The organism is Paenibacillus alginolyticus DSM 5050 = NBRC 15375, assembly GCF_000422905.1.
Classification (GTDB): Bacteria; Bacillota; Bacilli; order Paenibacillales; family NBRC-103111; genus Paenibacillus_E; species Paenibacillus_E alginolyticus.
This window is the reverse complement of record NZ_AUGY01000022.1, coordinates 1-57,671: the sequence shown is the minus strand read 5'-3', so window position 1 is coordinate 57,671 and position 57,671 is coordinate 1. Positions and strand designations below refer to the sequence as shown.

The following is a 57,671-nucleotide window of genomic DNA, read 5'->3' as shown; positions in this document are numbered from 1 at the left end:
GGCAGAGGCGTACACGTGGTTACGGTCAATGACTATTTGGCTCAACGTGACAGCGCAGAAATGGGTCAGATCTACCAGTTCCTCGGCTTGACGGTTGGGGTTAATCTGCATGACTTATCTCATGAGGAAAAGCAAGCGGCTTACGCTTGTGATATTACGTATGGTACGAATAACGAATATGGTTTTGACTACTTGCGTGATAACATGGTGCTTTACAAAGAGCAGATGGTTCAGCGTCCGCTTTATTTTGCGGTAATCGATGAAGTTGACTCCATTCTGGTCGATGAGGCGAGAACGCCGTTGATTATTTCGGGACAAGCTGCTAAGTCGACAGACTTGTACTACGCTGCTGACCGTTTTGTGGCTAAGTTGAAAGAAGAAGAGGATTACACGATTGATATCAAAGTGCGTTCCGTAGCTCTTACTGAAGAAGGGGTAGCTAAAGCGGAGCGAGCATTTGGCATAGAGAACTTATTCGATCATCAGAATGTGAATATCAATCATCACGTGACTCAAGGGCTTAAGGCTCGGTTCATTATGAAGCGCGATGTGGATTATGTGGTACAAGAAGACGAAGTCATGATTGTTGATGAATTCACAGGCCGTATTATGACAGGCCGTCGTTATAGTGATGGGCTGCACCAAGCCATTGAGGCCAAAGAGCAGCTGCAAGTTCAGAATGAGAGCATGACGCTGGCGACAATTACATTCCAGAACTATTTCCGGATGTACCGCAAACTGGCGGGTATGACAGGAACAGCGAAGACGGAAGAGGAAGAGCTCAAGAAAATTTATGGTCTTGAAGTTATCATTGTTCCGACAAACCGTCCGATGATCCGTAAGGATATGCCGGATGTTGTTTACAAGTCAGAGATGGGTAAATTCAGAGCGGTTGTTGAGCAAATCGTAGAGCGGCATAAGGTGAATCAACCGGTACTAGTAGGTACGGTATCTATTGAGAACTCCGAGAAACTTTCGGAAATGCTTAAGAAAAAAGGCGTCCAGCACAAAGTACTCAATGCGAAGTATCATGCAGAAGAAGCTGAAATCGTAGCACGTGCAGGTCAACCAGGCTCTGTAACGATTGCAACGAACATGGCAGGCCGCGGTACGGACATTGTGCTCGGTGAAGGCGTACATGATGCAGGCGGGCTGCATATCATAGGTACAGAACGTCATGAAAGCAGACGGATCGATAATCAGCTGCGTGGACGCGCAGGCCGTCAAGGTGACCCTGGTTCTTCACAGTTTTACCTCTCCCTTGAGGACGAATTGATGAAACGTTTCGGCGCTGACAATATTATGGCGATGATGGACCGCCTGGGTATGGAAGAAGATCAACCGATCGAAAGTAAATTAATTTCTCGTGCAGTCGAATCGGCCCAAAAGCGCGTAGAGGGTAACAACTTCGACGTTCGTAAAGTCGTTCTTCAGTACGACGATGTCATGAATCAACAACGGGAAATTATATATAAACAGCGCCGTGAGCTGCTGGAGTCCGAAAACATTCGTGAAGTCATCGAAGGTATGATCAACGCGGTTATCGAACGCATCGTGAAAGCACACTGTCCGGAGGAACAAATTCCGGAGGAGTGGGAGCTTCAGGAAGTGGCTAACTTCGTGAACAACAACTTCTTAACTGAAGAAGGCCAGATTACGGATCAAAATCTTTGGGGCAAAGAACAAGAAGAGATTATTGACTACATCAAAGATCTTGTTAGCAAACGTTATGATGAGCGTGAAGCTGAGATCGGTGAAGAATTCATGCGTGAATTCGAAAAGGTCGTTGCTCTTCGTGCAGTAGACAGCAAATGGATGGATCACATCGATGCGATGGATCAGCTGCGCCAAGGTATTCATCTTCGTGCTTACGGCGGAACGGATCCGCTGCGTGAGTATCAATTCGAAGGCTTCGAGATGTTCCAAGAAATGATCGATAATATCCGCGAAGAAGTCGCGATGTACATCATGAAGGCTCACGTACAGAGCAACCTAGAGCGTCAAGCGGTAGCCGAAGGTCAAGCGGTGGACACGAAGAACGAAGCTGGCGGGAAGAAACCGCTCGTGCGCGGCGATGAGCAGCGTATTGGACGCAACGACCCATGTCCATGCGGCAGCGGGAAGAAATTCAAGCAGTGCCACGGACAAGGCAGCTAAAGCCAAGCTAGCTACTAGCTTGCTACCATGATCTGTATAACCTAGGCACGAGAGAATAAATGAGGTGTAAGACATGCTGGAACCAGAAGTCAAACAGGATTTAAGAGAGACAGCAAAGCGACTAACCGAATTACGGGGGTCTCTTTGACTTAGATCATAAGCTTGAAGCGATCGGGGATTTTGAGGAAAAAATGGGGGCGCCGGACTTCTGGGACGATAATGATCGTGCCCAGAAGACCATCGCGGATCTCAACGCCATCAAAAGTGTCGTCGATCAGTTCCAAGGCTTCTCGAACGAGTTCGACGACCTGCAGGTCATGGTCGAGCTCGAGGAAGAGGAGAGCGATGCCGGCCTAGCGAAAGACATTGAAGCAGGCATCGATGCTTTGAAGAAGAAGCTCGAATCCTTCGAGCTTGGCTTGCTTCTCAATCAGCCGTATGACCGGCTGAATGCGATCCTTGAGCTGCATCCCGGTGCGGGCGGCACCGAGTCGCAGGACTGGGCGGAGATGCTGCTGCGCATGTACCGCCGCTGGGCGGAGAAGCGGGGCTACAAAGTCGAGGTCCTCGACTATTTGCCCGGCGACGAAGCCGGCGTGAAGAGTGTCACGCTGCAGATCACAGGCTTCAACGCCTACGGCTATTTGAAGGCGGAGAAGGGCGTGCATCGGCTCGTCCGGATCTCGCCGTTCGACGCCTCCGGTCGTCGTCACACCTCGTTTGCGTCGTGTGACGTCATGCCGGAGATCGAAGACGACACAGACGTGGGTGAGATCCGCTCCGAGGATCTCAAGATCGACACGTACCGCGCAAGCGGCGCCGGCGGTCAACACATCAACACCACGGATTCGGCTGTGCGGATTACGCATATACCAACGGGTGTCGTGGTGAGCTGTCAGCAAGAGCGCTCGCAGATTAAGAACCGCGAGAAAGCGATGAAGATGCTTAGGTCTAAACTCTACGAGCGGAAGATCGAAGAGCAGCTGAAGCATCTCGCAGAGATTCGCGGCGAGCAGTCTGACATTGCTTGGGGCAGTCAGATTCGTTCTTATGTGTTTCATCCTTATAGCATGGTCAAAGATCACAGAACTTCAGCGGAAACTGGGAATATTGGCGCAGTCATGGATGGAGATCTCAATATGTTCATCGATGCTTACCTGCGTCATCAGATCCGGAAGCCGGAGTAGAACGTATGCACAAGAGCTTTGTACTGGAAGAGCTTGGTGTACGGAACACTCAACGCAAAACGCATACATGGAGCTTTAGACGTTTATCCTACATCTGAAAGGTGTAGGATTTTTTCAAGTTTAATGTCATTCAGGGTTTGGGTAAGGAAAGAGTAGGGATGGAACAACAAGGAGGAAGAAGAAACATGACACTTACTACGGAGCAGCGCATTACGCTGCACGGCTTTAACAACCTTACGAAATCTTTGAGCTTCAATATGTATGATATCTGCTACACCAGAACCAAAGAAGAGCGCGAAGCCTACATAGAATATATTGACGAACAGTACAATGCTGCCCGGTTAACCAAAATTCTCAAAGCGGTAGCCGATATTATCGGTGCTCATGTGCTCAATGTGGCCAAACAAGATTATGATCCGCAAGGGGCAAGTGTAACGATGTTGGTTTCTGAAGGCCCTGTTGAGGGCGCTCCTGAAGCTTCGTTCAGGGAATCCCCTGGGCCCCTGCCAGAGACGGTGCTTATGCACCTGAACACCAGCCATATCACGGTTCATACCTATCCGGAATATCACCCTGATGAAGGGATTAGCACGTTTAGGGCGGACATTGATGTATCCACATGCGGGGAAATTTCGCCGCTAAAAGCACTGAATTACTTAATCCATTCCTTCGATACGGATATTATGACGATGGACTATCGGGTTCGAGGCTTCACACGGGATATAAACGGGCATAAGTTGTTTATTGATCATGAAATTAGCTCGATTCAGAACTACATTCCTGAGGAAATCAAAAGCATGTACGACATGATCGATGTGAACGTGTATCAGGAAAATATTTTTCATACGAAATGTAAGCTGAAGAAATTTGATTTAAACAATTATTTGTTCGGTTACACAAAAGACAAGCTGAGTGAAGCAGAGCAGAAGGACATTACAGAAAGTGTGAAGTGGGAAATGGACGAGATATTTTACGGTAAAAATATGAGTGCACCCCTGTTGTAGGAGTTGGCTTGATACCGGGAGGAGGGCCGTTCGTGTCCAGAAAAGAACCGCGAATACGGATAGGAAGTCCAGCACACACCGTATTTGAATATGCATTGATGCTGATCGGCTCGCTGATTATGGCGGCTAGTTTTAACTGTTTTTTGAACCCGAATCAAATTGCGACGGGCGGGGTTTCAGGTATTTCAACGATTGTTCAGCATTTGACAGGTCTGAACCCAGCGATTACGCAGTGGGCCCTGAACATCCCGATTTTCTTGTTAGCCCTATGGCTGCTAGGCGGGCAATTCGGGGTTAAGGCGGCAGTCGGGTCGGTCATATTTCCACTGTGCGTACTCGTAACAAGCCATTTGGGGGTGCCAACGCACAATCCATTGCTTGCATCTGTCTATGGAGGCATTGGTGTTGGACTTGGACTCGGCATCGTTTTCCGAGGGCGAGGATCTACAGGCGGACTTGGACTGGCCGCGCAAATACTGCATAAATACACAGGCTTAAGTTTAGGATTTTCGGTAGCGGTTTTTGATGGATTGGTCATTCTAAGCTCCGCACTTGTTTTCACACCAGAGAATGCCCTTTACGGTTTAATTGGGTTATTTGTCACCACGAAAACGATCGATATCGTTCAACTCGGCTTCAATTATGCCAAAGTGGCCTTCATTATTTCCGATCATACAGAAGCCATACGCAAAGCAATTTTATATGATTTGGACCGTGGACTTACAGAGCTTAATGGGTCCGGAGGATTTACAGGTGAATCGCGAACGGTCTTGATGGTCGTTGTGAAACAAAATGAAGTAAGTCGTTTGAAAACGCTAGTCCAGTCGGTGGATCGGCAGGCTTTTGTCATTTTAAGTGAAACGAATGAAGTATTAGGGGAAGGTTTCAAACGACATGCATAGCGAGAGCTTTGTGATAGAATGGCGCACTTAGGTGCGTCTTTTTTGTGTATAACTTTGTAAAGAAACAAACGGCCTGTGGATAAAGTGTGTATAATCTGTGGATAACAGCACCATTTACCCACACTTCTTAAATAGTTCACAATAATCACATACAAGATTTGCCTGTATGGCTTATAATTTGGGATAATTGATTTGTCATACAAAAGGTATCGAAGAGAAAGAATTGTTTTTATGCACATGTTACGTTTAATTGATGCATATTGTGTATACTTCTTGTCGAAAGACAGGAATCCAAAGAAAGAAAGACATGTCGTTTTTAATGTAAAAAAACCTTGAAATTCCCTGCTTAGGCACAATAATATTGTCAAAATTAGCACAAAAAAATTCATTGAATTATTATGTATACGACTGTATAATAATACATATATTTTCGGAACATCGGGAGGGAAATTCGAATGAGTCATGGATTTAGGGCGGCTATTATTGGAGCCACGGGTTATGGTGGTGCGGAGTTGATTCGTCTGTTGCAGGCGCATCCGTTGGTGAAGATTACTTCGGTCATCTCGACCTCTAATGCAGGAGCGCCGCTTGCGGAGCATTTTCCACACTTGCAGGAAGTGGTTGTGGATATTCTAGATGTGCTTGATGTTGACTTGATTGCGGGCAAAGCGGATGTTGTGTTCTTGGCGACACCAGCTGGTGTGAGTGCAGAACTTTCACCAAAGCTTCTGGCAGCTGGCCTGAAAGTCATTGATATATCTGGGGATTTAAGATTGAAATCTAGTGCTGACTATGAAAAATGGTATAAAAAGCCGGCAGCTTCTGAGGAAGCATTGGCGCAATCGATTTATGGCTTGTCTGAGGTGTTCGGGGACGAAGTGAAGGGCAGTGATTTAATCGCTAACCCAGGCTGCTATCCGACGGCGACGCTGCTTGGTCTCATTCCTGCAGTTAAAGCAGGTTGGATCGATCCCTCAACGATTATTATTGATGCTAAATCTGGCGTGTCCGGAGCAGGTCGCGGCGTTAATCTAGGCGTGCACTACGCGGAAGTGAATGAGAATTTAACAGCCTATAAAGTGAATAAGCATCAGCATATTCCGGAAATCGAGCAAGCGCTCAGCCGTGTTGCGGGTAAGCCAGTTGTTACAACGTTCACGACACATCTTGTGCCTATGACTCGTGGAATTATGTCTACTATGTACGCAACGATACAAGGTGAACACACCGCTGAGGAATTCATCGAATTGTACCGTCAGTATTATGAAGGCCGGAGATTTGTGCGGATTCGTCAAAATGGTAAGCTCCCTTCAACGAAGGAAGTGTTCGGCTCGAACTACTGCGACATCGGCTTTGCGGTGGATGAGCGTACGGGGCGTGTGACCATCGTTTCCGTCATCGACAATGTGGTTAAAGGCGCTGCAGGTCAGGCCATTCAGAATTTAAATATTATGCAAGGCTGGGACGAAACGACAGGGCTGTTGTTCGCACCGGTGTATCCATAACGAGAAGATGAGGACAGGTGAAGGACGAACATGCTTGATCAAGTGAGCTTTACTGTCGTGCCTGAGGGCACAGTAACGACGCCGAAAGGCTTTCGTGCAGGTGGTCTGCACTGTGGATTGAAGAAGACGGAGCGCTACGATCTGGGCGCAATCGTCTGTGATGTACCAGCGGCAGCGGCGGGCGTGTACACGCTGAACGCGTTCCAGGCGGCACCGCTGCGCGTGACGCAAGAGAGCATCGCCCAAGGCGGCAAGCTGCAGGCGATGATCGTCAACAGCGGTAACGCGAATGCGTGTACCGGCCAGCAAGGCGAGGACGACGCATACGCGATGCGCGCTGCTAGTGCGAAGGCGCTAGGCGTGGCGGAGCACCACGTCGGCGTGACGAGCACAGGCGTCATCGGCGAGCTTCTGCCGATGGGGAAAGTGCTGAGCGGCATCGAGCAGCTGCCGGTTAAAGTGAAGGCAGACGGCGGCGAAGACTTCTGCCAAGCGATCCTGACAACGGATCTCACGCAGAAGATGACGTGCGTCCGTGTTGTTGTTGGCGGCAAGGAGGTTCACATTGCCGGGGCAGCGAAGGGTTCGGGGATGATTCACCCGAACATGGCGACGATGCTCGGTTTCATGACAACCGACGCGCCGATTGAGAGTGAATACCTGCAGCAGCTGCTGAGCAGGATTACAGATTCTACGTTCAACATGATCACCGTTGACGGGGATACGAGCACCAACGACATGGTCGTGGTGATGGCAAGCGGGCTGGCCGGCGGCGAAGCATTGAATCCGGAGCATCCGGATTGGGAAGCGTTCGCGGCAGGGTTCCAGTACGTTGGCGAGTACCTCGCCAAGGCGATTGCGCGCGACGGCGAGGGCGCGACGAAGCTGATCGAGACGACGGTGGTCGGCGCGGAGAGCGACGATGCGGCACGCAAGATCGTGAAGTCGATCATTGGCTCTAGCTTGGTCAAATCCGCTGTTTATGGCGCGGACGCGAACTGGGGTCGGATCATTGCGGCTGTCGGTTACTCGGGACAGCCGGTGAACGTGAACACCGTCGATATTCGCCTAGGCGATATCGCAGTGCTAGAGCAGTCGCGTCCGGTGAAGTTCGACGAGGAAGCGGCGCTTGCCTATTTGAAAACAGACACGATTCAAATTCATGTGAATTTACATATGGGCGCTGGCAAGGCTACGGGCTGGGGCTGCGACTTAACATATGATTATGTGCGGATTAATGCGGCTTATCGGACTTAGGTTTGTTACAGCTAGCACATAAGGAAGCAAAGGGGAACGAAAGCTTGTGAAGAACAATTGCTTTGTGATGAAATGCGGCGGCAGCACGCTAGCGGCGTTGCCGATGAGTTTCTTTGAAGATATGCGTCAGCTTCAGGATGAGGGTATAGTAACTGTTATCGTTCATGGTGGAGGTCCTGCCATTTCAGAAACGCTTGGAAAGCTCGGAATAGAGTCTGGTTTCGTGAACGGCCTGCGGGTGACGAATGAAGCGGTGCTCGACGTAGTGGAGATGGTGCTTTCCGGCCAGATCAACAAAGAGATCGTACGCCGAATTCAGTTAACAGGCGCAATGGCGCTTGGATTGTCCGGTGTGGATGGACATTTGATTGAAGCGAAGCCGGTGGCTAATAGCCATGAGGTTGGTCTTGTTGGTGATGTCACGAAAGTGAACGCTGAGCTGATTCAAGGTATCGTAAGTATGGGCTACATTCCGGTTATCGCACCAGTTGGACTTGGCGCCGACGGCGGCCAGCGTTACAACATTAATGCAGATACGGCGGCAGGAGCTGTCGCTTCTCACCTTGGTGTGGAGCAGATGGTTGTGGTGACGGATGTTCCCGGCATTATGAAAACAGTGGATGGCGAGAAGCGGGTGCTTCCCGTTGTCAGCGTAGCAGAGATTGAAGAGATGATCGCGAGTGGCGATATTTACGGGGGCATGATTCCGAAGGTTCGAGCAGCGATTGCTTGTATCCAAGGCAGAGTCCAGGAAGTTGTCATCGTGAATGGCTCTGAGCCGAATGTGCTGAGCAAAGTGCTGAAGGGCACGGGGATTGGCACGAGGATTGTGCGCTAACAAGCACGCTGACTAACCGAATGGAATGATCTAAATTGACTCACTTAACGATGATTTTCATAGTTATAATCGAGGTTTAACGTCAGGCTGTCTCCATAGCGATGAAAAACATCGTTACCATTCAAAAATCAAAGGTTTCTTGAACGGAGGTATCTGTCATGCAGCGGATTACTTTTATGTTTAAGCAATTCCTAAGAGAGCCTGTATGGTTTAAAATATTGATTTCGACAACCTTGCTTGTTGCGATTATTTTTAGCAATTCTTACTTTTCGAATGATCCAGCTTATCAAGGCTTTTCCAAATTAGCGGCAGCTATCTTTTTCATTGCATACGGGATGAAAATGCGAAGAAATCGAACAACAGCTATTATTTTATATGCAGCTGCAGTGATTTGTCTTTATTTAGCTTGGCACAAGTTAGAACTAATGGGTTAAACCACAAACTTTAAGGAGGGAATGTACATGACTGAAACGGGAAAAAGCTCGTTATTTCCAACCTATGCAAGATATCCAATCACACTAGTAAAGGGTGAGGGCAGCCGACTGTGGGATGATACAGGCAAGGAATACATCGACTTGATGAGCGGGATCGCGGTGACGAACCTCGGGCACGCGCCTCAAGCGGTGAAGGAGAAGTTGATTGAACAGCTCGATCAAGTATGGCATGTGAGCAATCTTTTCCATATTCCGAATCAGGAGAAGCTGGCCACTCTACTCACAGATAATAGCTGTGCAGACGCGGTATTCTTCTGTTCCACTGGTGCGGAAGCGAATGAGGCTGCAATTAAGCTGGCACGCCGCTATAACCAGAAGGTTTTGAACAATGGTCGGTACGAGATTATCACGTTCAACATGTCGTTCCACGGACGTACGCTGGCGACTTTGACCGCTACAGGGCAGGATAAAGTGAAGGAAGGCTTCCATCCGCTTCCTGGCGGCTTCGTCTATGCGCCTTATAACGATATCGAGGCTGTCCGCAGTTTAGTTAATGAGCATACTTGTGCCATCATGCTGGAGATGGTGCAAGGGGAAGGCGGCGTGCTGCCGGCTGATCCGGAGTTCGTGAAACAAATTGCAGAGCTTTGCAAGCAAGAGAATTTGCTTTTGATCGTGGATGAAATCCAGACGGGCGTAGGACGTACGGGTAAGCTTTTTGCCTATGAGCATTATGGGGTGGAGCCGGATATTTTCACATTGGCCAAAGGCCTTGGTGGAGGGTTTCCGATCGGTGCGATGTTAGGCAAAGCGTTCTTGGCTGAAGCCTTCAGCGCTGGAAGCCATGGTTCAACCTTTGGTGGAACGCCGATTGCTACGGCTGCAGGATATGCGGCTGTGGACACGATTATCTCGAATAAACTGCCAGAGCGCGCTGCGGAATTAGGTGCATACACGGTGAATAAGCTGGAGAGCAAGCTTGCAGGCAATCCGCTTATCAGCAATATTCGCGGCATTGGTCTCCTCATCGGGATCGAATGCACTCAGCCAGCAGGTGAAATCATTAGCGAAATTCATAAGCAAGGTGTACTCGTCATTCCGGCAGGGCCGAACGTTATTCGTCTGGTGCCCGCTTTGACTATACCGCAAGAAGATTTAGATCAAGCCCTAGATGTGGTGTGCAGTGTCCTCTCCCAGAAGGCATCAACCATCAGCAGCGTCTAGTAAAAGTTCCGTTTAGAGAGGTTGGATAACATGAATATGGCTGTACAGGAAGAACTGGCTGCTCAGTTGAAGGGCAAGGATTTTCTTGCTTTAGTTGATTATACATCAGAAGAAATTGAATATTTGATTCACTATGCGATTGAGCTTAAACGTAAACAGAAAGCTAGAGAGCCGCATGCTGTGCTCGCTGGTAAGACGCTGGGAATGATTTTTGAGAAATCCTCGACGCGTACGCGAGTTTCCTTTGAAGTGGGGATGTACCAGCTAGGGGGTCAGGCTCTTTTCCTTAGCAAAAATGATCTGCAGCTTGGTCGCGGTGAAACTGTTTGGGATACTGCGCAAACACTGTCCCGTTACCTGGATGGCATCATGATTCGCACGTACGAACACCGCAAAGTGATTGACCTTGCACGTGGATCAACGGTACCGGTTATTAATGGATTGACGGATTATGCCCACCCTTGCCAGGTGATGGCGGATTATCAGACGGTTCTGGAGAAAAAAGGCCGTTTGAAAGGTCTCAAAGTCGCCTACATCGGAGATGGCAACAATATGGTGCATTCCCTCATGATGGGTGCAAGCAAATTGGGAATGAATTTCGCGATTGCCTCGCCGGAAGGCTACGATCCTGATAAGGAAGTCATTCAGATTTCTAAGGAAAACGCAGCGCAAACCGGAGGCAGTGTCCTCCTTACTCGCGATCCACGCGAAGCGATTGAAAATGCGGACATCGTCTACACGGACGTTTGGGCAAGCATGGGCTTTGAGGCTGAGCAGCAGGAGCGGGAGATTGCTTTCAAGAACTTCCAAATCAACGAGGCGCTTGTGAAGCATGCCAAATCGGATTACCTGTTCATGCACTGCTTGCCTGCACATCGCGGGGAAGAAGTGAGCGAGGGCGTCATCGATGGCCCGAATTCCATTATTTTTGACCAAGCAGAGAATCGTCTTCATGCGCAAAAGGCCATTATGGCCGCGACAATGATATAATTATTAATAATTCGCAGCAGACATAGAAACGGAGAGATTAGTAGACATGGCTAAGGAAAAAATCGTTCTCGCCTATTCCGGCGGATTGGATACATCGGTTATCCTCAAATGGTTAAAAGAGACTTACGATGCGGAAATTATTGCTTTCACAGCGGATATTGGGCAAAAGGATGAGCTGGACGGTCTGGAAGAAAAAGCGCTCCAAACCGGAGCATCCAAGATCTACATCGACGACCTGCGCGAAGAGTTCGCGAAGGATTTCATCAACCCGATGTTCCAAGCGGGTGCTCTATATGAAGGGCAATACCTGCTCGGCACGTCGATTGCTCGTCCGTTGATCGCGAAGCGCATGGTCGAGATCGCTCGCGCTGAAGGCGCAACAGCGATTGCTCACGGCGCAACCGGCAAAGGAAACGACCAAGTGCGCTTCGAGCTGACAGCAGCGGCGTTGGCGCCTGAGCTGTCCGTTATCGCGCCTTGGCGTCTAGAGCAGTTCCGCGAGGAGTTCCCAGGTCGCGCAGAGATGATCGCTTATGCCGAGAAACACGGCATTCCGGTTACGGCATCTGCGGCGAAGCCGTATTCGACGGATCGCAACTTGCTGCACATCTCATTCGAGAGCGGCATGTTGGAAGATCCTTGGTTCGATGCTGCATCTGACGAGAACAAAGGCATGTACGTCTTGAGCGTAGCTCCAGAAGATGCGCCGGATCAAGCGGAGTACATCGAGCTTGAGTTCGACAAAGGTGACTGCGTAGCCATCAATGGCAATAAGTTGTCCCCACTTCAAGTTATGGAAACTTTGAATGAAATCGGCGGCAAGCATGGTATTGGCCGTGTAGACATGGTCGAGAACCGTTTCGTCGGCATGAAGAGCCGCGGCGTGTACGAGACTCCGGGCGGTACGATCCTTTTCACCGCTCACCGCAAAATGGAATCCCTCACGATGGACCGCGATGTCATGCACCTTCGTGATTCCCTCATTACGAAATATGCGACTTTAGTCTACAACGGCTTCTGGTTCGCACCTGAGCGTTTGGCGATTCAAGCACTTGTGGGAGAAAGCCAAAAGAACGTAACAGGTACTGTTCGTCTAAAGCTATATAAAGGCAACGTCATGGGCGCTGGTGTGAAAAGTCCAGTATCCCTTTACAATCCGGATATCGCTACGATGGAAGCAGATCCTACTAAAGCTTATGATCAAGGCGACGCAACTGGCTTCATTCGCTTGAACGCGCTTCGTCTGAAAGTATCTTCCGGCGTAGAACAAAACGCTAAGAAGTAATTGCTGTTTGAGAACGCAGATTGGTTTACTCGCTGTAGGTAAACATCTGCCGAAAGACCAATGGTGAAGGGAAATAGCAGCCTCTAGGGGCTGCTATTTCAACGGATAGCGGTTGTTTAAGTGAAATAAGAGTCTTTATGAGTCCAAAACGAGTTCAGTTATGCTAAATAGGAGTTTCTACAGGCCACGTTTGTCGAGCAGAGAGACTTTGAGCGCCGCTCAAAGATCCCTATATTATGTTAATACGAGAGGAGCCATGCACGGTGTCTAAGCTTTGGGGTGGACGATTTACGAAGAAAACCGACCAATTGGTCGAAGAATATACCGCATCGATTACGTTTGACAAAGAGCTTGCCGAGGAAGATATCGAAGGCAGCCTAGCGCATGTGACGATGCTTGGCAAGTGCGGCATTCTGCCTGCGGATGATGTCGAGAAAATCAAAGATGGCTTGCTGGCTGTGCAAGGCATGATTCGCCGTGGCGAGCTGGAATACACGATTCAGAATGAAGATATTCATATGAATATCGAGAAAACCTTAATCGATTTGATCGGCCCTGTCGGCGGCAAGCTGCACACCGGCCGCAGCCGTAACGATCAAGTGGCAACGGACATGCATCTCTACCTGCGCAAGCGGGTGGTCGAGTTCGTTGGCCTGCTGATCAAACTGCAGGAGGCTTTGCTTGAGAAAGCGAAGGATAATTTGGATACAATTATCCCGGGGTATACGCATCTGCAGCGTGCGCAGCCGATTCTGTTCGCGCATCACATGATGGCTTACGTCAGCATGTTCCAACGTGACCTTGAGCGCTTGCAGGACAGCTACAAGCGCGTAGACATGCTGCCGCTCGGCGCTGGCGCGCTCGCCGGCACGACCTTCCCGATCGACCGCCATTTCGTGGCGGAGCAGCTCGGGTTCGGACGCGTGTACGAGAACTCCCTGGATGCGGTCAGCGACCGCGATTTCATCCTGGAGTTCCTCTCTAACGCGTCCATGATCATGATGCACCTTTCTCGCTTCAGCGAGGAAATGGTGCTCTGGTCCTCGACCGAGTTCGCGTTCATCGAACTCGATGATGCTTTCTGCACCGGCAGCTCGATCATGCCGCAGAAGAAGAACCCGGACGTGGCGGAGCTCGTCCGAGGCAAAACCGGCCGCGTCTATGGCAACTTGTTCGGTCTGATGACCGTGCTCAAGTCGCTGCCGCTGGCTTACAACAAGGACATGCAGGAAGACAAAGAAGGCATGTTCGATACGGTTCGCACCCTGCAGGGCGCGCTTCAATTATTCGCTCCTATGGTTGCTACGATGAAAGTAAACTCGGATCGCATGAGACAAGCAGTGAACCAAGATTTCTCAAACGCAACGGATATCGCCGATTACCTTGTGAACAAGGGATTGCCTTTCCGTCAGGCGCACGAAGTGATTGGCAAAACCGTGCTGTACTGCATCCAAAACAAAAAATACCTGCTCGATATGAGCATCGAGGAGTTCAAAACCTTCTCAAGCCTATTCGAGTCCGATATTTATCAGGTGTTACAACCTGAGCAAGTGGTTAACGCGCGTAATGTCTACGGCGGAACGGCCAGCAACCAAGTGACAGAGGCGATTGCTCGCGCTGAGCAAGTACTGGCACAGTCGAACGAGTGGTTGCAAGTTTATTTAGAAAAAAGCAAGTAAACGAATAAACGAGAATCCTCGCTAGCTCCTTTTTGGTCGATAAAAAGCCTTCAAAACCAATTCTGATGGTCTTGAAGGCTTTTTCTTATTTACCGGTAACAGAGATGTATCCTGTATCTGCCCGTACCGTTACTTTTTTGCTGCCATCACCAATGGTACCCTTTGCGGCATTGTGATCGGTCTTTTGTACATTAACACCAGGTATTTCCAGATTGACGCTGCCTGTGTCTGTTCTCAGATCGAAACTTGCACCTTTTGGAGTAGGATCGAGCTGAAGACGAATCGAGCCAGTGTCGGATTGAAGCGATACGGAATCTCCGATATCATGCAGCTTAGCTGTAATGCTGCCTGTATCTGTTTTCATCTTGACATCACCTTGCCCGTCCTCTACGTTGATACGCCCCGTATCTGTTTGAAGATTGAGCTGCTTCCCTTCGTAACGATCAATGGAAATGCCGCCTGTATCTGTGGTGACTGTAAGCTTGTCGGCTTTTACTTCTTTGAAGTTGATGCCCCCCGTATCCGAGGAAACCGTGATAGCTTTGTACATTTTTTCTGGAAGTGTGACTTCTGTTCGTAATCGGAAACCATGGTTATTGATCAGTGCTTTCAAATCTGTCAAATTGAAACCGAAATTAATTTGTGGTTTCTTCTGTGTACATACGTCTACTCGCCATACATTGCTTCCTTCTGTTGCCGCATCAATGGTGCAGCTTCTAGCAGTTTGCTCTCCAACTGTTCCTACGAGATGCACTTTAATTTCATCGGAGTTACTTGGGATAAAGGTTACCCCGGAGATGTCATTTTGAATGATTAATGTATCAATATTGGCTGCCGGAATCTTCTTTTCGATATCAATATTTGTGACACCTGCACTCCAATCGACATCTTTAGAAGAAACAGCTGCTCCAATAAGGCCGACCCCAAGGCAGGCAAAGCCGAGCAGTAAGAAAAATTTGACGCCACGTTTCATAGCTTAAGCCCCCTTAATCAATTTGGCATTGAATCGGATGTACATCCAGCTGAGTTTGAAGAATTGTTTGAACAACAAAGAACCAAGCGTTGTCAGAATGATGCCTAAACCAAAGCAAGCTAGCAGTGCAAATCCAATGAACGTCAGGTCGCTGCTGGATGATCCCGTGATGCTGCCAAGAATGCCGACTATTGGTGCGATGATGAGCGCAAAGCCCGCAACGAATAACGCAATTAATGCGGCGAGAACACCGAACCATGGACCAACAACGAATATTAGATTAAAAAATCCAAGCATAATACTTACGATGATCGCCTTAATACTCGACTCCTGTTTAACCGGATAAGGGTATGGATTGGGATTCATATAAGGATTCGTGCCCTGTGGATGCGTATAAGGCGGATAGCCCCTAGTTTCGGGAGCTTGCTTAGGCGCCGCAGTCGGTTCAGGTCTGGGATAAGATTTCTCTACCCGTTCGCTGGACGTGCTTTTGGAAGGCTCCTGCTCTGTACTTGGCGTCTCCTTTTGAGCGTCCCAGTTAGGAACTCGAGGATAGCCGAGAGACTGTGCAACATCATCCTCTTGCTTGCCATTTTCAATGGCTTTCTGAAACAATTCTTCATAAACAGACAATATATTTTGGCGCTCCTTCTCGGGAAGTCCACGCAGTCGATAGTTTAGTTCTTTGAAGTAATCGATTTTGCTCATCGTCTAGCCTCCTTGTGTGCTATTTCATATTCCTATCATAATAGAAAAAAGTCATAATGACCTAGTAACTACAGTCACATGACCTTTCCTATTCGCAAAAGAGGCAGAAGCCTCTATCTATTACCGGTTAACCGGTCCTTTCACGCCATCTTCAAGGATGGGCTGCTCTGGCGTTGAGGGATTGATTTCATCTGACTTGATGTCGCTCCGGTTGGCAGCGATGATGGTAGGCACTGGAGAATACTGATCCTTCGAGATTAACTCTTTACTGACAATTGTACCATTTTCTCTTTTGATGCGATACGTCTCTACCTTGTAGCCGACCTTGCCGGTGCTAATAGGGCGTGTAACGCCAGGTTTCAGGCTGGAATTTTGCAAGTATTTAACCGGTGGTTGAATAGTTTCTACAATGTTGGAATTGATGTCGTAGGTAATGGATGGCGACATATGACCGAAAAGCTTCACAGTGACGGCTTGATCTGTTGTTATGGTTCGTATCAATAGATAGGCATCTGTGTTGTTGCGGAATTTGAAGTTAATATAACCGCTGGCGAAAGTGGCATCTTGGCCGAGCGCAACATAGCTAACAGGGAGTGAATGATTACGCCGTTCAACAATGTCGAGACCGCTCCGCAGTACTGCATTGTAAAGCGTTGTAGATACTTGGCAAATGCCGCCTCCAATGCCTGGCACAAGCTTGCCATTTAGAATGACTGGTGCTTCCTTATAGCCGAATTGGGCTTCCGTTTTTTCAATAATCTTGCTGTAGTCGAAGGTCTCTCCTGGAGCCATTAGATAATCCTGAATAGAGGCGGCTGTGGAGCGTATATTGTAAATTCTCCCTTCGCCCGACGGGGGAAATGAGGTCATAAATTCCGAGATTTTGCGATCGATGCCCTGATGCTTCAATGTTTCGACCGTTGTTGCAGGGCCCTGCTCGTATAAAGGCAAAGACAGAGTAATAGGAGCGGCGTTGTGAATATAGGCAATGGATGGGGCAACTTCTTTCAAGTGTTCAAGCAAATGGGCCGTATCAATTCTCAGCACTTTACGTTCGGGCTCGAAAGCTAGTAAATCTTCATTGGTTACAATTCGTTTGGCGGCAACTGGCTGAAGGCTGTAGAGGTCTTTCCAAGCTTCTTTGACTACGGTGTTTAGCTGCGCTTGATTGACAGTGACCTCTAGTGGTATATCTACATGACGCAGCGTCCAGCGAGCTTTTATACGTTCTATCGGCGAGCCTCCAAATAGCTGCCCAAGTGAACGAGCTAGGGTTTCCTTTTGATACTCAACACCTAGTTGTCCAAGTGACAGTTGTTTATTAGGAATATTCGAACGGGAGGATTGCAATTGAACGGGATAGGAGGAGAGCAGCTGTAGGCGCTTTTCGTATTCTTGTTGAAATTTATCATAGGGCATTCCTTCAACCCGCCAGCCGGCAACGGTGAACCCTGCAGGAAATGTAAGTTGAGATCCATAGATATATAGAGCAATGCAAAACGCACTTAGTAAGCCTAGGAAGATAGACGCATAGAAGATCACTTTTCTAATTTGGTTTGGCATGTACAGCGGCTCCTTTACGCTCAGATACAAGCGGTTCAGGCACAGAATGCCTGTACTACTATATGTATCGCTAGCTAAGGAGTTTTAGTACTTGTCAGGGGATTATCTAGCAGCCTAGGAGAACAAAAAACCGCCGGACATGATAGACATGATCCAACGGTTTTTCAAATATAGCATTATTTCGTCCCTGTAAATGTAATTCCTTTGATGAAAAATTTATTTCCGAATACATAAACAAGCAGGGCTGGCAGGGTGAAGATCATCGACGCTGCCATGATGTAGTTCCAGTACGAGATGTACTGGCCTTTGAATGTATTCAACCCTAGCGGAAGTGTGAACATCGAGCGCTCTGACATAAAGAGCAGTGGTTTCAAGAATTCATTCCATGACCCCATGAAGGTGAATATGGCCATAGCCGCAAGCGGCGGTCCAGCTAGCGGGAGTGCAACCCGGAAGAACATCCCGATTCGTGTCATGCCATCCATTTCCGAGGCTTCTTCCAATTCCTTGGGAAAACTAATGAAAAACTGACGCATCATGAAAATATAAGTGGCTTGCACCGCCGCCGGAATAATCAAAGAGCGGAAGCTATTCAGCCAGCCCAAGTCCTTAATGATCAGATATTGTGGAATAAGCGTAACCTTATCCGGTACCATCAGGATGGTAAGGATGAAGAAGAAAATAAGCTTGTTGCCGGGAAAGTCGAAGCGGGCTAATGAGTACCCGGCTAATGAGTTCAGCAGCAGATTGAGCAGGGTAACGGAGACGCCGACCAAGACGCTGTTAAAAAACCAGCGAGGGAACATTTGTTCACTTGTGAAAATATATTTGTAATTATCGAGCGTAAAATGTTCTGGAATAAAAGATAAACCGGTTGTAGAGATTTCCGCTAGCGTCTTGAACGAGGCGGAGAGCGCCCACAAGAACGGAATAACGGTAATTACGGCATATAGCATCAGCATGAGATAGGTTAATACGCGCGCTATAGTGCGGGTTTTGGATGCTTCCATTTAGGGTCTCTCCTCTCTTAGTTCAATTTCTCTTCGCCGCCGAAAAGCTTGCGTTGAATCAGCGTCACAATCATGATTGCGCAAGTTAACATAAAGGCTAAAGCGGATGCGTAACCCATATCCAAGTTTTTGAACGCATATTGATAAATCAATAGAACAAGGGTCAGCGTAGAATTATCAGGGCCCCCAGAACCATTTGACAATATATAGGCCTGATCAAAAAGTTGGAACGTTCCGATCAATCCCATGGTCACCACGAAGAAAGTGACGGGTTTGAGCATAGGTACTGTAATCGAGATGAATCTGCGCCAAGTTCCTGCGCCATCAAGCTCGGCTGCTTCATATAACGTATCGGGAATATCCTGCAGCGCTGCTAAGTAAATAACCATAAACTGAGGCGCTGTGGAAAATATATTCATGATCATAATGCCTTTAAGGGCGACGCTTGGGTCTCCCAGCCAATTGAAACTATCCATGCCCAGGAAATTGAGCATATCATTTAGTAATCCATCAGATTTGTAAAGCCACATGAAAATGAGGGTTAACACCGCGGATGAGGTGATTGTCGGCATAAAGTAGACAACTCTGAAAAAATTACGGAATTTAATTTTAGAATTCAATACGGACGCCATCAGCATGGCGACAATCGTTTGTATGGGAACGACATATAACGCGTATTCAACGGTATTACGGAGCCCGATCCAGGCACGGTCGTCATCGGCGATTCGGGCGAAGTTGCGAAGTCCGATGAATTTGTAGCTTATGCCTCCAAGCAGCTCAACCTTATGCAGAGAGAGGAAAACTGCGTAAAGAATAGGCAGTAAAAAGAAGGCGCCAAGCACAATCAGAGACGGAGAAACGAACAAATATCCAGAAATCACGTCCCGCCATTTGCGGCGGTTCCAGCGTCGTTTCATTCAAAGCTCCCCCTTTCCTGTAAAATGCCGTAAAAGAGGAAGGTTCTCCTCTTTTACGGCTGCTATGCTTTGTTTGGTTATTTACTTGCGGCAATTTCTTTATTAGCGGTGTCTTGCGCTTTTTTGAGCGCTTCTTCCAGGGTTACTTTACCTTGATAAGCGGAAATAAACTGATTGTTGAAGTTGTTCATGATGATCGGCAACGTTTCTTTCGCTTGCCATGGAATGGAGTAGGAGTTGCCGGCTACTAATGCAGCGCGCAGCGGATCTTTGTCGAAGCCAAGCTCTTTGGCTACGGATTTACGAGCAGGTAGTGCTAAGCCTTTGCTGGTCCATGTTTTCATGCCTTCTTTACCAGTCAGATAAGAAATAAGTTCATAGGCTTCTTGCTTGTGTTTTGAGCTTTTATTCATTACATAGGCCACTGTGTAAGCCATTGTCGCTTTTTTGCCGAAAGTGGTTGGAAGCTCAGCTGTAGCAAAATCAAGATCTTTGAATGTGCTTTGCAGGTACGGAATCGCCCAGTTTCCTTCGATCACCATCGAAGCTTTGTGCTGTCCGAACATTTCTCCGCCCCAGCCTGCGCCCAGATCCTTCGGTTCGCCAGCGGATTTATCTTTCAGGTGCATATCAACTACCGGTTGTAGACCTTTCAACGCTTCAGGAGATGAGTAAGCCGCATTGCCGTTATCGTCGGAAACCTTGCCGCCAGCAGCTTGAATCATGAACATTTGACGGGCGAGCTCAGGCGCAGCGCCAAATCCGAAGCGGGATACTTTACCGCCATCTGCTTTAGTCAGCTTTTTGGCTGCATCTTGAAGCTCTTCCCAAGTTGTAGGAACCTTAGTGATACCAGCTTCTGCGAAATCTTTCTTATTGTAGAAAAGCGCTAGTGTAGACGTATCTTTCGGGAAGCCATAGCTTTTGCCGTCTTTACCTTTAAAAGCGTTCAGAAGTGGCGCTTCGAAGTCAGCAACGTCAAACTCAGGTTTTACATAACCATCAAGCGGTTCAAGCACGTTTTTGGCAATCAGGCCAGGGGCTTCAAATGCATCTAGGAAGAATACATCCGCGCCTTCGCCACCTACTAAGCGAGTTTTAATGACATCCATATATTGATCCGCGATAACGTCAAACTTAACGGTAATGTTCGGATGTTTGGCTTGGAAATCTTTCAATACTTGTTGAAACAGTGCTGTTTCTTCAGGACTGGAGCCCCAACCGTTCAATGTAATCGTGACCGGCTCTGCCGATTTAGTTGCCGCAGTCGCTGCAGCTGAAGCCGCAGGAGTCGATGGGGATGGAGATGCGTTGTTAGCTGGGTTGCCACAGCCGGAGATTACGATCATCGATGATACAGCGGCAAGTGAAATGCCAGTAAGCCATTTTTTCATGAGTAAATGCCTCCCTTTTTTTAAATAGCTATTTATGAATGTTGAATCACTTGAAGCCCTGTTGTATTGTGCAGCACGTTCACAACCGCAGTCTGCGTCTGTGGGTTAAACAGAATGTGTAGGCTCAGCTTGCCTTGCGCCACGGTCATATTGCGGACGGTAAGTTCCGTCATGCCAGATGGCAATACGGGATTAAATCGGATGGTACCTCCCAGCGTATCGGGCTCGATACCGAGCATGGTCTGCAAAAATACTAGCGGAGTACCGGCTGCCCAGGCTTGAGGAGAACAAGCAACAGGATAAGGTACAGGCTCACCTATGGAATCGTCGTACCCACAATATAATTCAGGGAGTCTATGGTACTCGAAACTTTCAGATGCCTTCATTAAGCCCTCAATGACTTGCATGGTTTCCGCTTTGAAGCCGCTGCGGCTCATTCCCAGCAATACAAGGGAGTTGTCATGCGGCCAAATGCTGCCGTCGTGATAGCTCATAGGATTGTAGCCGGACGATTCCGTGCTCATGGTGCGAATGCCATAACCACTGAACATGTCAGGTGCTACTAGTCGGCGCACAACGGATTCAGCGCGGTCTGGCTGGAGCATGCCTGACATGAGGACATGACCAGGATTAGTTGTCACTGATTGGACTTGCTTCTTGTCAGCATCTAGTGCAATTGCGTAAAAGCCTTCTTCTTCCATCCAGAAGCTCGATTCGAAGCGTTGGCGAAGATCTTCTGCGGAGCTTTCCAGCTCATCGGCCATTGATTCTTTACCTAACTGGCGAAGAATAGGAGATAGTTTCATCTTCGCATGATAGACATACCCTTGCACTTCAGCGAGCGCAATGGGTGCTTTGGCATAATTGCCGTTACTATGTACGACAGAATCGCCAGAATCTTTCCAACCTTGGTTGGCAATGCCTTTGGATGATTTCTGGTAATATTCCACAAATCGATCACCATCTGCATCTCCATAATTGTCAATCCAGTGCAAGGCTTGCTCGATGTTCGGCATCAACTGCTCAATGAGCGCCGTATCTCCGGTCCATTGCACATACTCCGCAGCAAGGAGTAGGAAAAGAGGCGTTGCATCAATGGTTCCGTAGTAAGGTGTGAAAGGAATCTGGTTCGTTAATGCAAGCTCGCCATAGCGAATTTCGTGCATAATTTTACCAGGTTCTTCATCCCGCCAAACATCTTCCTTTGTACCCTGATAGGAGGCCATTGTAAGCAATGTACCTTTGGCCACATTTGGTGCTGCGGGCAGCATTTGCAGGGCAGCAATTAAACTGTCCCGTCCAAATGGGACCGCATACCAAGGCAGTCCAGCAACTGGGAAGCGTCCATGCCCAAGGTCCGTAAGGAGCACGCGCAAATCCTGAAGTCCGCGGTCGTACAAGTGATTGAATAGGGGAAGATTGCTTTCTATGGAAGTGGTATTGTGGTCCCATTCCTGGTAGGAAGCTTTCAGCATCTCAATCGCTTGTTGGGCAGAGACTTGCTCAGATCCCTTGCCATCGATATAAGGGGCAATGAAGAAGGTAACGGATTGGCGTTCTTTGGGCGCTAGCTCAAAGTTGAAGGCTATCGTACTGTCTTCCTGTACAACCGTTTCCTTGCGATCCCAACAAATATGCGTCTGACGTTCAACTCCGTCTGTTCCTTTGTAGCGTTTGACCAGCTTCTGGTGTTCCATCACATCAGGGAGCGCTTCACCGAAAGTTCCATTCTGAAAGCCCCGAACGACGAACATGTCAGCGAAATCGCTTTCGAATTGAGCTGTAAAGTCGAAAGCAACCGGCTTCGGATAAAAGTTAGTGAAGGCAATGGTTTCATATAGAGCGCCTTCGTAAATAAATCGTTGTCTTTCCAGTTCGACAGATTCTCTCCAAAGAATCAACTGCCCATCCGATTCCATATGAGGATTAGTCATACGAATGGTGGCGATATAGTTCGTTCCTGCGGAAGAACTAAGCAGAATCGGTTTTTTGCCGTTAATACGAATTTCAAGCCCACTTAGAAAGCGGGTATCTTTCGTATATAGACCGTGTCCTGCTTCATTGCCTGCTGGAATATCGCCGGTTTTATCGGTCATGAGGAAGAGATCATTCTCCTTAATGACTCGGTAATCCATTCGGGCCACCCCTTTTCTCTGTTATTCTTGATGATTTCTACTACATTATTCTTACCGAAACGTTTCGGAAACAAATAAAAAGAAAAGGAAACCAAAATCAAAGGGGTCGAAACCCATTAAATTTTCTTTCCAATCTTTCAAACAATCACTGCCTTAATGTTTCCGAAACGTTTTGGTAACTTGATATTTTGATTATACAGAAGGATGTAACCAGTTTCAATCCCTTTTAACAAATTTTTAAGCGTTTACATTAGGCAATAATTAAGATTGAAACTAGAAGAGGAATAGATTAATATAGGAATTATATAAAAATTCCGATCGATTTATTCCAAAACGTTTTGGACAGGGGCGAACACGCTAACTATATGATAACAATAAAAGATATTGCCAGAGAAGCCGGCGTGTCCGTCACTACCGTATCGCGAGCGCTTAACGGATACAATGATGTGAATGATGATACCCGCAAAAAGATTCAGCTCATTGCGAATGAGCTTGGTTATAGTCCTAATATGGCCGCGCGCAGCCTAATATCCAAAAAAACACAGACACTCGGACTGCTGCTATCCGGAATTACGCGTAATAGTACTAAGGATAGTATCGCGTTTGAAATTCTTTGCGGTATGAACGACCGGGCGGGGGAGCTGAATTACGATCTGATCTTATTCAGTACTACACCCCAGAAGCAAGCTGCGAAATCCTACAAAGCGCTTTGTCAGGAACGCGGGGTTGATGGTGTCATTATTATGGGCATTCGACTGGATGACCCCTATTTAAAAGAGATCGTCACCTCGAGTTTACCTTGCGTACTGATTGATATTCCTTTTAAAAACAGCAATGTTGGTTATGTGACTTCGGATAATATTCAAGGCGCGTCTCGGATGACGCAGTTCTTGATTGAACAGGGCCATAAGAAGGTAGCGCTAGTGAATGGCCACGCGCAAGCTGATGTCAGCATTAAGCGTTTGGATGGTTATAAGCAAGCTTTGGAGCAAGCAGGCATTCCGTTTGAGGAGGATTTGGTTCTCGACGGGGGGTTCTCGGATGAAGGAGCTCGTGACGCTACCTACAGACTTATGTCTCAGCGTCCTGATGTGACCGCTATTTTTTGCGCAAGTGATCTAATGGCTCTTGGGACGATGCAGGCGCTTCGGGGGCTTGGACTTCAAATCCCTGGCGATGTCTCAGTTGCTGGATTCGACAACATCAGTATCTCCGCCTATTGTTCTCCAGCTTTAACAACCGTTAGCCAAAATCCATATGAAATCGGTTATCAATCTGCCCAGATGATTATTGACATGCTGGAGGGTCGTCAGGTAACCAAACAATTGGTGCTTCCAGCGGAACTTCTCGTCCGCTCTAGTGTAGCCCCGCCTAAAAATAAACAAAACTAATGACAGAACCGTCCTTTGCAGGGCGGTTTTTTCGTATGGTATAGTTTTCTAGTTCGACAGTACTAGCGTTGGATTTCTCATATTCTCTAATAAAATGATATAATGACAGTATTCAACAGGAATTTCAAAGCTATTTTAAAAGGAATTTCAGCTTTTGTGTCGAATGGTTAAAAGCTATGTTTACAAGCAGAGAGACTTTGGGCTGGGCTCAAAGATCCCAAAGCAGAGAGACTTTGAGCTCCGCTCAAAGATCCCTATATTAGGATGTGATATTGTGATCGAAATGCAGGACGTATGGAAAACATACTCCAACGGCACTCATGCATTGCGAGGAATTAATGTAAAAGTGGACAGCAACGAGTTTGTCTATGTTGTTGGACCTTCCGGCGCAGGTAAATCTACATTTATGAAGTTGATGTATAGAGAAGAGAGGCCGACCAAGGGGCAAATCTTCGTGAACGGTTTTAATTTGGAAAAGCTGAAACAGCGTAAAATTCCTTTTGTGCGCCGAAATATTGGCGTTATTTTCCAGGATTATCGACTGCTTCCTAAGCTTAATATTTTTGAAAATGTGGCTTTCGCTATGGAAGTTATCGAGGCACCTAAGAAGCAGATTAAGAAACGCACCATGGAAGTGCTCGAGCTTGTTAAGTTGAAGGATAAAGCGAATTCGCTGCCCTCTCAGCTTTCTGGAGGCGAGCAGCAGCGGGTAGCGATTGCCCGGGCAATAATTAACAATCCAGCCGTCATTATCGCCGATGAACCGACAGGAAATCTCGACCCTGAGACCTCCTGGGGAATCATGAAATTGATGGAGGAAATTAACTTCCGGGGAACCACCATAGTCATGGCTACGCATAACAAGGAAATCGTCAATACGATGCGTAAACGAGTCATTGCGATTGAGCATGGACTCATTGCTCGTGACCAGGCACGGGGGGAGTACGGTTATGAAGATTAGTACGGTTTCTCGTCATTTGCGAGAAGGTACGAAGAATGTCGTTCGGAATGGCTGGATGACGTTCGCGTCGATCAGTTCGATTGCCATTTCATTATTTATTTTAGGTGTTTTCGTCCTTATTACCCTTAATGTGAATGATATTGCAGGTCAGATTGAGAAACAGGTTGAGATTAATGTATACCTGGAGGTTAACACTTCGCAGGATCAGATGAAGGCGCTCGAAACTCAAATCCAAGCTATTCATGAGGTAAAATCGATCAAGTTTGTTTCGAAAGAAGAGGGCCTTGTTTATTTAAGGCAAAAGCTTGGTGAGAGCGGTAAAGCTTTGTTAGATGGATTTGAAGGGGATAATAACCCGTTAAACGATGCATTCACCATCGAAGTTAATGACCCGCGAAATGTGGCCTTCGTTGCTGATCAAATCAGCGCGCTTAACATCGGCAAAGATCCAAAGCCCATCTATAAGGTGAATTATGGCAAAGGCACGGTGGAAGCCCTATTTAAGGTGACACAAATTGTTCGTTGGATCGGGATTGGTATCGTTATTTTACTTTCATTTACCGCCGTGTTCCTGATCGCGAATACGATCAAAATTACGATTTTGGCCAGACGCAAAGAAATATCAATTATGAAACTGGTGGGTGCGACGAATTCCTTTATTCGTTGGCCGTTCTTTATAGAAGGTGCTCTACTAGGATTCATTGGCTCTGTGATCCCGACAGCTATTATTCTAGGTGGGTACTGGAAACTGCTTAACACAAGTTCATTGAACTTGAATTTGCTTATGGTTGAATTAACACCTTTCGGGAAGATTGCTCCTACGATGACGGCTTTGTTGTTAGGTATTGGCATGGTTATCGGAATCTGGGGGTCCCTAATCTCAGTCCGCAAATTCCTCCGCGTCTAAAAGGTGGCTAAACAAGCCCACTTTGATAACGAAGTTGATCTTGAAGCTTAATCGGCGTCGAATCTTGAATGAAAATGGGGCAGTGCGGTACTCATGTAGCTTGCTACACTCCGTTCCTCCTGCCCTCATTTTCATCCAACCTTCTCGGTTCTGAAAGCGGGCTTTTTTAGCTTCTATTTATATTAAAATATTTTCAAAGATTCATAGATTAAGAATTTAAGAGATTCAAAGTATAAGACTCGAGAAGAACCAGGTTTTGATGATAGGGAGGCTACGTGCTTGAAGAAGAAGATTCTACCTGTGGTGTTGACACTTGGGATTGCGGCTTCATTGGCGGTTCCTTGTGCGGGATATGCCGCTTCAACAACGGAAAAGATCGATCAGCAGTTGACTCAGCTCAAGAAAATGAAGGCGCAAGCGCAGCAGAAGGCGAATGACGCGCAGAATCAAATAACGAAGGTCCAGACGGAGAAGGACCAGGCGACCAAGGATATGAATACGCTTGTCAATCAGGTGAATGAGGCTAGTAAGAAGCTCACGAAGCTGAATGAGGAAATCGACCAAGTGTCTACTGCTTTAGCGGATAATGCTAAGCAATTGGATGAGGCGGTTGCGCGAGTTGAGACTCGTGATAATATGCTGAAATCCCGTGTACGCCTGATGTACATGAACGGATTTGTTTCCTACATGGATGTGGTGCTTAGCGCGACTAGTTTTTCTGATTTCTTGAACCGTATTGAAGCTTTGAAATCTATTGTCAACCAAGATAAAGAGATACTAGTAGCGAATAAGAAAGATAAAGAGACGGTTGCCCAGAAGAAAGCAGATACGGAGCAGCAGCTTGAGAAGGTTAAGACCCTTTACGCTGACGCCGACGCCCTTAGGGATGACCTGCAAGCGAAGGAAAAGGCCAAGGAAGTTAAGATTGCTTCCCTTACGAAGCAAGAGAAGGTGCTAGAGGATATTTCAGAAGAAAGCGATAAACAGATTACACAATTAGCGAAGCAAGAAGCTGACCTACAGGCGAAGAAGCGGGCTGCTAGTAATGCGAAGTCGCCTTTCACTTATTCCGGTGGGAAACTGGGTTACCCATTGGCTGTTCAAGCACCGCTTACTTCCGATTTCACGAATAGAATCAATCCAGTTACAGGCCGATCAGAGAGCCATAAAGGGATTGATTTGGGAGCACCCAAAGGAACGGATATCCTCGCAGCTGAGAACGGCTCAGTCATCTATGCATCATGGATGAACGGCTACGGGAATTGCGTCATCGTGGATCATGGGAATGGGTTATGGACGGTATATGGACATATTATGAATGATGGGATCTATGTCAAAGTTGGCGATGTGGTGAAACGCGGACAGAAGATTGCCGGTGTTGGCTCGACAGGTCAATCGACAGGGAACCATTTGCATTTTGAAGTTAGGAAGAATGAAGTTCCAACTGATCCTAAACCGTTTTTACGATAAGGGAACTTGGTTATAAAACGGGAATAGCTTGTCATATACTACAAACAGGCGAACCCAAATGGGTCTTAGGAAAAAGGTGGTGAAACGCGCTTTGCAATTCAAAGGACGCACGGTCATAGTATTTGTATTATTAGCCATGTTTGCAAGCAGTATCGTGACACTGACGATTGTGGATTCATCCTTTTCTTGGGGGCGGAAAGAGCAGCCTGCGGGCAGTACAGCTGCATCCACGGCCACCTCATCCGGGCTATCGAGTAAGGATTTGAGTAAAATCTCTACAACGTTTCAATTGATCGAAAGCAAATATTTGAAGCAGCCGGATCATGATAAGTTGGTCAACGGCGCAATCAATGGCATGCTGGAATCTCTGGAAGATCCATTTACTGTGTATATGGACCAGAAGGAAGCGAAGCAGTTCGATGAGAGTATTACATCCTCTTTTCAAGGCATAGGGGCAGAGGTTTCGATCGAGGAAGGTAAATTCGTTATCGTGTCTCCCATCAAGGGATCTCCTGCTGAGAAGGCGGGTATTCAATCCAAAGACGTGATTGTCTCTGTCAATGGTGAGAAATTGGACGGGCTTACACTCAACCAAGCGGTCATGAAAATCCGCGGCCCTAAAGGGACACAGGCGAAGCTGGATTTACTTCGTCAAGGTGCCGGTGATCCGGTGCAAGTCATCGTGGTCAGAGATAATATTGACGTTGAAACGGTCTATGGCGAAATGCTGCAGGACCAAATCGGAAAGATTGAGATTCGCCAATTCTCCTCGAATACGGCCGTCCGTTTCGCTGAAGAGCTGAAAAGCCTTGAAGCCAAAGGGATGAAAGGGCTTGTTATCGACGTGCGTAATGACCCGGGCGGTCTGTTGAACGTAGTCGTAGATATCGTGAATCCATTCGTTAAGAGCGGCAAGCCGATCGTCCAGGTCGAGAATCGGGATGGCAAGCGGGAGCCGACACCTTCAACGGGTTCAGGCAAGAACTATCCGGTTACTGTGCTTATCAACAAGGGCAGTGCGAGTGCTTCCGAGATATTGGCTGGAGCCTTCCAAGAAGCGGTTGGCAGCAAGATTATTGGTGAAACCTCCTACGGGAAAGGAACCGTTCAGGTGACTTTCGAGAAGGAAATGGGCGACGGCAGCAATATTAAAATGACCGTGTACAAATGGTTAACACCAAATGGCAACTGGATTCACAAAACGGGAATCCAACCGGATATTCCGGTTGAACAGCCAGGTTATTTCAAAGCAGCTCCGCTGTCTAAGAAGAGTGTGCTTAAACAAGATATGACAAGCGATGATGTGAAGAATCTACAGCTGATGCTGACAGGTCTTGGTTTTAACCCAGAGCGTACAGATGGTTATTTTAATGATAAGACCGTTACAGCTGTTAAAGCATTCCAACGGACTAATGGATTACCAATGACTGGTGAGGTTGACACGGAAACAGCGACTAAAATCGAAAAATCAATTTTGGTGCAAATTCGTGAGCCGAAAAACGATTTGCAATTAAAAGCAGCCATTGGGCAAATTCAAAAGCAAATCGGGAAATAATAAGGATCAGATATTGGAAATTCGTCAAGATGGGCAGGAGTTAGGCTCTAATAGTCGAATTAGTGTAGGAAGGTTGCTACGGCTGCCTTCCTATTTCTTTTTCAACAAGGAGACCCAGATTCGTATGGATGTATTGATTCAACTCTTGGACAGACTGCTGCAGGCTGTAGGGCAGTTGTTTGCGAATCCTTTTTACTATATAGGTATTCTATTTATCGTGCTGCATTATCGGAAACAGATTCAGATGGAGCGTAAGCTGTTTCACACGCGCTTGCATTCTTTATTAAATGAGACGTGGCGAACCGTACTTTGGGGTTGGCTAGGCGGTATAAGTGCCTCCGTACTTATGCTCTTCGTAGGTGTTAATATTCAAGCGAGCACAATAATTCTATTGTGGGTCTTATCGATTATCCTAGTGATGATGCGCGTTAGATTCTTCTGTTTAGCTTATGCGGTAGGTATTTTGGGAATCGCGCAAGTGATTCTTTCGTGGATACCGAATGTAACCAGCCTCCAGGAGGCAATTCCGGTTCTGGACATTGTAGTTGGCGCGGATATCCCTTCCTTGCTGGTCATTGTCGCCATACTTCATCTTCTAGAAGGAACACTCGTCGGTTTTCAAGGGGCACGTATGGCAACACCGCTGTTCCTTGAGGGAAGAAGAGGGCAAATTATCGGCGGGCAACAGCTGCAAGGTTTCTGGCCTGTTCCATTATTCTTGCTCGTTCCTATGACGGGGGGAAGTATACAAGGTCTTCCATGGGATACGCTGTTTGGTTCAAACCTCGCATCCGGATGGACACTTCTTGCCTTTCCGGCAATGATTGGTTTTACGGAGCTAACGATATCGAAGCTTCCCCGCAAACAAGCCCGTTTTAGCGCAAGCTTACTCTACTTATATGGCATCATCCTATTAGTTACAGCGATTGCAGCTCATTTCTGGTCACCGATTCTGCTTGTAGGAGCCGTACTCAGCATAGCTTTACATGAAGGATTGATTCGGTATAACCAATGGGTGGAAGATAAGCTGGTGCCGTTCTACGTTCACTCACAGCGAGGTCTTATGGTGTTGTCGGTAGTGCCAAACAGTCCTGCCCACGAGCTTGGTATTCAAACGGGCGAACTCATTCACAAGGTGAACGGTCATAAAATCAAGACGAAAACTGATCTGCATATTGCAATGGGGCTGAATTCCGCCTTCTGCAGGCTGGAAGTGCTGAACGAGCAGGGTGAGGTACGTTTCTTGCAGCGAGCGATTTACTCTGGCGATCATCATCAATTGGGTATTATTTTAGCTCCGGATCAGGATGCATTGTATTTCCTAGAGCAAAGACCCTTGCATCTGTTCTCCTATTTGCGAAATAAATTGACCGGCTTGTTATCCAATAATTCGACGAAATCCATGTGATTTAAAAAAGACCCTATCCTCTTGTTTGAAAGAGGAAGGGTCTTTGCTTATTTAACAGTTGTTGTTGGAGATAGCCCATCACGCAGTACAATGATTTCGACGCGGCGGTTTTTGCTGCGGTTCTCATCGCTGGTGTTGGCTACTTTTGGCATCGTATCGGCATAAGCGGTAGCAATAAATTTATTATTATCCAATTTGGCCGTATCACTAAAATAGCGAAGCACCGAAAGGGAACGGGCGAATGATAATCCCCAGTTATCTTTGAAAGGATTGCCTGTAGCTAGCGGCAAGTTGTCGGTATGCCCTTCAATGCTTACCTTGCTGTTCAAAGTAGGGATGAGTGAAGCGAGCTTTTGCAGAATAGGATAGGAGGCCGTCTTCAGATCAGCTTTTCCTAAGTCGAACAGGAATAAGTCGTTTAACGTGATAGCCACACCGCGTTCTGTATCGCTAGCGGACACTTGTGCCTCCAGGTTCTGATCATTAATATAAGCTTGAACTTGTTTTAAAAGATCTTGGAGCTCCTTCTCGCGCTTCTCTTTTTCACTTTCTTCCGGCTTTGTTTTATCTTTCTCTTCCTTTTGGTCGTTCACGTTATGCTTGGTAGCATCTTTGTCCTTACTGTCCGCATCGCCTTGCTTAGGGGTCATTTGACCGCTTACACCGAAGCCTTTATCCAAAACCGAGTCAGCTTTCTGGAATTGCATGTTTAAGGCTTGGGCAAGAACGGAATACTTTTGAACATCGACTTTACTCATAGCATACATAATAATGAAGAAAACGAGCAGAAGGGTGATTAAATCAGCGTAAGTAATGAGCCATCTCTCATGATTGACATGTTCCTCGTGCTTCTTACCTCTCCGCGCCATTATCGGCATCCTCCTCTGCGACTTTCTTCGCTGATTTATCGTGGAGGAAGGAATTCAGTTTTTTCTTAATTAACTGTGGATTCTCACCGGCTTGAAGGGCAAGAATTCCTTCTAACATCAGTTCCATTTCGGAAACCATTTCTTTGCCGCGAACTTTTATTTTATTAGCAATCGGAAGATAGACCAAGTTGGCGCTCATAACACCGTATAAGGTAGCTGTAAAAGCAACAGCAATCGCAGGTCCGAGACTAGAGGGATCGTCGAGATTGCCAAGAACGTGAATAAGCCCCATAACAGTACCGATAATTCCCATGGTTGGCGCATATCCGCCTCCGACTTCAAACACCTTTGACATATTATTAACCTGGTGCTCAATAGCGTCCATTTCAAGCTCCAGAATTTGTCTGGTCAGCTCGGGATCAGTTCCATCCACCACCATAAGCAAGCCATCTTTAAGGAATGGATTTGTATGCTCCTGTGCGCGCTGCTCTAGGGCTAATACACCTTCTCGACGAGCGATCGAAGCCATATCCACAAGTTCATCAATAATTGCCCCCGGCTCTCTTTTTACTTCTTTGAAGGCAATGCCTAGAGCTTTAGGGATTTTGGCTAAAATAGAGAGCGGAAAGCTGACGGCTACTGCACCAAAGGTACCGCCGAAAACGATCAGCATGGCACTCGGGATGATCAATGAACTAATATGACCGCCATCCCACATGTACCCGCCGATTAAACCTGCAAGACCCAATACTAATCCTAAAACTGTTGTCAAATCCATGACTGTACCACTCCTAATTAGCATAAAAAGAATAGGAACCATAAAGCAACCTGATAAGTTCGTTGAAGCCTCTCTTCACAAAGCTTATACAGGCCGTAACAGATATTGCCGTTTGCATCCATGATTCAAAAAGAGTATAATGAAAAAACCAGAACAAACATTCTTATGATGGATGAAATTAGAGATTCCTTTATATTTGTGCAGAATAAGTTCCATAAACTTCTATATCGGAAATAGCATAAGGAAAGTTAATAGGATAAAAGTTCGATTTATTTCGTTGAAATGTAGGTTTAAAAAGTTCGCTTTCAGAACCGAGAAGGTTGGACGAAGTCCGGAGAAGGAGGAACGGAGCGTAGAGTTTTGCTACGTGAGTACCGGACTTCCCGGTTTCGTTCAAGATTCGATGCCGAGTTGCTTCCTGAATGACTTCGTTATCAAAGTGAACTTTTTAAACAACCTTTATAAGTGTGGGTGATTATTGATGAGTGAACTAGAGATTAGCTCTAAGAAGTTTGAGCTTGTGTCCGATTTTTCTCCGCAAGGCGATCAGCCCAAGGCGATTGAGGAAATTGTTCAAAGTATACAAGCGGGTAATAAGCATCAGACACTCTTAGGTGCGACGGGAACGGGAAAAACGTTCACAGCGGCGCAAGTCATTGCCAAGTTGAACCGTCCTACCCTGATTATTGCGCATAACAAAACGTTAGCCGCACAGTTGTGCAGTGAATTTAAAGAATTTTTCCCTCATAATGCCGTCTCCTACTTCGTTAGTTACTATGATTACTACCAACCAGAAGCCTACATTGCCTCCTCTGACACTTACATCGAGAAAGATTCCAGCATCAATGAAGAGATAGATAAGCTCCGTCACTCGGCGACAAGCTCGTTATTTGAGCGCCGTGATGTTATTGTCGTAGCGAGCGTGTCGTGTATTTACGGCTTGGGTTCGCCAATTGAATACGGGAGTATGCTGCTTTCTTTACGTGTAGGTATGGAGAAATCGCGCAATGAGATTCTACACAAGCTTGTGGATATACAATACCAGCGGAATGATTTGAATTTTGTCCGCGGGACGTTTCGCGTGCGCGGAGATGTCGTTGAGATTTTTCCAGCGTCGCATGGCGAGCAAGCGGTGAGAGTTGAGTTGTTTGGTGACGAAATCGAACGGATTACGGAAATCGATGTGCTTACCGGCGAGATTATCGGCGAGCGCGAGCATATCGCGATCTTCCCGGCGTCTCACTTTGTGACGCACGAAGATACGATGAAGCGAGCACTCATGAATATTGAGCGTGAGCTCGAGGAGCGTCTTGCCGAGCTGAAAGAGCAAGGGAAGCTGCTCGAAGCGCAGAGGCTGGAACAGCGGACGCGCTACGACATGGAAATGATGCAAGAGATGGGCTTCTGCAATGGGATTGAGAATTACTCGGGGCCGCTGACTTTCCGTGAGCGGGGGGCTACGCCTTATACGCTTTTGGATTATTTCCCAGACGATATGCTCTTTATGGTCGATGAATCTCATGTGACTTTGCCACAGATTCGTGCGATGTATAATGGGGATAGGGCAAGAAAAGAAGTATTGGTTGATCACGGTTTCCGTTTGCCTTCTGCACTGGATAACCGTCCTCTACGCTTTGAGGAGTTTGAGGAGAAAGTCAGCCAAATTTTATATATATCAGCAACACCTGGACCTTATGAGCTGGAACATTGTCCAGAAATGACGCAGCAAATTATTCGTCCTACTGGGTTATTGGATCCAATCATAGAAGTAAGACCAACCAAGGGTCAGATCGATGATTTAATAGCCGAAATTCATGATCGAATTCGAAAAGATGAGCGGGTGCTCGTTACGACCTTAACGAAAAAGATGTCGGAGGATTTAACCGATTACTTTAAAGAAATAGGCATTAAGGTTCGGTACTTGCACTCAGATATTAAGACATTTGAACGTATGCAGATTTTACGTGATTTGCGGTTGGGGACTTTCCATGTTCTTGTGGGGATTAACCTCCTTAGGGAAGGTCTTGATTTACCTGAGGTTTCGCTAGTCGCTATTCTAGATGCGGACAAAGAAGGGTTCTTGCGTTCGGAACGATCGTTGATTCAAACCATCGGCCGTGCGGCGAGGAATTCAGACGGTCGTGTTATTATGTATGGAGATAAAATAACAGATTCTATGCAGAAAGCGATCTATGAAACGAGTCGCCGTCGTGGTCTGCAAGAAGCGCATAATGAGAAGCTGGGGATTACGCCGCAAACCATTGCCAAGAAAATACGCGATGTCATTGAAGCTACGAAGGTAGCTGAACAGAAAGCAGATTATCTGGCCGATGTGAAGGGTGCGAAGATGTCGAAGAAGGATCGCGCATCGCTGATCGAGCGTTTGGAAGGCGAGATGAAAGAGGCAGCGAAGAACCTGCAGTTCGAACGAGCCGCACAGCTGCGTGATGCTATTATGGAAATGAAAGCTGATGCCTAGAAGAGGCATCAGCTCCACATAGGAGAGGAAGGGTACCCGTGTCTAGAGATCAAATCGTTATTAAAGGAGCTAGAGCTCATAATCTGAAAAATATCGATGTCACGATTCCGCGTGATAAGTTCGTTGTACTTACGGGCTTAAGTGGATCAGGGAAATCGTCGCTTGCCTTTGATACGATTTATGCGGAGGGGCAGCGGAGATACGTAGAGTCTCTATCTGCATATGCCAGACAATTTCTAGGGCAAATGGATAAGCCGGATGTAGATTCGATTGAAGGTCTCTCACCGGCTATTTCCATTGATCAGAAAACAACAAGCCGTAATCCGCGTTCCACAGTTGGAACTGTAACAGAGATTTACGACTATTTGCGCTTGCTATATGCTCGAATTGGACGACCGCATTGTCCGACCCACGGCATTGAGATTACATCGCAAACCGTGGAACAAATGGTGGATCGCATTATGGAGTATCCAGAACGAACGAAGCTCCAGATTCTAGCTCCCCTAATTTCAGGACGCAAAGGCGAACATACGAAGCTGCTTGCCGATATTCAAAAGCAGGGATTCGTAAGGGTCCGTGTCAACGGTGAAACGGTCGATCTCGCTGAGAAGATCGAACTCGACAAAAATAAAAAGCACACGATCGAAGTCGTTGTTGACCGTATTGTGATCAAAGAGGATGTTCAAACTCGTCTTGCGGACTCTCTGGAGACAGCGCTCAAGTTGGCAAATGGACGGGTAATCGTCGATATCATTGACCAAGAAGAGCTGCTCTTTAGCCAGAACTTAGCTTGTCCGGAGTGCGGCTTCAGCGTTGAAGAATTAGCGCCGAGAATGTTTTCGTTTAACAGTCCCTTCGGTGCTTGTCCTGATTGTGATGGACTAGGCAGTCAGATGATCGTTGATCCTGATCTACTTGTTCCTGATGCGAAGCTAACGATTGAAGAGGGAGCGTTCGAAGCATGGGCCGGCAGCACTTCCAACTATTATCCGCAGTTTCTTGCCGCGGTTTGTGAACATTATTCCATTCCTCGCAATGTACCTGTTTCTGAGATAAGCAGTGATCAGATGAAGGTTATCCTCTATGGAACAGGCGGGGAGAAGATTCGCTTCCGCTATGAGAATGATATGGGAGCGAGCAAGGAAGCGTTAGTACCTTTCGAGGGTATCATTCGCAACTTAGAACGCAGATTCAAAGATACGTTCTCTGAGGGGATCAGGGAGCACATTCAGACGTATATGAGCACGAAGCCTTGTCCGAAGTGTAAAGGACAGCGTTTGAAGCCTGAAACGTTAGCTGTGACGATCAATGGCAAGAACATTGCACATGCCACTTCCCTTTCGATTGGTGAGGCTGAGGAATGGTTCAAGGGGCTGGACTTGAATGAACGAGAGCTGACAATTTCCAATTTGATTCTCAAAGAAATCAGATCTCGCCTAGGGTTCCTAGTCAATGTAGGTCTTGATTACTTAACGATGCATCGTGCTGCTGGCACGTTATCGGGCGGGGAAGCACAGCGGATACGCTTGGCTACTCAGATCGGTTCAAGTTTGATGGGTGTCCTTTATATTTTGGATGAGCCTAGCATCGGACTGCATCAGAGAGATAATACGCGTCTTATTCAGACGCTCGAACATATGCGTGATCTCGGCAACACATTAATCGTTGTGGAACATGATGAGGACACCATGATGGCTGCGGATTATATTATCGACATCGGCCCTGGTGCCGGCATTCACGGTGGACAAGTTATTGCACAAGGTACGCCAAAAGAGTTAATGAAAGATGATAACTCTCTTACAGGACAATACCTCAGCGGCAAACGGTTCATCCCGATCCCAGCAGTGCGACGCAAACTGAATGGGAAATGGATCGAGGTCAAAGGCGCCAAAGAAAATAACTTGCGTAACGTATCGGCTAAAGTGCCGCTCGGTGTATTTACCTGTGTTACAGGGGTATCCGGTTCAGGCAAAAGTACGTTGATTAACGAGATTTTGTTCAAAACCTTGTCGCGTGATTTAAACGGAGCGAAGGTGCGTCCAGGTGAGCACAAGGAAATTGTGGGTCTTGAGCACATTGATAAAGTTATCGATATAGACCAATCACCGATTGGTCGTACGCCACGCTCGAATCCTGCTACGTATACCGGTGTGTTTGATGATATTCGTGATGTTTATGCGAATACGAACGAAGCTAAGGTTCGCGGTTACAAGAAGGGCCGCTTCAGCTTTAACGTGAAGGGCGGCCGTTGTGAGGCTTGTCGTGGAGACGGCATCATCAAGATCGAGATGCACTTCTTGCCGGACGTGTACGTGCCTTGTGAAGTCTGCAAAGGCAAGAGGTACAACCGCGAGACAATGGAAGTGAAGTACAAAGGCAAGAGCATTTCCGAAGTGTTAGAGATGACGATTGAGGACGGCTGCGAGTTCTTTAAGAACTTGCCGCGTATTCATCGTAAGCTGACGACACTTCTGGATGTGGGGCTGGGCTACATGACTCTCGGCCAGCCAGCGACTACGCTGTCCGGCGGCGAAGCCCAGCGTGTGAAGCTCGCGGCGGAGCTGTACCGCCGCAGCACAGGCAAGACGATCTACATCTTGGATGAGCCCACTACGGGGCTCCACATCCACGATATCGATCGTCTGCTGAAGGTGCTTCACCGTCTCGTAGAGAACGGTGAAACGGTGCTTGTCATCGAGCATAACCTCGATGTCATTAAGACGGCGGACCACGTCATCGATCTAGGTCCCGAGGGTGGTACCCGCGGAGGACTGATCGTGGCTGCCGGTACGCCGGAGGATGTCGTGAAGGTGGCCGGGTCCTACACCGGCCAGTACTTGAAACCGATCCTTGAACGGGATCGGGAGCGCTCTGAGAACTACGCAAAGCGACTTGAAGTGCTAGAAGAATCAGTCGGCTAGTCAGTTACCCGAATAAGCTTGGTTCACGATATAAGTAATCGTGACGCCAAGCTTATTTTTTACTTTTGTCACAATTTCGACTAACAAACCTTGAATTTTGTTAAGACTTAATTGAATGATACAAGCTTCGACAATTTAATCCTCTATCACAATGGGGGAGAATAGACCTATAATTAGGTTATAAGTTGCATTCAGAAATATCCCTCATACTAACTATCCATGATCGAGGATATAAGCAGTTCTAATCTATCTACTTTATGGAGGCTTGTTATGAAACCAACGTTAGAGTTACAAGAGATTGTTTCTGCTTTAGGTATTGACCCTTTTCGTTTCTTAGCTTGGCAGGAGAAAGAATTAGCTGAAAAACTACAAAACGCATACCTAGAGGAGCATAAAGAATTCGACACCGTGTACGGACTAGTCGTTTAAGAAGTGCAACTCTATGAAAACATAGAACCCGACACATCCCTCGATAGGGATTTCGGGTTTATTTTTTATTTTGATCACTAAGGTAAGGATTGAATCACTGCATGACCAGAGTTATAAATATGCGAAGAGATGGACATTTTATACTTACGAGGCAGGTTTGAGAACTCTAAACTCATCAACAAGAAATTATTGATAGTGATGTACGATCTCAAGGTGAACCTAGTCATTCGTGGCCTTGTGATGTGGTCAAGCCATGCAAAAGGTGACAAACTTGTTACACATCAGTGTAATCACTTGCATCTAGTGCTCAATCAAGCTAACATAGAATTAAAATAGCAGGACGTGTGCCTTGCACCGAGTTACTATAAGGAGGTTTCACCATGTTATTAGCGGAAGCAGCAGCAACAACAAGTACGTATACAAGCTTTGATATCTATGTTTTGATCTTCACAGTGGTTATCGCAATTGCGGTCATTAGACAGTTGATTAACCCACGAAGAAATTTGTTTGCCCTGGGGTTTGCATTAGTTTCCTTGGCCGTATTCGGCTTCATGGATTACGTTATGATCAGCGGTTGGTAATTTCGAGTTAACAAGATAAAAAGCCCACAGGACCAAGATCGTAAGATCAACGGCGCCTGCGGGCTTTTTTGTTTTTATTTCAAGCGGATGTGTTTATACCCACCACATTTCACCAAGAGGTTCCTTGATGAGCACTTGTTGGAGATTTTGTACGGCTTTGGAGAATCCTTCTTCAACGGACATCAAACCGTCTTCGTGCTCAATGCTCACGACATAGTCATAACCAACAAGGCGCAGAGCACTGATGATGTCAGCCCAAACTTTCATATCATGACCGTAACCAACGGAACGGAACTGCCAAGCGCGGTCAAGCATGTTAGCATAGGATTGCATGTCTGTTACACCATAGCGGTTCACATTGTTTACATCCAGCGATGTATCTTTAGCGTGGAAATGGTGGATCGCTCCGGCACGGCCAAGAATTTGAACCGCTTGAACAGGATCGATACCTTGCCACCACATATGACTCGGGTCAAGATTTGCTCCGATTGCTTCACCTGCTGCTTCGCGTAGACGAAGGAGGGTTGCTGGCGTATGTACGGAGAAACCACCGTGCAGCTCTAGTCCAATTTTAATATTACGGTCGGAAGCGTACTTGCCTGTTTCCGTCCAGTAAGGAATAATTTTATTTCCCCACTGCCAGTCCAGAATCTCTTGGAAATCGTTCGGCCAAGGCGCTACCGGCCAGTTCGGATACTTCGCATCTTCATGGTCGCCAGGACAGCCAGAGAACGTGTTAACCACAGGTACCTCTAAGCGTTCAGCAAGATCAATCGTTTGTATGATAGCATCGTGAAACTCTTTAGCAATGTGTTTTTGCGGGTGCAGTGGGTTACCGTGGGCACTAAGTGCGCTGATTGTCAAACCGCGGGATTCCACCGCATGTTTAAATGCTTTTAGTTTCCCTGCGTCTGCGAGGAGTTCGCTTGGGTTACAATGCGCTGTACCGGGATAGCCCCCTGTACCAATTTCAACAGCATCTAAGCCTTTCGCAGCAATGTAATCCAACGCTTCCTCGAAAGGTTTTCCACCGAACAGAACCATAAAAACGCCTAACTTCATTAGGTACACCTCCATAAATGGTAAACAACCACACAAATTATACCACTATCATCGAGTAAAATGAAGCAAGCCTTTATAGATCCGAAGGACCGTCTCATAATTGGAGCTGTAGATAATAACCGAGAACGTAACCAACGCTTGTGTCATGAAACAACGGAAATAGAAATAGGTTTTGGATACTTTCTTTTTATTAACGGTAGTGATTTTAAACATATTTTCGATGGCTAGAATAATCCCATGATAGAGCCCGTAGAAGAAATAAAGCCACGTAAAGCCATGCCACAGACCAATCAAGACCATAATCAGAACGGACAAACTAGAGGCTACCCAGCGGGATGGAGCGGTACGAGAGAAGAACATGAAGATATGATCACGGAAAAAATCACCTAATGTCGCGTGCCAATTTCGCCAAAACTGCGTCATGGAAGGCGAGAAGAGCGGGCGCTTGAAGTTCTCAGGCATCGTATAGCCCATCAATCGACCAAAGCCGATCGCCATATCGGAATAACCAGAGAAATCGAAGTAAATGAGTGCATAGAACCAGATCAAAAGAAATAACGACTGATGAGTGTGCAGATCCTGCTTTAGCACTTGATCGAAAATGCTGGTCATCCAGGTGACCACAACGATTTTCTTAAATAAGCCTAGAATGATTCGTTTCACACTGTCTTCGAAGAGCGCTGCGTCTACGTTGTAAGGTTTTTTGCTATCGGCCATGAAATCACGGAATTTTAAAATCGGCCCCGATGTAAAAGTTGGAATGAAGAGCAGATAATTCGCATAATCAATGGCTGGGACTTGGCCTTCTTTACCGAAGAAATAAGCAAAATAATAAGCATCGATTACTTTAAGAACGTTATAGATGAGGCCTAAATAGATAATGGCATCGAACAACGGATTGTGAAAAATGTCCATAACGAAAAGCCGGACACCGAGAAACACACCGACAACATTAGCGGCAATCGCGAAAATAAAGGTCGCTTTACGCCATAACGTCGTTCTGCATAGATAAACAAAGCCAGCATAGTTAATGACCGTAAATGCAGCGTAGAAAACTAGCAGCTTCTGGCTGAAGAGCAGCAGAAAGCAGAGGCTGAAAATAATCATTAGAATGCGTTTATTATTAGCCCACTTGCGGGTGAGCATCAGAACGGCAACCATGCCAATCATAGCGATAATTGCGTTCATGTGCATATAAAACATAGCTATAGAACTCCTCGCTTCAAAAGCTTGATCGGTTTCAACTTCGACATCTGGCCGATTTAGAAATACTAGAATTTCTCGTAGATAAACAAGCCCTTGCCAGTAAAATAGATGAACACTAAATACAGCATCACGAGATAGATTAGGACTTCGATGGTTTTCCTAAGGATTTTAACCATGTGTCAACCTCCTTCGTAAATAGCGGCGCGCCCTCTTCGCGGTTCAAGTGGACAAGGTCATGGAAATAGCTTTGATCGTATTTGTGCAGCAAATCCAGCGTAGGGACATTCGCAGCTTGCAGCTGGCGGTTTGCCTCATTCATCAAGGAAGCGACATAAGGCGGATCCGCATAGCCCTTATTCCACGGCATCCAAATCACACGCAGAGCAAGTTGATGTTGATTCGCATATTGGATAACCCACTGCAGAGCATCCAAATTTGCCTTAAAATCCTTCAGCGTCATGGCACCGAAGCGCTTGTCGTAATCGGTCCATTTCGTTTTCAGAAAGGCATCGTCCTTGCGACCGGGGTACAGCTCTTTATCAATCCAACGTGGTTCGTAGGCAAGACTGCCATGACGCAGATTACGAACAAACTCTTCACCGGAGTCACGGAAATAGTCGCGGTACGTGTAGACATAAGGTTGGTACCATGGTTTGAACCACTGGTAAGTGGGATCCGTTTCAAGTGCGTCAAGCATCGTATGAACATCGATCCCGATCACAAGCTCATCCTTGACCTGATAAAGGTTGTCCGATAGGATGCCCTTCAGATCGGTCAGTTTTCCATAGGAAAGTCCCATTTCGACCAAATGAGCGTCTGACTTTTCTTCGATATAAGCACCCGTTACTGACGAGTTACCGAAGAAAACCGGGCCCGATTGGGACCAGCCGTGGTGGTAAAGCGTTTTGGTAAAATCGTTTTTGTAAAAACGGCGTGAGCTAACCATCGGGTTCCACCAGGAAATGAGCAGGTCGGAGACGACGATTGCGAGCAGCAGGCCGAGTACGAAGCTATTTTTTTTGAGAAATGCAGCTACTTTCAACGGTATCACTCATTATCTTAGTTTAGGATGGACGATTCATAACGTCTGCTCACCATAGTGAACATATGAAGCATTAGTTAGCCCACAGCTGACAAGTAACTGTATATCGTACAGCCAATGTCGGCGTGTGGGCTATTGTGATGTTACTGGATGAAGTTGCATTTTGTGCAACAATACTTTGAATTCCTTGAGCATATTGGCTATATGTTGTAAAAAATACAACAATTCATAAAGATTTTCATCAAATTAGGCGTTTTGGACCAGAATTGTTGTACGAAATGCAACTTTGCTGCTGGTAAAGGCCGCTTTATCGAGATATTGTTGCACGAAATACAACTTAGACGGTCAGGGTTGACCACATCCATGCGGCGATGCTACAACGTGCGCCTAAAAACTTCGCGTGTGTTGAGAGGTGAATCACTCATCGATGATTAATCAGTTATCTGCTTAAGTCGGCCAAAGCAAAGTGGTTAAGGATAAAAGAAAAGGCACTTACAGCGCCTTCTCCTGCCAAGCATGGTACTGCTCACGGAATGTGGCAGGCCACAGCTGCTCATCGAGACCGTACTGCGCCAAGAACGCGAACGCCCAGCGTTCGATGCCGAAGCCTACACAGCCTGTAACGGCGTTGCGTTTGCCCATTTTAATATTAAAAGCATTCCCAAACGTATTGCTATGGAAGTTTACAGAGGAGCAGGCGATTGATTTCTTCACATGAGGAATGCTCAAGCGCAGCTCATATTTCATCTCTTGATTGCGTTGGAAGGACGCTTTCACTTGGAAATCGTTCGTGAAGAACGGGTCGTTGGCGATCTCCATCATGCTGTCCACGTTCCATTCAACGGCAAGCTCTTTGAGATACTCGATCGATTTTAGGCGATTTTCTTTGACGAAGTCAGGTTTGCCGACAAAAATAATTTCGCGCATCGAGAAGTCGAGCAGACGACCGAAATCGGTGTGGTTCTTGGACTCAAAACGGTGACATTTCGCAATGGCTGTCACGACGATGCCGTCACCCTCAAGCGTTTCATTCTCTAGGCCTTCATAGCAGTGATAACAAGTAGAAGGGTTCATCATGAAGTTCGGCTTCACCATGTTGTTATCAAGCGCGAGCGGCTGCTCTTGGTTCCAACCGCCAGCTTCGCGGATCGATTGGGAGAAGGATTCGATAACATCCAAATCCTCACGCAAATGAGTCACGAAGTGGATATGCTCAGGAAATGAAGTGAAATGGTTCGTTTTGTTCAAAGTATGACTATGAATGACAGCTGGATAAGACTCTTCCTGCATGCCTTCGAAACGCTTAGCGATCTTCGTAACGAAAGAGTAATCGAAGAAACGCATTAAGCTGGAGAAAGGCTCACGGAAAATAAAGAGACCGGGCTCCAACACTTTAATTGCTTTACGCTCTACAAGCTCAGCGATTATATCGCCTTCGTAGGGAGTATCGACTTTGTTCTCGAATAGAATGTTTTCCTTGAAGCCGAAATCACCGTGGGAGAAGCGTTCAATGAGACGCTGAACCCGTTCGGTCATACCCTCGTTTCCATTCGGAGAGTTATGCGTAATAATTATGTGACCATCCACAAGGGCAATATCTTGAATATGCTCATCGGCAAAGGCGGACGCGTATTTGACTTGTCCATGTTGGCTTTCAGCCAGGCCTTCTAAAGAAATTTTACATGTCAACATGAGTGGGTTACCTCGCAGTCTTCTTGGAAATAAAATCGGCAATTTCGCTTACCGTGTTCATGGAGTACAGCATTAAATCTTGATTCGTCACTTGGATGCTGTATGTTTTCTCAATGTGGGCAATCAGCGCTGTGGCGCCGATGGAGTCAATGAACCCATAATCAAACAGATGAACATCAACGTCAAAATCATCGTCATCCTCAGCAATTTCATAACGCTCGCGAATATGCTGTTCAAGCTGCGCTAATAATTCTTCATTAGACATGTTGGAAAGCCTCCTGGTTAAATGAAAAGTGGTAAAGGAACGTTAGTTCACTTTGCGGTAAAAGAAAGTGTCGTCAAATCACCGTATCGGGTAATGGTGTACATATGCGTTTGGGCGTCATGCTCGATCTTGACCTCGGATGATCCGTCTAGACGCAGCTCTGTAGGACTGAAAACCTTCACTTGCTGCAGACCTGCTGATTTCAAGACTAGTTGATGAGTGTTTCCTTGCTGTGTCAGCTCAAAAGGGATATTAGAACGCACGACATGTAACTTTTCCTTGGTCGCTCCAATACCGATGGAGGATGGCTTAGTCAAACCTAGATAGAATCGGTTATCAATTGTCGTGTACATATCCGAATCACTTTGTAGAGAGTATGGGGCAAGTTTTTCGCCCTTTTCGATGACGACACCGAGTGTCGTAGCATACTCACCAGCCAAGCTTGGCACCTTGTCGGTATTCGGTGTCAAAGTGGCATGAAAGTGTGGACTGCCGCCACCTAATCGATCTTTCAGCTTGTCCCATAAATAAGAGGCCCATGACTGACTGATGCGAACCTCGCTTTTCATAGCGGTTAAGAAGGACTTCGCCATCTGTGTTTCGGTCATAAAATTATAATCATGCTTCATACGAAGTTTATTAAAGTAGTCAGCAAAATTGGTTAAGTCGGCAACCAAAGATGGTACGGGAAAATGGTACTCGATGTGCTCGAAATAATCAATCGGCATATCCAATTTAACCATCGATTCGAAAACATCTGTCGTTGCATAGTCTCCTGTCCGCAGCACCGGCGTCGGTGTATGAATCAGCATCGTATGATCCATATTCCCTTGTTTATCTTGTAATAGAAAGGGAAGCGACCAGATCTCTTCCGGACGTGGAATAACAGGTGAATCCGGCGATAAGAATCCGAAATTGTACCATAATCCTTGCTGCTGCTCATTCGCCAGTGTTTGCTGGTGGTCTATGTTGTTGATGCGCCACGTGTGTTGGTTCGTTCCAAGGTGCTGCCATGGGATGCCGAGCTTATCGAAAGCTTTCTTGTGAAGGGAAAGCTCGGTGCGTTCCTCTTCCGTACTTTTGAAATTATGCACAAACACGTGCGGATCGATTTGTAAATGATTGTCACGCGCGTATTGGATGAACTCCTGGAGCTCCGCTTGATAAGGAAACTGGGGGTCGTCGATCGAAACGGGGGACCCGAATTCGATCCCGCCGACGACCAGGTCGTCTTTGCCGTCGTGATTAAGATCTATCCAAAGCGGGACGGAGTAGTGGCCGGCAACCAAGGCGTGATCGCCGACTTGGTTCAGTGTTGTGCCCTGTAGGGGACCCGCATCTGCCCAAGCGCCAGCGCTTTCTTGGGTGAACACCTGTAGGTCCCCATCGCTGCTGCCGACCACGATATCAGGTCGGCCGTCGCCGTTGATGTCACGCACGGATGGTGCCGCGTGCGTGGCATGTTGAGGCAGCGGGAACAGCACGCTGCCCTTTGCCTCTAGCTCGAGGCCCGCTGCGCTGCGGCCCTTGAAGAGCCACACTTGTCCATCGGCTCCGCCTAGGACAAGGTCGAGCTTGCCGTCGCCATCGACGTCGGCGACGAACGGCGCTGCGGGCCCTCCGGGCAGCTGCAGCGGTTTCCCGCCCGCGAGCAGCGCCGCGGGCTTCGCGAACCTGCCGCTAGCGAGCTGCGGCAGGACCAGTACCGCCCCGGACTCGTCGGAGACGACGAGGTCCGTGCGGCCATCCCCGTTCACGTCTGCGGCGTGAACGGTACTGTAAGGGCCAAGCTGGAGCGGCTCGCCGGACTCCAGCAGCAGCTTCACCGGCGCGCCGAACGTGTCCGGCAGCGCCAAGCCCTCAGGCAGCGGTTCGCTTGTGTAGGCCGCCGCGTTAACACCTTGATTCGTGTACACATACACGAATCCATCCGAGCTGCCGACCACGAGGTCCGTGCGGCCGTCGCCGTTCATATCCGCGGCTGTCGGGTACGCGCGGTAAGGCAGTTCAATCGCGCTCGACAGATCGCGATACTGCAGAAACAAAGCCTGCCGCAGGGGCTTGCCGGCAGCCATCACGTGCAGCCCGCTCGCGTAACCCGAGCCGGGCAGCTCTCCGACGAACTTCGGCTGCGCGTTCGTCCCAGTGTTGAGCTGCACCGTCACGCTCTCCCGCCATTGCCCCCAGTTGAAGGCATTGCGCACGAGTGTAAACGAGGGAATCTCGTTATATTCCTTCAGCTTCTCCGCCCAAGCAATGCCGTCTTTTTGCCCAATGGCCGGCATCGCCTCAAAATGGTTCTGAAAAGCCATCGCAGGCCTTCCATAAGGGCCAAGGACTTTTTTAACACTGTAACCAAGTGTTTCTTTCGATACATAAGCCAGCAGCTCACTGCGATACTGCATGTTCGCTGCTGCAAAAGCAAAGTTAAAGTAAGGCTCGATCGGTAACGTTTTTCTATTGAAATAAGTCGTTCCCGGAACTCGCTTTATTGCTGCTTGATACTTTGCAGCCAGTTGATTGAAGCCTAGCTTCGGATCCATGCCGCTCATCATGTCGTAGCCTGTTAGGAAGTAACGGTTCGGCAGGAAGTTGCTGCTGATCAGCACGGTGCCTTTGCCAACACGGTTCTGCATAACAAGCGAAACGGGCATCTTCGACTCCACTGGATTATTCATTGCCACAATGGTTTGACCTGTGGAGGAATCGAAACCGTATCCAAGGTTAAAACCAGGTAGATCGTCCATTGTATTATGCTTAAGATAGCTTTGCGTAAATAATTGAAAGGTTTGTTGAATGCCCTGAAGATTAGCTGGCACCTGCGGGTAGCTGAGAGACAGTGAATCCCCTGATAAGAAAGGCGAGCCAAATTTGTTCAGTGGTACCTTTTTTAAATCAACAATTCTGGCAGCTCCAAGAAAATCGAGCGGAAACCGGTCGGCAAACTCATTTTCCACTAATAGATGTCCGCCCTGCTTCACAAATGCTACGAGCTTCGGAACTTGCTCCGCCCACCCGGCATCTTGCGCAAGGGCAGGATCTAGATAGATTGCATCGTACTTGCGAAGCTGGCTCGTTGATAAGGAAGGCAGGTTTTGTTTGTCAATGTGAACGCCTGCTTGCAAGGTTTGTTGAAAATTTCCATAGGCTGCCGCATCATGAAGATCCCCGCTCGTCGCATAGAGGAGCTTGGTTTCATCTATTTTTGGCAAAAATAAAAGAAGGACGATGGTAAATAGGCTGACAAGGCTTAGTCCGATCAGTAGTTTAAGAACACGAATTTTCGACAAAACCAAAGGGATCCCTCAATTACTAAAAAGGTCACTATCCTTGCCATTATAGCATTCATAGGAAGCTTTGTTAACTTTTAAAGGGTTTCTGTTCCAAGAGGAAACGTTTGGCAATCAGCCGCCACTGTCGGATATTGGCTAAGTTTGTAATTACCCCCCGCCCTAGATTCCTACCTACTCTTTCTGTTACACTAAAGAGAAGACTTTGAGGATAACCCGAGGATCTATTATTGAAAGGATTTGCTGCCATGCGTACGATACGCAGAGAAGATATAGAATTGTTGGCCCCTGCGGGGGACTGGGATTGTTTGAGAGCGGCTGTTGCCAATGGGGCGGATGCCGTGTTTTTTGGTGTGGAGAAATTTAATGCTAGAGCACGTGCACATAACTTTACGATGGCTGAACTGCCGGATATTATGTCGTTTCTTCATCTATATGGGGTGAAAGGCTTCCTGACCTTCAACATCCTCGTGTTTGAGGAAGAACTGAATGATGCGAAGCAATTGATTGATGCTTGTGTGGACGCCGGTGTGGATGCGGTTATTGTACAGGATCTTGGTCTGGTTAAAATGATTCGCCAAATCTCCCCGGATTTCCCGATTCACGGATCCACACAGATGACGATTACATCACCTGAGGCGGTTGAATTTACGAAGCCGTTCGATATTGAACGCGTTGTGTTAGGGCGCGAAAATAACTTAAAGCAGATTAAACAAATCGGCGATCAAGCGAAGCTTCCGATGGAAGTGTTCGTACATGGTGCGCTTTGCGTATCTTATTCCGGTCAGTGTCTGACTTCTGAAATGTGGGGCGGGCGTTCAGCTAACCGCGGAGAATGCGCACAAGCCTGCCGCTTGCCGTATGATCTGATGGTCGATGGCGTGCAAAAGCCGATGGGCGACGTTACGTATTTGCTGTCGCCAAAGGATTTGGCAGCGATCGAGATCGTGCCGGAGCTTATAGAAGCCGGCGTACGCTCTTTCAAAATTGAAGGGCGTCTGAAGACCCCTGAATATGTGGCCAATGTCGTGAGCAAGTATCGCCGTGCGATTGACCGTTATTTCGCTGGGGAGGACGCTCGTCCTACCAAAGAAGAGGTTCGTGAGCTTCAGCAAAGCTTCTCGCGTGGATTTACGGTTGGTTTCTTGAATGGAACCAACAATAAGCAGCTCGTAGACGGTACGTTTCCGAAGAGCCGCGGGGTGTTCGTGGGCCGCATCAAGCAGATTTTGCGTGATGGGGTGATCTGTGAACTGGAGGCGCCGCTCAAGCGCGGCGACGGGCTTGTTTTCGACGCGGGGGATCCGACGAAGAAGGAAGAAGGCGGGCGCATCTACGATTTGCGCCGCAAGGGAGAGAAGCTCGAAGGCGAAGCCGAGGGCGGACTCATCGAGATCATTATGGGACGCAATGATGTAGAGCTGAGCCGTCTGCATGTCGGGGACCGCATCTGGAAGACGAATGATCCACAGCTGGACAAACGCCTGCGCCAGACGTTCGAGACCGACAAGCCTTACCGAACATTCCCGGTAAGCGTGAAAGTTAGCGGCGTAGAAGGCGAGCCGCTCAAAAGCTGGTGGACGGATATGCAAGGCGGTCATACCGTCTTCGTACAGTCCGAGCTTCCGCTTGTTCGCGCGGAGAAAAGACCGATGGACGAACAGCTCTTCACGGAGCAGTTCGGACGCCTTGGCGGCACGATTTATGAGCTTAGTCAGCTGGATGTGCAGCTGACCGGTGAGCTGATCGTGCCGATGCGTGAACTTAACAGCATGCGCCGCATGGCTGTGGAGCTGATGGAGGACGAGCGGCAGAAACCGCCGGTTTACATGAAGCGTGACATCGGCGTGTATGACGACGTGCTTCAGCCGGCAACTGAGACCGCGGCTGCTCCTGCCCTTTCCCTAGCGGAACGCAAGGCAGTGGAGCTTACGGCACTCTGCCGTAACTTGGATCAGGTGAAGGCTGTGCTTGAGACAACGGATATCGAATTTATTTATGCGGATTTCGAATTTATTAAGCAGTTCCCTGCGGCCGTGGATGCCGTTCGTGCAGCCGGGCGCCGGATCGCCTTGGTGACACCGCGTATTCATATGCCAGGGGAAACGGGCTATTTTAACCATATATTAAAGCTTAATCCCGATGCGGTATTGATCCGCAATACGGGCGCAGCCTACTTCTTCTTGAAGCATCGGTTGGAAAATCCGGACGCGCCGAAACCGCAGTTAATCGGGGATTTCTCACTTAATGTGGCCAATCACAAGACAGCTGCCCTTTTCCTAGAAGCGGGACTTTCGAAGATTACGCCTTCGTACGATTTGAACATTCAGCAGATGGTCGATTTGCTTCGCCGTGCTGAGACTTCGAAGCTTGAAGTTGTTATCCATCAGCATATGCCGATGTTCCATACGGAGCACTGCGTGTACTGTACGTTCCTAAGCGAAGGTACTGACTTTACAAACTGCGGCCGTCCTTGTGAGGATCACAGCGTTTCTTTGCAAGACCGTGTTGGTATGTCCCATCCGGTTCGTGTCGATGAAGGCTGCCGTAATACGGTGTACAACGCAGTGGATCAATCTGGTGCTGAGTATTTGAGCCATTTCATGGATTTGGGCATTCGTTCCTTCCGTGTTGAGTTCCTTGAAGAGACGCCGGACAAAGTGCGTGAAATTCTCGATTTGTACCGCCGTGCGATTGACGGTGAAATTAGCGGAACGCAAGTATGGCGTTCGTTGAAAGCGACGAACCAACTTGGTGTAACTCGCGGTCAACTAGTGAAGTAGAAGATCTATAGTGTGGAAGAGACCCAGTGCCGTATAGGTGCTGGGTTTGTTGTTTGTAGATAAGAAAGTATAAGTTTTATTACACTTCGCGTCATCAGTCTTGACAAACGCGCTCGTCCCTGAAGGACGATGGAGTCGTTTATCCTTGTCTGGAAGAAAAAGAAGGCGGAGTTTTAAATGTTTCCTTCATTTATTGTCATTTGTTCGATGTCCTGAATAATATGTTACAGCTAATGCCTAAGCCTAACGGACATAAGAAGAAAGGATGACGATGGATAACAATGAAAAGGACATATAAGCTCACCGAGATCGCTGGTAAAATCGGAAAAACGCGAGCTGCTGTAATGGAATGGTCAAATTATTTTCGCGAATTTCTTCCGACTAAAGCCGTTGGTGGATCCCAAAGGTACACAGAAGAAGCCATCGAAAATTTTGAGATCATTGCCAAGATGAGCGATGCCAATAAACCGCTTAAATTTATAAAAGAGCATTTACAGGAGATGCGTCAGAAAACAACTATCGTACTTAATGAAGAAAAGCCTTTACCTCCTCCTGCACCTACTATTGTTCCTGACACCAATTTACCTCCTTCCGAAGACAGCTCCAGCTTACCTCCAGTTGTGAACAACTCCGACTTGCAATTAAGTAAAGAGACTATGGAATTAAGTAACAAGGTACAGCTACTCACGCGAAAGTTAGAAGCGAATAAATCTCCAAGGAGTTTAATGGACCCTGTAAACGGCCTGAATCAAAAGGTTGGTATATCGTCTATAGCAGGCGGCAGCCTTTTGTTACCAATGATGAATCACTCGAACTCTCAGTTCGTTCAATTAAGTAGTGAAGTCGCGGAACTTAATAACATCATGGATACACTCAAGCAAAAGGTTGCGGAAGTTTCGGGCTTTTCGGAAGAAGTAGCGGAACTGCGAAACGTGATCCAGATTCTCACCCACCATGTAGCTGATTTGTTCGAACAGGACATTAGAAGTGAAGCTGCTGCCGCACTCCAATTATTGAATAGACAAATTGAGGGTGTTTCAACCGAAGTGACAGGGCTGCAGCATGCGGTCCACATTGTTCAACAAAAAGTAACTGAAGCATCGGATCGAGATCTCAAAGGTGAAATACTTACTGCCACAACGGAGTTACTGAATCAACGCTATAAAAGCATTTCGGAGGATGTAAAAAACCAGCATAATGAGATTCATCTCTATACGCTCAAGATTAGCGAAATGGTGGAACAAGAAATCCGGAGTGAAATAAAGACTACTACAGAATGGCTAGACAATCGCTATGACACCGTATCGGAAGAAGTAACGGAGCTGCGCAATGTGATCCAGATTCTCACCCAAAAGGTAACTGAAGTGTTTAAACAAGACATCCGAAGTGAGGTTACTTCCGCAATTGAAGTGCTGAAAAGACAAATTGATGGTGTTTCTTCAGAAGTAACAGGGTTGCAGCATGCGATCCAAATCGTTCAGCAAAAGGTAACGGAAGCTTCAGAACGAGATCTCAAAGGTGAAGTGCTTACTGCTACAACCGAGTTACTGAACCAACGCTTTGAAGGCGTTTCAGAGGATGTGGGGGACCTTCGCAATTTAATTGATCTTCACATGCAAAAGGTAAGCGAAGTGGTGGAACAAGAAATCCGGAGTGAAATAAAGGCTACTACAGAATCGCTAGACAAACGCTATCACACCGTATCTAAAGAAGTAACGGAACTGCGAAACATGATCCTGATTCTCACCCAAAAGGTAGCCGAGGTGTTTGAACAAGATATCAGAAGTGAGGTTTTTTCCACAATTGAATTACTAAACAAACAATTTGAGGGTATTTCTACAGAAGTAACAGGGTTGCAGCATGCGATCCAAAGTGTTCAACAAACGGTAGCTGAAACTTCGAATCGAGATTTCAAAGGTGAAATACTTACTGCAACAGCGGAGTTACTGAACCAACGCTATAACATCGTTTCTGAAGAAGTAACGGAACTGAGAAACCTGATCGAAACCGTTCAACAAACGGTAACTGAAACTTCAGATCGAGATCTCAAAGGTGAAATAATAACTGCAACAGCGGAGTTACTGAACCAACGCTATAACACCGCAGCTGAAGAGGTAACGGAACTGCGAAACGTAATCGAAACTGTTCAACAAACGGTAGCTGAAACTTCAGATCGAGATCTCAAAGGTGAAATACTTACTGCCACAATGGAGTTACTGGACCAGCGATATTACACCGTATCTGAAGAGGTAACGGAACTGCGAAACCTGATCGAAACTGTTCAACAAAAGGCAACTGAAACTTCAGATCGAGATCTCAAAGGTGAAATAATTACTGTCACAGCGGAGTTACTGGACCGGCGATATGATGAAATATCTCAACAATTGACATCACAGCAACGAATACTTGAAAAGATCTCTAAAATGTTAGGTTTTTAGGCCATCAATTAATCAGCATCATAATGCCATAAATAATAGAACTCTCTAGCAGCTAGGGAATTCTATTATTTATATACATATGATTTCAGCTTGTTTTCTAGCAATCAATGATGTTGTCTCCCATCCTCATCTCCTACATCCCATTCGTTCACAATTTAGACACATTTTTTTAATCTATTTTTCAGATTTGCTTAAGGTTGGTTTATTGTTCCACGGGTATAGTGATGATGGTTATATGAATGAGTAGAAATGGGGGATCTTGGATGCTTGAGGTCAAACAAGTCAGCAAGCTGTACGAAAATGATCGCGGCGTACACAACATCGATTTCTCGATGCAGCGCGGCGAGATCGTCGGCTTCTTAGGGCCGAACGGTGCTGGCAAAACAACGACAATGCGCATGATTACGGGTTATTTGAACCCTACGCATGGTCAAATATGGGTGGATGGTCACTCCATGGCCGATAACCCGAAGAAAGCACGCCGCAAAATCGGCTACTTACCCGAAACACCGCCTCTTTATCCAGAGATGACGGTGCAAGCTTATTTACGATTTATCGCAAATCTTCGCGATGTGCCTGCACGGGAGCAAAAGCTGCGTGTCGGCGAAGCGATAGACAAGCTAGGTCTGCAAGGCCGCGAGAAGCAAATCATCCGCTCCTTGTCTAAGGGCTACAAGCAGCGCTTGGGCCTTGCGCAAGCGATTCTGCACCAACCGGATCTGCTTATCCTGGACGAGCCTACGTCCGGCCTCGATCCGAAGCAGATCATTGAGATTCGCCAGCTGATTCATGAGCTGGGGGAGAACCATACGGTGCTGCTGAGCACGCACATTCTTCCGGAAATTAACGCGATCTGCAACCGCGTTCTCATTATTAACCAAGGCCGCGTCGTGCTCGACGAGCGACCTGAGCATCTCGGCCGCACGATGGGCGAGACGTTCGAAGTGTCGCTCGAGGTCAAGGGACCTCGCGAGCGGATCTTGACCGAGCTGCGCAGTCTAGAGGCAGTCGCAGCGGTGAAAGAAGTCGATGCGCCGAGCGACGCTGCAACGATCGCTGCGCCTGCTGCGCAGGATGTGTTCATCACCGATGATGCATCAACAGAAGCAGTGCTCGCAGAACTGCCAGCATCAGCCGAAACGGTGAAGCTGCTCGTGACCTCCGCGGATCGCTCCGATATCCGCGAAGCGCTGTTCTTCCGCTTGGCTGGCGCAGGCTATCCGATTCTAGAGATGAAGCGGGAAAGCCTCAGCTTAGAGGATATCTTCCTCAAATTGACGACGGATGAACCTGCCGAAGTCGACAGCACGCTGAAGGAGGAGGTAGATACCGATGCGTAGAATCTGGGCCATTTGCTCAAAAGAGCTGCAAATGTATTTCTTTTCGCCTGTTGCTTACGTGGCATTCGCATTTTATGTGCTGCTATCGAGCTTCTTCTTCTACATCAACTTCGTAAACGGCCAGCCGCCGATTGTGGATGCGCGTTCCGTTGTTGGAAATACCACATTCGTGTATCTCTTTATCATCCCGCTTTTAACGATGCGTCTCATCGCAGATGAGTTCCGTCAAGGCACCGATGAGCTGCTTCTGACTTCACCTGCAGGTATTGGTGAAATCGTGCTGGGTAAGTATTTGTCTGCTTTTATTGTACAAGTGGGGCTAGTGGGGATCAGCTTGATCTACCCGCTCATTATGTCTGCCTTCGGAACGCTGGATAAGCCAGTTATGTGGCTGTCCTATCTAAGCATGTTCCTATTAGGCTGCGCGATGATGGCCATTGGCTTGTTCGCGTCCAGTTTGTCCAACAATCAGATGGTTGCCGGTATTTCAGGCTTTGTTATACTGCTTATGCTATGGCTGCTGGATTGGGTAAGCGGCAGCATGACAGGCAAGCTGAAGGATTACGTCGCTCAATTTTCATTGACGAGCCATCTGACGAACTTGCAAAAGGGCGTCCTGCACGGCGGAGACATCCTCTTTTATATCACATTAACAGCTGTGTTCCTGGTTCTTTGCATACAAGTCCTTGAAAGAAAGCGTTGGAGGTGAGCGGGATGAATAAGTGGATACGGGGAACTAATGCGACTGTTTTATCGATCGCCGTTATCGGCATTTTCATTATACTGACGATCTTCCTTCATTCGCTGAAAGGCTTTCAGGTCGATTTGACGAAAAATAAGAGCTTTACGCTCTCCGAGCAAACAGTTGCCACACTCAAAAACTTAAATCAAGATATTCACATCGTTGCCTTTACGAATAGCGGGGATAACAACGGTTTTGTGACGCGGCAAGTCACCGATATGGTGACCGAATATAAGAAGCAAAGCAGTAAGATTACGTATGATGAATACGATATGTTGAAACAGCCTTCGATGGCCAAGCAGTATGGTGTCGATCAAGGCGGAACGATTATTTTTGAATTAGGCTCTAAAAAGCAGAATATCAATTTCTATGAATTGTTTGTCGGTCAGCAGGATGGTTCTTACACATTCTCAGGGGAAGAGAAGTTTACCCAAGCCATTAAGAGTCTCACGTCCACAGAGAAGCACACGGTTTATCTGCTTTCCGGTCATCAGGAATATCCACTGAATGCCATGACCATTTTGAAAAGCAGTCTGGAAGGCGCTAATTATGTCGTGAAAGACCTTAATCTGTTCGTTGAGGGTAAAATACCGGACGATGCGCAGATGCTTATGCTGCTTGGTCCGCAAAATGACCTGAATGATAAAGAAGCGGCGCTGATTGATGCTTATTTGAAGGATAAAGGCAAGATTTATATGGCGCTAGGCTTCAATAAAGATATGGCGACCAAGTGGAAAAACATCGATGCGATCATGAAAACATACGGTATTCAGGATCAACACGCGATTGCGATTGAACCGAAACAAACGTCGCTCTATGATCCGCTGACGATTATTCCGGAGTATGGCCCGCATGACATTACCAACAAGCTGTCCAGCAATAATTTGATTACGATGCTGTCGCTGGCTGTAAGCTTGAATGCGGATGGCAGTGCACCAGATTACACCCAGTCCCTGCTTTTGAAAACGACAGATAAAGCTTACGGTGAAACTGATATCAACCTTCTAGCACAATCCAAAACCAAGCAGGATGCGACAGATGTCAAAGGACCGCTTAACCTTGGCTACGCGATTTCGGGTAAGGATAACAAGCCGAAAGCTGTCATTCTTGGGGGATCTACGTTTGTACTAGATCAAGATATTCAGAATCAAGGCAACAAGGATTTTGCTCTGAACAGTATCGGCTGGCTGCAGGAACAGAAGGATCAGATCACGATCCGTCCGCGTCAAGGGGATGCGTTCCAGCAAGCGATGATTACGCCTAGCCAAGCGAATACGATTTTCCTCGTAACGATCGTGTTCTTACCGCTCTTGTTCCTAGTCATTGGCGGCTTGATCTGGTGGAGGAGGAGACGAGGATGAAGCGGTTTATTCCTACGATTCTGTTAGTTGTTATTTGTATCGGCGGCTTTTGGTACGCTTCGAGCAAAAACTTCTTTCAAGAGAAAAAAGATGAACCGAAATCGCTCATCACACTCAAGCAAGAAGACGTGCAGTCCATTCATGTGAAAAAAGAGGAACAGCAGATCGAGCTAGCTCGGAACGGCAGCGGATGGGATATGAAAACCCCGGCAGCAGCGCCGATCAATACGAACCAAGTGGGTTCGTGGTTGGATGCCCTCGGTTTGGTGACATCAACGAAACTAGTGGAAGATCAGGTAAGTAATCTGTCCAACTATGGGTTAGATAAGCCCGTTGGAACTTATGAAGTTACGTTAAAAGACGGCTCGAAGAAAGGACTGTTGGTGGGTACAGCTCTTCCTATTGAAGGGTTCTCCTATGTTCAAGTGGAGGGATCTCCTGCTGTGTATCAGGTGAGTGATCAGTCGCTCTCTGCCCTCAGTAAAGAGCCAGTAGATTTTGCTGATGCTAGCCCAGTCCAATTCGAAAGCGACAAAGTGCAAAGCGTAAAGCTGACATGGAAAGGTCAAACCTATACGCTTGCCAAAACAGATAAAGACAAGGTAGCTGCTGAGGCGAACTGGAAGCTTGGTGATAAAGAGCTGAAAGGCGCGGAGGCGACTCCGCTGTTGAATGAGCTGAACTTCCTGCACAGCGCGGAACTTCCACAGCCGGCGGCTCAGAAGCCAACTGCTGGCGGTGAGCTCAAAATAGAGCTTGGATTGACTGTTGATGGCAAAGAAGTCACCGAGATCTATGAAGGTAAGCTAAGCCAAGATCAAGTCTGGTTAACGAAGCAAGGCGGACAGTGGGCGTACCTACTTACTGCTGCAGATATACAGAAATTGGCGGATGCCTATGCCGGTAAACCGGCTCAGCCCGCCTCTTAATAGGAAAACTGCTCTCTACAGCTATTGTGCTGTGGGGGCAGTTTTTTCATTTTCTACTCCTTCTATCTTCTTTTTTCTTTTTTCTTACCTTCTCTTCTTCTTCTTCTTCTTCTTACCTTCTTCTTTTTCTCCTATCGCGCTTACCACCTTCTACTTTTCTTCTTTTGTTTTTGTTCTACTATCTCCCCTTCCGCACCTTCCTTTTGCATATTTCCTTCTCAGTAGGAATCGAAAGTTGTACCGAGTGCAACAATTTCTTTAGTTTCGTCCCATTTATCTTAATTTGATTATCCAACTAGCTCAGGATAGGTAATCGTCGTAGACGATAGGCAACAATGAACTAACCTATTGAATAACTCGCTTTTGACCTCACGGCGGTTGAATCGATAGCAAAACTCATCGAGATATGCTTGTAGGTGCTTAGGATCTAAGCCGTGGTAGGTACCACCAATAAAAGCTTTCGCATTAGAGATGATCGTATGAAGCCACTTTAGATGATCTGGATTTTCTTTCAGGTCGTACTTTTTGGCTTCATGGTGGAAGCCATTTTTGGCCAAAGCTTGATAAGAACGATATCTATCGCTGACAATCGTTGATCCAGCTTCAATGT

At 47.2% G+C, this 57,671-nt stretch carries 44 protein-coding genes (1 of these 44 running past the window's edge); 28 read left to right on the top strand and 16 right to left on the bottom strand.

Translation table 11 applies throughout. The features are described from left to right. The 12 genes from secA to argH all read left to right on the top strand — a co-directional run. Positions 1 to 2,157, top strand: partial view of a preprotein translocase subunit SecA gene (gene secA / locus G519_RS0112010; RefSeq protein WP_029194897.1) — the 3' portion only. It extends 363 nt beyond the left edge of the window; the window shows 2,157 of its 2,520 coding nt (coding positions 364–2,520); its start codon lies beyond the left edge, outside the window; its stop codon occupies positions 2,155 to 2,157. Between the two features lie 73 nt (positions 2,158 to 2,230). Continuing rightward, positions 2,231 to 3,344, top strand: a protein-coding gene (prfB, locus tag G519_RS0112005) for a peptide chain release factor 2 (RefSeq protein WP_127527829.1) whose coding sequence is annotated in 2 segments (ribosomal slippage) — positions 2,231 to 2,302 and positions 2,304 to 3,344 — 1,113 coding nt in all. Because the reading frame shifts where the segments join, the coding sequence is not laid out codon by codon here. 185 nt (positions 3,345 to 3,529) lie between these two features. Further along, positions 3,530 to 4,348 (top strand): adenosylmethionine decarboxylase, encoded by an 819-nt coding sequence (speD, locus tag G519_RS0112000; RefSeq protein ID WP_029194895.1) that lies wholly within the window; start codon positions 3,530 to 3,532, stop codon positions 4,346 to 4,348. A gap of 32 nt (positions 4,349 to 4,380) precedes the next feature. Continuing rightward, entirely contained in the window at positions 4,381 to 5,250 is an 870-nt protein-coding gene (locus tag G519_RS0111995) for a YitT family protein (protein WP_029194894.1), read from the top strand. Positions 5,251 to 5,705: 455 nt separating this feature from the next. Further along, complete coding sequence (gene argC / locus G519_RS0111990) at positions 5,706 to 6,755, top strand: N-acetyl-gamma-glutamyl-phosphate reductase (protein ID WP_029194893.1); 1,050 nt, start codon at positions 5,706 to 5,708, stop codon at positions 6,753 to 6,755. A gap of 30 nt (positions 6,756 to 6,785) precedes the next feature. Further along, positions 6,786 to 8,012: a bifunctional glutamate N-acetyltransferase/amino-acid acetyltransferase ArgJ gene (gene argJ, locus G519_RS0111985; RefSeq protein WP_029194892.1), complete on the top strand. Its 1,227-nt coding sequence runs from the start codon at positions 6,786 to 6,788 to the stop codon at positions 8,010 to 8,012. A 67-nt stretch (positions 8,013 to 8,079) separates the two neighbouring features. Then, positions 8,080 to 8,850: an acetylglutamate kinase gene (gene argB / locus G519_RS0111980; protein ID WP_036632765.1), complete on the top strand. Its 771-nt coding sequence runs from the start codon at positions 8,080 to 8,082 to the stop codon at positions 8,848 to 8,850. Between the two features lie 158 nt (positions 8,851 to 9,008). Beyond that, on the top strand, positions 9,009 to 9,284 hold the full coding sequence (locus G519_RS0111975; RefSeq protein WP_029194890.1) for a hypothetical protein: 276 nt from the start codon (positions 9,009 to 9,011) through the stop codon (positions 9,282 to 9,284). Between the two features lie 27 nt (positions 9,285 to 9,311). Continuing rightward, on the top strand, positions 9,312 to 10,508 hold the full coding sequence (locus G519_RS0111970) for an acetylornithine transaminase (RefSeq protein WP_029194889.1): 1,197 nt from the start codon (positions 9,312 to 9,314) through the stop codon (positions 10,506 to 10,508). A 30-nt stretch (positions 10,509 to 10,538) separates the two neighbouring features. Next, positions 10,539 to 11,498, top strand: a complete 960-nt coding sequence (argF, locus tag G519_RS0111965; RefSeq protein ID WP_029194888.1) for an ornithine carbamoyltransferase — start codon at positions 10,539 to 10,541, stop codon at positions 11,496 to 11,498. Between the two features lie 46 nt (positions 11,499 to 11,544). Then, the gene (locus G519_RS0111960) at positions 11,545 to 12,783 is read left to right on the top strand and encodes an argininosuccinate synthase (protein WP_029194887.1); all 1,239 of its coding nucleotides are present in this window, start codon (positions 11,545 to 11,547) and stop codon (positions 12,781 to 12,783) included. Between the two features lie 263 nt (positions 12,784 to 13,046). Continuing rightward, positions 13,047 to 14,462, top strand: coding sequence for an argininosuccinate lyase (argH, locus tag G519_RS0111955; RefSeq protein WP_029194886.1), 1,416 nt, complete (start codon positions 13,047 to 13,049; stop codon positions 14,460 to 14,462). An 85-nt stretch (positions 14,463 to 14,547) separates the two neighbouring features. Here the strand turns inward: argH and G519_RS0111950 are convergent, their stop codons facing one another. The 7 genes from G519_RS0111950 to G519_RS0111920 form a co-directional block, all read right to left on the bottom strand. Next, a complete protein-coding gene (locus tag G519_RS0111950) occupies positions 14,548 to 15,435 on the bottom strand; it encodes a DUF4097 family beta strand repeat-containing protein (RefSeq protein ID WP_029194885.1) in 888 nt (295 codons plus the stop codon). A 3-nt stretch (positions 15,436 to 15,438) separates the two neighbouring features. After that, positions 15,439 to 16,143: a DUF1700 domain-containing protein gene (locus tag G519_RS0111945; protein ID WP_029194884.1), complete on the bottom strand. Its 705-nt coding sequence runs from the start codon at positions 16,141 to 16,143 to the stop codon at positions 15,439 to 15,441. Positions 16,144 to 16,263: 120 nt separating this feature from the next. Further along, a complete protein-coding gene (locus tag G519_RS0111940; protein ID WP_029194883.1) occupies positions 16,264 to 17,706 on the bottom strand; it encodes a VanW family protein in 1,443 nt (480 codons plus the stop codon). Between the two features lie 176 nt (positions 17,707 to 17,882). After that, complete coding sequence (locus G519_RS0111935) at positions 17,883 to 18,716, bottom strand: carbohydrate ABC transporter permease (RefSeq protein WP_029194882.1); 834 nt, start codon at positions 18,714 to 18,716, stop codon at positions 17,883 to 17,885. 17 nt (positions 18,717 to 18,733) lie between these two features. Continuing rightward, positions 18,734 to 19,633, bottom strand: a complete 900-nt coding sequence (locus G519_RS0111930; protein ID WP_029194881.1) for a carbohydrate ABC transporter permease — start codon at positions 19,631 to 19,633, stop codon at positions 18,734 to 18,736. A 77-nt stretch (positions 19,634 to 19,710) separates the two neighbouring features. After that, entirely contained in the window at positions 19,711 to 21,027 is a 1,317-nt protein-coding gene (locus tag G519_RS0111925) for an ABC transporter substrate-binding protein (protein WP_029194880.1), read from the bottom strand. A 32-nt stretch (positions 21,028 to 21,059) separates the two neighbouring features. Then, a complete protein-coding gene (locus G519_RS0111920) occupies positions 21,060 to 23,162 on the bottom strand; it encodes an amylo-alpha-1,6-glucosidase (protein ID WP_029194879.1) in 2,103 nt (700 codons plus the stop codon). A gap of 365 nt (positions 23,163 to 23,527) precedes the next feature. Here G519_RS0111920 and G519_RS0111915 point away from each other — a divergent pair, with 365 nt between their 5' ends. The 6 genes from G519_RS0111915 to G519_RS0111890 all read left to right on the top strand — a co-directional run bounded on the left by G519_RS0111915 (position 23,528) and on the right by G519_RS0111890 (position 30,854). Continuing rightward, positions 23,528 to 24,553 (top strand): LacI family DNA-binding transcriptional regulator, encoded by a 1,026-nt coding sequence (locus tag G519_RS0111915; RefSeq protein ID WP_029194878.1) that lies wholly within the window; start codon positions 23,528 to 23,530, stop codon positions 24,551 to 24,553. 274 nt (positions 24,554 to 24,827) lie between these two features. Then, complete coding sequence (gene ftsE, locus G519_RS0111910) at positions 24,828 to 25,514, top strand: cell division ATP-binding protein FtsE (RefSeq protein WP_029194877.1); 687 nt, start codon at positions 24,828 to 24,830, stop codon at positions 25,512 to 25,514. Further along, a complete protein-coding gene (gene ftsX, locus G519_RS0111905; RefSeq protein ID WP_029194876.1) occupies positions 25,504 to 26,421 on the top strand; it encodes a permease-like cell division protein FtsX in 918 nt (305 codons plus the stop codon). The genes ftsE and ftsX overlap by 11 nt, the downstream gene beginning before the upstream one ends. A gap of 279 nt (positions 26,422 to 26,700) precedes the next feature. Then, the gene (locus G519_RS0111900; protein WP_029194875.1) at positions 26,701 to 27,891 is read left to right on the top strand and encodes a murein hydrolase activator EnvC family protein; all 1,191 of its coding nucleotides are present in this window, start codon (positions 26,701 to 26,703) and stop codon (positions 27,889 to 27,891) included. Between the two features lie 91 nt (positions 27,892 to 27,982). Further along, positions 27,983 to 29,446 carry a S41 family peptidase gene (locus G519_RS0111895; protein ID WP_029194874.1) on the top strand — a complete coding sequence of 488 codons (1,464 nt, stop codon included), beginning with the start codon at positions 27,983 to 27,985 and terminating at the stop codon, positions 29,444 to 29,446. A 124-nt stretch (positions 29,447 to 29,570) separates the two neighbouring features. Further along, positions 29,571 to 30,854, top strand: a complete 1,284-nt coding sequence (locus G519_RS0111890; RefSeq protein ID WP_029194873.1) for a PDZ domain-containing protein — start codon at positions 29,571 to 29,573, stop codon at positions 30,852 to 30,854. 47 nt (positions 30,855 to 30,901) lie between these two features. Here the strand turns inward: G519_RS0111890 and G519_RS0111885 are convergent, their stop codons facing one another. Further along, positions 30,902 to 31,723, bottom strand: coding sequence for an OmpA/MotB family protein (locus G519_RS0111885; protein WP_029194872.1), 822 nt, complete (start codon positions 31,721 to 31,723; stop codon positions 30,902 to 30,904). Next, on the bottom strand, positions 31,707 to 32,501 hold the full coding sequence (locus tag G519_RS0111880) for a flagellar motor protein (RefSeq protein ID WP_029194871.1): 795 nt from the start codon (positions 32,499 to 32,501) through the stop codon (positions 31,707 to 31,709). Before G519_RS0111880 ends, G519_RS0111885 begins: the two co-directional genes overlap by 17 nt. Positions 32,502 to 32,982: 481 nt before the next feature. On the opposite strand from G519_RS0111880, the gene uvrB reads away from it, so the two are divergent. The 4 genes from uvrB to G519_RS0111860 all read left to right on the top strand — a co-directional run bounded on the left by uvrB (position 32,983) and on the right by G519_RS0111860 (position 38,911). Continuing rightward, the gene (uvrB, locus tag G519_RS0111875; protein ID WP_029194870.1) at positions 32,983 to 34,980 is read left to right on the top strand and encodes an excinuclease ABC subunit UvrB; all 1,998 of its coding nucleotides are present in this window, start codon (positions 32,983 to 32,985) and stop codon (positions 34,978 to 34,980) included. A 38-nt stretch (positions 34,981 to 35,018) separates the two neighbouring features. Beyond that, the gene (uvrA, locus tag G519_RS0111870) at positions 35,019 to 37,901 is read left to right on the top strand and encodes an excinuclease ABC subunit UvrA (protein ID WP_029194869.1); all 2,883 of its coding nucleotides are present in this window, start codon (positions 35,019 to 35,021) and stop codon (positions 37,899 to 37,901) included. Between the two features lie 270 nt (positions 37,902 to 38,171). After that, on the top strand, positions 38,172 to 38,330 hold the full coding sequence (locus tag G519_RS50135) for a hypothetical protein (RefSeq protein WP_154669564.1): 159 nt from the start codon (positions 38,172 to 38,174) through the stop codon (positions 38,328 to 38,330). A gap of 380 nt (positions 38,331 to 38,710) precedes the next feature. Beyond that, positions 38,711 to 38,911 carry a DUF2759 family protein gene (locus G519_RS0111860; RefSeq protein ID WP_029194868.1) on the top strand — a complete coding sequence of 67 codons (201 nt, stop codon included), beginning with the start codon at positions 38,711 to 38,713 and terminating at the stop codon, positions 38,909 to 38,911. A gap of 93 nt (positions 38,912 to 39,004) precedes the next feature. On the opposite strand, the gene G519_RS0111855 is transcribed toward G519_RS0111860, so the two are convergent. The 6 genes from G519_RS0111855 to G519_RS0111830 all read right to left on the bottom strand — a co-directional run bounded on the left by G519_RS0111855 (position 39,005) and on the right by G519_RS0111830 (position 47,468). Continuing rightward, positions 39,005 to 39,973, bottom strand: coding sequence for a sugar phosphate isomerase/epimerase family protein (locus G519_RS0111855; protein ID WP_029194867.1), 969 nt, complete (start codon positions 39,971 to 39,973; stop codon positions 39,005 to 39,007). A gap of 48 nt (positions 39,974 to 40,021) precedes the next feature. Further along, entirely contained in the window at positions 40,022 to 41,176 is a 1,155-nt protein-coding gene (locus tag G519_RS0111850) for an MBOAT family O-acyltransferase (protein WP_029194866.1), read from the bottom strand. A 142-nt stretch (positions 41,177 to 41,318) separates the two neighbouring features. Next, positions 41,319 to 42,221, bottom strand: coding sequence for a hypothetical protein (locus G519_RS0111845; RefSeq protein WP_029194865.1), 903 nt, complete (start codon positions 42,219 to 42,221; stop codon positions 41,319 to 41,321). A gap of 492 nt (positions 42,222 to 42,713) precedes the next feature. Continuing rightward, positions 42,714 to 43,913, bottom strand: a complete 1,200-nt coding sequence (locus G519_RS0111840) for a class-II aminoacyl-tRNA synthetase family protein (protein ID WP_244280096.1) — start codon at positions 43,911 to 43,913, stop codon at positions 42,714 to 42,716. A gap of 7 nt (positions 43,914 to 43,920) precedes the next feature. Continuing rightward, complete coding sequence (locus G519_RS0111835) at positions 43,921 to 44,178, bottom strand: acyl carrier protein (protein WP_029194863.1); 258 nt, start codon at positions 44,176 to 44,178, stop codon at positions 43,921 to 43,923. 47 nt (positions 44,179 to 44,225) lie between these two features. Then, a complete protein-coding gene (locus G519_RS0111830; RefSeq protein WP_029194862.1) occupies positions 44,226 to 47,468 on the bottom strand; it encodes an FG-GAP repeat domain-containing protein in 3,243 nt (1,080 codons plus the stop codon). 248 nt (positions 47,469 to 47,716) lie between these two features. Between G519_RS0111830 and G519_RS0111825 the strand changes: the two genes are divergently transcribed. The 6 genes from G519_RS0111825 (at position 47,717) to G519_RS42750 (ending at position 57,061) form a co-directional block, all read left to right on the top strand. Beyond that, the gene (locus G519_RS0111825) at positions 47,717 to 50,251 is read left to right on the top strand and encodes a DUF3656 domain-containing U32 family peptidase (protein ID WP_029194861.1); all 2,535 of its coding nucleotides are present in this window, start codon (positions 47,717 to 47,719) and stop codon (positions 50,249 to 50,251) included. 281 nt (positions 50,252 to 50,532) lie between these two features. Further along, positions 50,533 to 52,689 carry a coiled-coil domain-containing protein gene (locus G519_RS0111820; RefSeq protein WP_029194860.1) on the top strand — a complete coding sequence of 719 codons (2,157 nt, stop codon included), beginning with the start codon at positions 50,533 to 50,535 and terminating at the stop codon, positions 52,687 to 52,689. A gap of 263 nt (positions 52,690 to 52,952) precedes the next feature. After that, positions 52,953 to 54,029, top strand: a complete 1,077-nt coding sequence (locus G519_RS42755) for an ABC transporter ATP-binding protein (RefSeq protein ID WP_036632752.1) — start codon at positions 52,953 to 52,955, stop codon at positions 54,027 to 54,029. Further along, positions 54,022 to 54,738 carry an ABC transporter permease subunit gene (locus G519_RS0111810; RefSeq protein WP_029194859.1) on the top strand — a complete coding sequence of 239 codons (717 nt, stop codon included), beginning with the start codon at positions 54,022 to 54,024 and terminating at the stop codon, positions 54,736 to 54,738. The genes G519_RS42755 and G519_RS0111810 overlap by 8 nt, the downstream gene beginning before the upstream one ends. Positions 54,739 to 54,743: 5 nt before the next feature. Further along, positions 54,744 to 56,132 (top strand): GldG family protein, encoded by a 1,389-nt coding sequence (locus G519_RS0111805; RefSeq protein ID WP_029194858.1) that lies wholly within the window; start codon positions 54,744 to 54,746, stop codon positions 56,130 to 56,132. Beyond that, complete coding sequence (locus G519_RS42750) at positions 56,129 to 57,061, top strand: DUF4340 domain-containing protein (protein ID WP_036632749.1); 933 nt, start codon at positions 56,129 to 56,131, stop codon at positions 57,059 to 57,061. Before G519_RS0111805 ends, G519_RS42750 begins: the two co-directional genes overlap by 4 nt. Before the next feature lie 287 nt (positions 57,062 to 57,348). Here G519_RS42750 and G519_RS52115 read toward each other — a convergent pair. Then, on the bottom strand, positions 57,349 to 57,671 hold a 323-nt coding region (locus tag G519_RS52115; RefSeq protein ID WP_036632747.1), incomplete at its 5' end, for an IS1595 family transposase.

What these genes read in the sequence shown, in the direction of transcription:
- speD (WP_029194895.1), top strand. Translation starts at nt 3,530, where the DNA reads ATGACACTTACTACGGAGCAGCGCATTACGCTGCACGGCTTTAACAAC.
- argC (WP_029194893.1), top strand. Translation starts at nt 5,706, where the DNA reads ATGAGTCATGGATTTAGGGCGGCTATTATTGGAGCCACGGGTTATGGT.
- argJ (WP_029194892.1), top strand. Translation starts at nt 6,786, where the DNA reads ATGCTTGATCAAGTGAGCTTTACTGTCGTGCCTGAGGGCACAGTAACG.
- argB (WP_036632765.1), top strand. Translation starts at nt 8,080, where the DNA reads ATGAAATGCGGCGGCAGCACGCTAGCGGCGTTGCCGATGAGTTTCTTT.
- G519_RS0111975 (WP_029194890.1), top strand. Translation starts at nt 9,009, where the DNA reads ATGCAGCGGATTACTTTTATGTTTAAGCAATTCCTAAGAGAGCCTGTA.
- G519_RS0111970 (WP_029194889.1), top strand. Translation starts at nt 9,312, where the DNA reads ATGACTGAAACGGGAAAAAGCTCGTTATTTCCAACCTATGCAAGATAT.
- argF (WP_029194888.1), top strand. Translation starts at nt 10,539, where the DNA reads ATGAATATGGCTGTACAGGAAGAACTGGCTGCTCAGTTGAAGGGCAAG.
- G519_RS0111960 (WP_029194887.1), top strand. Translation starts at nt 11,545, where the DNA reads ATGGCTAAGGAAAAAATCGTTCTCGCCTATTCCGGCGGATTGGATACA.
- G519_RS0111950 (WP_029194885.1), bottom strand. Translation starts at nt 15,435, where the DNA reads ATGAAACGTGGCGTCAAATTTTTCTTACTGCTCGGCTTTGCCTGCCTT.
- G519_RS0111945 (WP_029194884.1), bottom strand. Translation starts at nt 16,143, where the DNA reads ATGAGCAAAATCGATTACTTCAAAGAACTAAACTATCGACTGCGTGGA.
- G519_RS0111940 (WP_029194883.1), bottom strand. Translation starts at nt 17,706, where the DNA reads ATGCCAAACCAAATTAGAAAAGTGATCTTCTATGCGTCTATCTTCCTA.
- G519_RS0111935 (WP_029194882.1), bottom strand. Translation starts at nt 18,716, where the DNA reads ATGGAAGCATCCAAAACCCGCACTATAGCGCGCGTATTAACCTATCTC.
- G519_RS0111930 (WP_029194881.1), bottom strand. Translation starts at nt 19,633, where the DNA reads ATGAAACGACGCTGGAACCGCCGCAAATGGCGGGACGTGATTTCTGGA.
- G519_RS0111925 (WP_029194880.1), bottom strand. Translation starts at nt 21,027, where the DNA reads ATGAAAAAATGGCTTACTGGCATTTCACTTGCCGCTGTATCATCGATG.
- G519_RS0111920 (WP_029194879.1), bottom strand. Translation starts at nt 23,162, where the DNA reads ATGGATTACCGAGTCATTAAGGAGAATGATCTCTTCCTCATGACCGAT.
- G519_RS0111915 (WP_029194878.1), top strand. Translation starts at nt 23,528, where the DNA reads ATGATAACAATAAAAGATATTGCCAGAGAAGCCGGCGTGTCCGTCACT.
- ftsX (WP_029194876.1), top strand. Translation starts at nt 25,504, where the DNA reads ATGAAGATTAGTACGGTTTCTCGTCATTTGCGAGAAGGTACGAAGAAT.
- G519_RS0111890 (WP_029194873.1), top strand. Translation starts at nt 29,571, where the DNA reads ATGGATGTATTGATTCAACTCTTGGACAGACTGCTGCAGGCTGTAGGG.
- G519_RS0111885 (WP_029194872.1), bottom strand. Translation starts at nt 31,723, where the DNA reads ATGGCGCGGAGAGGTAAGAAGCACGAGGAACATGTCAATCATGAGAGA.
- G519_RS0111880 (WP_029194871.1), bottom strand. Translation starts at nt 32,501, where the DNA reads ATGGATTTGACAACAGTTTTAGGATTAGTATTGGGTCTTGCAGGTTTA.
- uvrB (WP_029194870.1), top strand. Translation starts at nt 32,983, where the DNA reads ATGAGTGAACTAGAGATTAGCTCTAAGAAGTTTGAGCTTGTGTCCGAT.
- G519_RS50135 (WP_154669564.1), top strand. Translation starts at nt 38,172, where the DNA reads ATGAAACCAACGTTAGAGTTACAAGAGATTGTTTCTGCTTTAGGTATT.
- G519_RS0111860 (WP_029194868.1), top strand. Translation starts at nt 38,711, where the DNA reads ATGTTATTAGCGGAAGCAGCAGCAACAACAAGTACGTATACAAGCTTT.
- G519_RS0111855 (WP_029194867.1), bottom strand. Translation starts at nt 39,973, where the DNA reads ATGAAGTTAGGCGTTTTTATGGTTCTGTTCGGTGGAAAACCTTTCGAG.
- G519_RS0111850 (WP_029194866.1), bottom strand. Translation starts at nt 41,176, where the DNA reads ATGTTTTATATGCACATGAACGCAATTATCGCTATGATTGGCATGGTT.
- G519_RS0111840 (WP_244280096.1), bottom strand. Translation starts at nt 43,913, where the DNA reads ATGTTGACATGTAAAATTTCTTTAGAAGGCCTGGCTGAAAGCCAACAT.
- G519_RS0111835 (WP_029194863.1), bottom strand. Translation starts at nt 44,178, where the DNA reads ATGTCTAATGAAGAATTATTAGCGCAGCTTGAACAGCATATTCGCGAG.
- G519_RS0111825 (WP_029194861.1), top strand. Translation starts at nt 47,717, where the DNA reads ATGCGTACGATACGCAGAGAAGATATAGAATTGTTGGCCCCTGCGGGG.
- G519_RS0111820 (WP_029194860.1), top strand. Translation starts at nt 50,533, where the DNA reads ATGAAAAGGACATATAAGCTCACCGAGATCGCTGGTAAAATCGGAAAA.
- G519_RS42755 (WP_036632752.1), top strand. Translation starts at nt 52,953, where the DNA reads ATGCTTGAGGTCAAACAAGTCAGCAAGCTGTACGAAAATGATCGCGGC.
- G519_RS0111810 (WP_029194859.1), top strand. Translation starts at nt 54,022, where the DNA reads ATGCGTAGAATCTGGGCCATTTGCTCAAAAGAGCTGCAAATGTATTTC.
- G519_RS0111805 (WP_029194858.1), top strand. Translation starts at nt 54,744, where the DNA reads ATGAATAAGTGGATACGGGGAACTAATGCGACTGTTTTATCGATCGCC.
- G519_RS42750 (WP_036632749.1), top strand. Translation starts at nt 56,129, where the DNA reads ATGAAGCGGTTTATTCCTACGATTCTGTTAGTTGTTATTTGTATCGGC.